Source organism: Ruicaihuangia caeni, assembly GCF_029952955.1.
GTDB classification, from domain to species: domain Bacteria; phylum Actinomycetota; class Actinomycetes; order Actinomycetales; family Microbacteriaceae; genus Ruicaihuangia; species Ruicaihuangia caeni.
The window spans coordinates 414,324-470,631 of record NZ_JASATX010000002.1 but is presented as its reverse complement, the minus strand read 5'-3'; the positions used below and the strand labels follow the sequence as shown (position 1 = coordinate 470,631).

The window sequence follows — 56,308 nt, the reverse complement described above, 5'->3', positions numbered from 1 at the left end:
AGACCCGAGCAGTCGAAGCCCGACGGGTCGGCGCCTCCGAAGCGGTACGGCACTCCGATGTACTGCTGGGCGACCGCGACGACCGAGTCGAGGCTGAAGTTGGGGTACGGCGGGTTCGCGAGCGCCTGTCCCACCGACATCCCGCTCTTGGCCGCGCCAGGGGTTGCGGCCCGAGTCACGACGGGCGGCGGCGGTGGCGGCAGGGTGATCGAGTAGCCGTCGCGATCAGTGGCGGAGATCGACGCGAGAGTGGCTTCGGAGACGTCGAGCGTCTGCGGCTTGTGCTCGACAACGCGCACGGCGCTCTTGTCGCCCGGCTCGTCGGCTGTGGTGGCGTACGCGGGCAGCACTGCGGTCGCGAAGAGACCGGGCACCGCGAGTCCCATCACTGCGACGCTCGCGATGTTCTGACGGAGCGTTCGAGTGATTGCGGTTCGGGTTGTCTTCTGGGGTTCAGTGGTTCGCGCTCGGGTCGCGCGGCGGGTGCTGGTCGTCAAGAGTGTGACCTCCTGCGCTTCGTCAGCCCGTGACTGCCCGTCTCAGAGTGGTGGATTCTCGGGCTGCGGGACGGGAACACGAAACGCCGCAGACCGACATCCTTCGCCGAGGAATGGCGCGAAAGACCTGATCACCGTAGCGGAGGGCGACTGGCCGAAAACAGGCGAAACCCCGAGAAAGTAACGAAACGGCAACGAATTGCAGGAGATTCACAGGTAACGGGGGTCGAAACACCGCGTTACCAAGGGGTAGACAGAACGCTCGCTCTAGAGTGCGACGTAGATGTGGGCCGCGACCTCGTTCGGCAGATCGAGGCCTGGGCCGAAGCCGTCCACCTGCACGGCGACATAGGTGCCCGACGCGGCGATCGTCGCCTCGGAGCCCGGGCGGACGCCGGCTTGATACAACTGCTGGAGCAGTTCGGGGTCGACCTGCACCGGCTCACCGAGCCGTTTTATCACTGCGGTAGAAGCTTCGGGTTGGGCGGCGACGCGCGAGAGCAGGTTCTCCACGCCCTCCAGGAACCGGCTCGATGGGTCTTCGGCGAATTCATCGAGCGCGGGAATCGGATTCCCGTACGGCGACTCGCTCGGGTTGCCGAGCAGGTCGAGCAGTCGGCGCTCCACTTGCTCGCTCATCACGTGCTCCCAGCGGCAGGCCTCATCGTGCACGTATGCCCAGTCGAGCCCGATCACATCGGCGAGGAGCCGCTCAGCCAGGCGATGCTTGCGCATCACGCTCGTGGCGCGCTGGCGTCCTTCACCGGTCAGGCTCAGGTGCCGGTCTCCCTGCACGACGACGAGCCCGTCCCGCTCCATGCGGGCTACCGTCTGCGAGACGGTCGGCCCCGAATGGCCGAGGCGCTCGGAGATGCGCGCCCGCAGCGGGATGATTCCTTCTTCTTCGAGGTCGAGAATCGTGCGCAGGTACATCTCAGTCGTGTCGACGAGATCCGTCATCAATCCTCCCCGGTCGATCCTCAATGCCATCCAGCCTAGTTGTCGGGCGCCACATCCCGGGCCGGACGGCACAGCGGCGGAGGTGGCGTGAGATGGGCCGGGCCTTGTGCGCGCCGTAGAATCGCTGCATGGCGACGCCCCTTCAGATTCCGGCAGAACACCTCCCCCGCGATGGACGCTTCGGCTGCGGGCCGTCGAAGGTGCGGGCCGACCAAGTCGCCTTCCTCACGGCGAATGCCGATGTGCTCGGCACCTCACACCGTCAGGCCCCGGTCAAGGACGTCGTCGGCCGGGTGCGTGAAGGTCTCGCTCAGCTCTTCCGTCTGCCGGCGGGCTACGAGGTCGTGCTCGGCAATGGCGGGGCGACCGCGTTCTGGGACGCCGCCGCGTTCGGCCTGATCGAGCGTCGGGCCGAGAATCTTGCGTTCGGCGAGTTCAGCAGCAAGTTCGCGAAGGCCGCCGCCGCTCCGTGGCTGGAAGCACCGCACGTCGTCAAGGCTGAAGTCGGCTCGCGAGCCGAGGTCGAGATCGTCGAGGGCGTCGATGTCTACGCCTGGCCCCACAACGAGACCTCGACGGGTGTCATGGCACCGGTGAAGCGCGTGCACGCGGATGCCGGCGCGCTCACCGTGATCGACGCGACCAGCGCTGCGGGCGGCATCGACTTCGACGCGGCCGAGGCCGACGTCTACTACTTCGCCCCGCAGAAGAACTTCGCCTCGGACGGCGGGCTCTGGTTCGCGCTGGTCTCGCCGGCGGCGATCGAGCGGATCGAGCGCATCGCGGCATCCGATCGCTACATTCCCGAGTTCCTCAGCCTGCAGCAGGCTGTCGACAACTCGCGCAAGAACCAGACGCTCAACACCCCCGCGCTTGCCACGCTGCTGCTCATGGAGAACCAGATCGACTGGATCAACACCGAGGGCGGTCTGAGCTGGGCGGATGCTCGCACGCGCGAGTCGTCGAACGCGCTGTACGAGTGGGCGGATGCGGTCGACTACGCCCGTCCGTTCGTGTCGAACCCCGAGCACCGCTCCCAGGTGGTCGTGACCATCGACTTCGACGATGCCATCGACGCCGCGGCCATCGCCTCGACGCTGCGCGCCAACGGCATCGTCGACACCGAGCCCTACCGCAAGCTCGGCCGCAACCAGCTGCGCATCGCAACCTTCACCGCCATCGACCCGGCTGACGTGCGCACGCTCATCGGCGCCATCGAGTACATCGTCGAACGCCTCGGCTGACTCCGCGGTGCCCGGCTCAGCGGAAGTTCGTCAGACTCCAGCAAGCCGAGTTCGCCCCACAGAGGGAACGTCGCTCCGTAATCGTTGAACAGTCGGATTACGCGCGTCATCCAGGGCCCCGGTGATCAGGCCTCGTCGCCGTCCTCGTCATCGTCCGACTCATCGTCGTCCTCATCGGAGGCGTCTTCGTCGTCGTGGTCGTCGTCGTGGTCGTCGTCGTCGTCGTCGTCGTCGAGGTCATCGTCGTCGTCGAAGTCGTCCTCGTCGTCGTCCGAGTCGTCCTCGTCGTCGAAATCGTCATCGGAGTCGTCCGAGTCGTCGTCGTCCGAGTCATCATCGGAATCAGCGTCGTCGTCCGTGTCCCCATGAGCATCGTGGTGCTCGTCGATGTCCACCCCATCGAACGGGTCGTCGCCGAAGTCGTCGTCGTGCTCGTCCTCGTCGTGGTCATCGTCGTGCTCGGCACCGTCGGAGTCGACCGGGCCGTCACCCTCGGCATCCGCCTGCTTGGCCTCTTCGGCAGCGGCCTGCGCGGCTCGCCACTCCTCGAGCCGTTCGGACCACGGCACCCACTCGGGCGCGAGAAGCGCGCTGTCGCCAGGCAACAGTTCGGCCTCGAGCACCGTCGGTGCCTCGTCGCCAACCGCGGCGAGGCTCACCTCCCAGTGCCACCCGGGGTAGCCGGGCAAGGCATTGGCGAAGCGAACGGTGATGAGGCCATCGTCGCCGTCTTCGCGGGCGATGACACCCCCGACGGTCTCCTGCGGGGTGATCTCGAAGAGAGCTGCGCGCGCGATATCGACCGGGTCACGCATCCAGATCGTCCGCAACCCGACGCAGCACCGCTGCGACCTTGTGCGCCTGAGCGCCCTCCGGGTAGCGGCCGCGGCGCAGCGCCGCGCCGATGCCGTCGAGCAGCTTCACCAGGTCTTCGACGATGATCGCCATGTCGTCGGCCGGCTTGCGCTTCATCTTCGTCAGGCTCGGAGGCGCCTCGAGCACGCGGACGGAGAGCGCCTGAGCGCCCCGCTTGCCATCGGCGATGCCGAACTCGAGCCGCGTGCCGCTCTTCACGGTCACACCGGCCGGCAGCGCGGATGCATGCAGAAAGACCTCCTGGCCGTCATCCGAAGCGATGAAGCCGAAGCCCTTCTCCTCGTCGTAGAACTTGACCCTGCCGGTAGGCATCTCTGGCACTCCTTGATGTGATGGAAATCAGCACCAAGCCTAGCCGTTGCCCCCTGCGCCTATCCTTGATCTCGTGGCACAGCGCGATGACAATCCGAGCCGGCTCGAACGCGTCTTCTCGACGCTCGTCGCGGTGGTGATCGGAGTCGCACTGCTGTGCTTCGTCGCCATGATCGTCGGCACGCTCACGCACGCCGATCTCGGCAGCGGCTTCTGGCCGATCGTCGCATGGATCCCCTACGTCGGGCTGCCGATCGGGTTCGTGCTCATCGTCGCACTGCTGATCCTCAGCGCGCGGCGGCGCGGCAAGGCCTCGAGGGATGCCGGACGCTAGCCCGTCGGCACTGACGCTCGCCGCGCAGCTCAGAGCCTCCGACGACGAGGCGCTGCGCGGGCTGTTGACATCGCGCCGCGTCGATGCCACCGGCATCCGCGACTTCTTCGATCTGGCCGAAGCTCTGCTCACGCCGGAATCGGTGCGGGCGACACTCGCCGGCCTCGATCGCTTCGCCCTCGCCGCGCTGGCGGCGGTCGCCCAGCGCAGTGGCGGGGCAGGGCTTGAAGGAGCGGCACTGATCGAGGGCGAGTCAGCGGTCGAAGGCGAGGCCGGCGACGACGCGATCGCGCGCGCGCTCGACCTTGCGCTCGTCGAGCGGCACGGCGGCGATTTCAGCGTTCCCGATCCGGTGCGCTCCGCACTGGCAGACCTCGCCGCGCACGGGCTGACTCTCGATGCGCTCCGAGCACCGCATCCTCCTATTCCGCTCGCACCCGTGAACTCAGCAGAGCGGGATGCTGCTGAGCGACTCGCGATCGAGCGAGCCACGGGCGTCGTCGTCGCGCTCACCGAACTGCTCTGGGAGCTCGCCCGGCAACCCGCCCGCCCCCTGGCTCGCGGTGGCATCGCGCTGCCCGACGCGAAGCGCCTGGCAGAAGCGGCCGCGGTGCCGATCGAGCGCATCGAACTCTTGCGTCGGCTCGCTCTCGCGGGTGCGCTGGTGGAGCGAACCGCCGCGGGGTGGGCGCCCTCGACCGAGGCGCACGACTGGCTGAGAGCGTCGGGCCCGGAGCGCTGGGCGCGACTGGCCGGCACGTGGCTCGACAGCCAAAGCCCCGCCACGCGGAAGGGCTTGCGCGAGCGCGCGCGCCAGGCGTGGAGGATCGGCACGCTGGCCCATCTGCGCTGGCTGTACCCGGCGGCTGACAAGCCCACGAGAACGCGCCTCGCGCACGACGCGGAACTCGCCGACGCACTCGGCTTCTCGGGCGGCGGCATGCTCACCCGGCCTGCCGCAGCGCTCGCGCTCGAGGGAGCGCAGGCGGCCGCGCGTGCGCTCGAGAGCGCATTCCCCGCACCGATCGAGGGCGTCTATGTGCAGCACGACCTGACCGTCATCGCGCCGGGTCCGCTGCGCCCCGATCTCGAGGCCGAGTTGCGCGCCATCGCCGACGTGGTGGCACCGGGCATCGCGGCGACCTATCGCGTGAATCGCGAGAGCGTGACGCGGGCGCTGGCGGCGGGCGGCAGCGCCGACAGCATCCGCGCCACGCTGGAGCGACTGTCGCTCACCGGCGTGCCGCAACCGCTCGCGTACCTCGTCGATGAGACGGCACGCCGATACGGGTCGGTGCGAGTCGGCGAGACCTCCGAGCAGCGTGAAGGGCACCGGGCCGCGCTCGCATATGTGCGGAGCGATGATGCAGCCCTGCTCGCGGCGATAGAGGTCGACCAGTCACTCGTGGCACTGCGGCTGCAGCGGACCGGCACGCACCGACTGCTCAGCCGGGCCGCCCCCGCGGCGGTGTACTGGGCGTTGAGCGATGCCCGCTATCCGGTGGCGTTCGAGCGCGATGAGGAACTTGTCGAGCCGCCGGTGCGCCCCGAGCGGCACCGCGGCTCGGCGGTGGAGCCGACGCATCCGACACCATCGGGGAACTGATCGCAAGGCTCCGCGAGAGCGAGGCGCGCAGCCCGCATGCGGCCGAGCAGGCGTGGCTGGCCCGACAGCTCGAGCTCGCGATCCGCGCCAAGGCCGAGGTCTCGGTGACCGTACGCATGCCCCACGGTGACGAGGTCGAGTATGCGCTGCAGCCGACCGGGCTCGCCGGCGGACGGCTGCGGGCTCGCGACCGCACGGCGGATGTCGAGCGCACTCTGCCGCTCTCGCACATCACGGCGGTCACCGAGCGCTCCTGAACCCCATCGGCTCGTGCACCACCGCCCCGCGCTCTGACCCCGCCGAAACTACGCAATTGTGGACTGGCTGCGGTGGCGAGTGGTGATTCGCGTAGTGTCGCGGTCTGGTCGAGCACCGCAGCAGTACGCAGGACCTGCCGCGTAGACTGGCTGCCCAATGACCGGCCCCTTGATCGTGCAGAGCGACCGCACAGTGCTGCTCGAAGTCGCGCACCCCGACGCCGCCGACGCCCGCCACGAGCTCGCCGTATTCGCAGAGCTCGAACGCGCCCCTGAGCACGTGCACACGTACCGCATCACGCGCCTCGGACTCTGGAACGCGCGTGCCGCTGGGCACACCGCCGAGCAACTGCTCGGCACGCTCGAGCGGTACAGCAAGTTCCCCGTGCCGCAGACCGTGGCGATCGACATCGCCGAGACCATCGACCGCTACGGACGGCTGGTCATCGAGCGCGATGCCGAAGGAGTGCTGACGCTGACCGCAACGGATGCCGCAGCGCTCCGCGAGGTCACGCGCGCCAAGGCGGTCGCCTCCTTGCTCTTCGAGCGACGTGACGAGCACACCTTCGTGCTGCAACCGTGGGCGCGCGGCGAGGTGAAGCAGCAGCTGCTCAAGCTCGGCTGGCCCGCGGAGGATCTCGCCGGATACACGCCGGGCACGCCGCACGACATCGACCTTGCTGAAGACGGCTGGGCGCTGCGCGGCTACCAGCAGCAAGCGATCGACAACTTCTTCCAGCATGGCTCGGGAGTGGTCGTGCTGCCCTGCGGCGCCGGCAAGACCCTGGTCGGTGCGGGCGCGATGGCGGAAGCCGACACGACGACGCTCATTCTCGTGACGAACACCGTCTCGGCGAGGCAGTGGCGCGACGAGCTGCTGAAGCGCACCTCGCTCACCGAAGACGAGATCGGCGAGTACTCGGGGCAGGTCAAGCAGATCAGGCCCGTGACCATCGCGACGTATCAGATCCTCACGGCCAAGCGGAAGGGCGCCTACGCGCATCTTGCGCTGCTCGATGCCAAGGACTGGGGCCTCATCGTGTACGACGAGGTGCACCTGCTGCCCGCTCCCGTGTTCAAGCTCACCGCCGACTTGCAGGCGCGCCGCCGGCTCGGGCTCACCGCGACGCTCGTGCGCGAGGACGGCCGCGAGGGCGATGTGTTCTCGCTGATCGGACCGAAGCGATTCGATGCGCCGTGGAAGGAGATCGAGGCCCAGGGCTTCATCTCGCCGGCGCTCTGCCACGAGGTGCGCATCGACCTGAGTGATGACGAGCGGCTCGAGTACGCGGCATCCGCCGACGATGATCGCTACCGCATCGCCGCCAGCACCCCGGCGAAGCTCGACGTCGTGAAGCAGTTGCTCGCAAAGCATGAGGGCGAGCGCATCCTGGTGATCGGGCAGTACCTCGATCAGCTGGCCGAGCTCGGCGAGGCACTCGACGCACCGCAGCTCACCGGCAGCACGCCCGTCGACGAGCGGGAGCGACTGTTCAATGCGTTCCGCGAGGGCGAGCTGAAGGTGCTCGTGGTGTCGAAGGTCGCGAACTTCTCAGTCGACCTGCCCGAGGCGACCGTCGCCATCCAGGTGTCGGGGTCGTTCGGCTCACGGCAGGAGGAGGCGCAGCGGCTCGGGCGGCTGTTGCGGCCGAAGGAGAGCGGACTGCCGGCGCACTTCTACACCCTCGTGGCCCGCGACACCGTCGACCAGGACTACGCGCAGAACCGCCAGCGCTTCCTCGCCGAACAGGGCTACAGCTACGAGATCATCGACGCCCACGACCTCTAGCCGCGCGAGCGTTGGCACCTTTCTGCGCCCTCGCCGCTCTCCGCCCCCTCTCCGTTCTCCGCCCCTTCCCCGCTCCTCTCCGCGCCCTCCCCGCTCTCTCCGGGCCCTCTCCGCGCCCTCCCCGCTCCCACCTCCCCTCCCCTCCCCGCGCCCTCTTGTCTTCGCCGAGATGCCAGTTTCTGCTGCTGTTTCGCCGAAATCGCAGCAGAAACTGGCATCTCGGTGGGGTTGGAGGGCGGATGCCGGGCTCAGCAGCCGCGGGGCGGGGCGGATGCCGGGCGCAGCAGTCACGCGGGACGGATGCCCGGCGCAGCAGTCACGCGGACGGATGCCCGGCTCAGTAGCCGCGCGGCACGGATGCCCGGCTCAGCAGCCGCGCGGCGGGACGGATACAGGCTCAGCCGCACGCGGGGCGGATGCCGCACCAGCCGCACGCGGAGCGGATGCCGGGTTCAGCCGTGGCGCACGCTGCGCAGCAGCAGGGTGTCGCCGCCCCGCAGCACGCTCGCGAGCCGCATGTCGGTGGGTCGAGCCGCCTCCGAGTGGGTGATGCGCCCGGCGGTGCCGGCTTCGAGGGTGGGCGAGACCGTGAGGCACAGTTCGTCGACGGCGCCCTGCGCGACGAGCGAGCCGAACAGCGAAGGACCGCCCTCGCAGTGGATCTGCGGCAGCCCCCGCTCAGCGAGGCTCCGTCGCATCTCGGCGGCATCGAGCCCCTCGTGGCCGCAGACGAGCACGTCGGCCACGTCGGCGAGCGCGTCTTTCCGACGCTGCCACGCGGGGTCGGCGGCATCCGCGCTTTGCGTCACGATGATGGGCCGCACGGGCGAGCGCTCGAACACAGCCCCGGCCGGATCGAGATCGAGCGCTCGAGAGACCATCGCGAAGGCCGGGTGCCGAGACAGACCGTGCGCCTCACGCCACTGCGCCGCACGCCCGTCGACCAGCTCGCCCGCGTAGCCCTCGACTCGCACGGTGCCTGCACCGACGAGGACCACGTCGGCGAGCCTTCGAAGCAGCGCGAACACCCGCCGATCCGCCGCGTCGCCGAGCCCGCCCGAGCGCCCCTGACGTGTGACGGCCCCATCGAGGCTCGTCACGAAGTTCGCGCGCAGCCACGTGGTCGAGCGATCCCCCACGCGATACGCATCGAGCAACTGCTCATCGGTGAGCGGCGCACCCGAGTCGCCGAGGGGCGAGATGCGGTCGTCTCGCTCGGCATCGGTGCTCCCGGCATCCGGTCGGGCGTCACTCATTGCGATCGCCCATGTTGTGCTTGAGGTAGGCAGGCTCGCGAAACCCGAGCACAGCCTCGGTGATCCGCACGGCCGCGACGGTCTGGTGCACCTGATGCACGCGCACGATGCGCGCGCCCTGCGCGATGCACAGCACCGCCGCTGCCAGCGACCCCTCGAGCCGCTCCTGCTTGGGCGCGTCGAGCGTCTCGCCGATGAAGTCCTTGTTCGACAGCGCCACCATGGTGGGCAGCCCGATCGCGGTGATCTCGCCCAGACGCCTCGTGAGTTCGAGCGAGTGCAGGGTGTTCTTGTTCAGGTCGTGCCCGGGGTCGATCACGATGCGCGACTCGGGGATGCCGGCGTCGAGCGCCGCCTCGACCCGCTGCTGCAAGAACTCGCGCACCTCGCGAGCGATGTCACCGTACTGCGGACGCGGGAACCAGGAGCGCGGCCGCGCAAGGCTATGCACGATGACGAGCGTGGCGTCGCTGTCGGCGACGACCCGTAGCATCTCAGGGTCGCTGACTCCGGTGGTGTCGTTCACCACCGCGGCGCCCGCCGCGATGACGCGTTCGGCCACTGCGGCGTGGAACGTGTCGACCGAGATGACGACATCGGATGCCGCCGCCACCCTCTCGACCACCGGCAGCACGCGCGCGAGCTCGTCGTCAGCCGCGAGCGGGGCACCCGGGGCGAACGGCACTCCCCCGATGTCGACCCAGTCCGCGCCCTCTTCCACGGCGCGCAGCGACGCCCGAACCGCATCGTCGAGCGCGAAGTTCGCTCCCTGGTCGTAGAACGAATCCGGCGTACGGTTGACGATCGCCATCACGGCGACCTGCCGGTCGAAGTCGAAGCGGCGTGCACCGATGATGCGCACCGGCTCGCGCAGCTCCGGCAGCATGAACCCGCCGGTCGGCACGCTCACGAGTGCGCCCGGCTCAGACATCGGCGAGCGCTACCGAGGGATCCTGCAGTCGGGTGCGGTCGACTGCGCGCGCTGAGCGGATCAGTTCCTGCACCTGCTCGTTGACGTCCCAGACGTTCACGTTCATACCGGCGACGACCCGGTCGTCAGCAAGCCAGAACGCGACGAACTCGCGCTTCTCGCGATCGCCGCGGACGATCACCTCAGCATCCTTCGTCAATGGCGGATACCCCGAGTACTCCATGCCGAGATCGTATTGATCGGTGAAGAAATACGGGATGCCGTCGTGCGACGCCCGGATGCCGAGCATGGACTTCGCGGCCGTCTTGCCGGTGTCGATGGCGTTGGCCCAGTGCTCGTTGCGCATGTGCTGCCCGATGACCGGGTGGTAGGCGCTCGCGACGTCACCTGCAGCGAACACATCGGGATCGCTGGTGCGCATGTGCTCGTCGACCACGATGCCGTTCTTGACCTCGATCCCCCCGTGCTCGGCAAGCTCCACATTGGGCACCACGCCGACCCCGACGATCACCACATCCGCCGGAATCGTGCGTCCGTCAACGACGACGCCGGTGACCTGACCGTCGGCCTCGGCGAACTCCTGCGGCTCGGACTCCAGCTCGAAGACCACGCCGTGCTCCTGGTGAAGTCGCAAGAACATGGTGCCGAGATCCGTTCCGAGCGGGCCGTCGAGCGGCACTTTGTCGCGACCGACCACCGTCACCTCGTTGCCGTACGTGCGGGCGGCGGCCGCGAGCTCGAGCCCGATCCAGCCGGAACCGATCAGCACCACTCGGTGATCGCCTGATTTGAGGGCGTCGCGGAGATGCTCGCTGTCGTCGATCGAGCGCAGGTAGTGCACGCCTCGCGCGTGGACCCCGGGAATCCCGATGCGTCGAGGGTCTGCGCCGGTGGCGATGAGGAGTCTGTCGTACGAGACCTTCTCGTCGTCAGCCAAGGTGAGCCGATTCGCGCCGACGTCGAGCCGCACTGCCCGGGCCTCGGAGACTACGTCGACGTCGTGCTCGGCGTACCAGGCTGCTGAGTGCGGGAACGCCTTCTCGCGTGGCTCCTGTCCGAGCAAGTACCCCTTCGAGAGCGGTGGTCGCTCGTAGGGCAGGTGCTTCTCCGCCCCGATGATGACGATGTCGCCGTCGAACCCCTCGTCGCGAAGGGTCTCAGCGGCGTTCACGGCGGCGAGACCGCCTCCCACGATGACGAAGCGATCAGTTCCCATGCCGTGCTCCCCACGCGCGAACCGAGGTCGCTGCCGCTCGGGTCGCGACCAGCGCCTTCACTCGCGGCGAGGCGCTTGGTGCTGACTCTATGACTCCTCATGTTCGCTGTCGAGAGCGGAGTCGACCTCAAGGGCAGTCAGTTCGCACGATCGGGGTCAGAGTGGACAGAACGGATGCGGCTGACGCATCCGGCGCGTTCCGATAACGCTCAGCGGCAATCCAGGAAACTCGCAGAGAATGGCGCATATGACCGAGGGGCCAAAGATTCTCGTCGTCGACGACGAACCGAACATCCGTGACCTGCTGACCACGAGCCTGCGTTTCGCGGGGTTCAACGTTCGGGCTGTCGCCAACGGCGCACAAGCGATCTCTGCCGTGATCGAAGAAGAGCCCGACCTCATCATCCTCGACGTGATGCTGCCGGACATCAACGGGTTCGGCGTGACGAAGCGCCTTCGCGCCTCGGGGTACACCTCGCCCGTGCTCTTCCTCACGGCCAAGGACGACACCGAGGACAAGATCACGGGACTCACCGTCGGTGGCGATGACTACGTGACCAAGCCGTTCAGCCTCGATGAGATCGTGGCGCGCATCAAGGCGATCCTTCGTCGCACCATGCAGGGCGACGAAGAGGCCGTCATCCGTGCCGGCGAGCTCACCATGGATCAGGACACGCACGAGGTGGTCGTCGGAGACACCGCCGTGGAGTTGAGCCCCACCGAGTTCAAGCTTCTGCGCTATCTGATGCTGAACCCGAACCGCGTGCTGTCGAAGGCGCAGATCCTCGACCACGTGTGGGAATACGACTTCAACGGGGATGCCGGGATCGTCGAGAGCTACATCTCGTACCTGCGCCGCAAGCTCGACCAGTTCTCGAGCGAACCGCTCATCCAGACCAAGCGCGGCTTCGGATACATGCTCAAGGTCAAGGCCTGACCCGGAAGGGTCGCCCCATCCCCATGCACGCCCGGCTCACCAGGTGGTGGAGCGGCATCTCGCTGCGCACCAAGGTCACCGGTGTCACTGTGCTGCTCGTCACGTTCGGACTGCTCGTCGCAGGAACCGGCACGATCAGCGTGCTGCGCGCGTATCTCGTCGACGAGGTCGACAAGAAGCTGACGAGCTCCTCGACGCAGTTCCAGACCCGCGTGACGTTCGAGCTATCGGCAAGCGGAGCGCTCCGCTGCGAGACGACGTCTGGTATCACCGAGTCGTACTACACCGCCATCGTCACCCCTGACGGCAAGCTGCTCTGCGACAACCGCGACGCGGCCGCGCAGACCCCCGATGTCAGCGGGCTGACACTCGGCGGCGTCACGGCGGCATCCGGTGCGCCGTTCACCCTGGGAAGCACCGACGGCAGCGGGCAGTGGCGAGTCGTCTCGACCATCGTGCCGGCCCAGCTCACGGCCGACTACGTGATCTTCGTGGTGGGCATGAACCTGCGCGAGACCAACGGCATCATCTCGCAGTTCGGCGCCATCTTCTTCTTCTTCGGCATCAATGTGGTGGTGCTCGCCGCCGCCCTCACACGACTGCTCGTCACGACGACGTTCGCGCCGCTGAGGCAGGTGGAGGCGACCGCAGCTCGCTTCGCCGACGGTGACTTCGACCAGCGGATCAGCGGGGCTACGCCTCCGAACACCGAAGTGGGCCGGCTCAATCGGTCGCTGAACGCCATGCTCAGCCGCATCGACAGCGCGTTCAAGGACCGGGCACGAACCATCGAGCAGATGCGCCGCTTCATCGGCGATGCCAGCCACGAGCTGCGGACCCCGCTGGTCTCGGTGCGCGGCTACGCAGAGCTGTACCGGATGGGCGCGCTGCGCTCGCCAGAAGACGTCGCACAGGCGATGGAGCGCATCGAGAAGGAAGCGGTGCGCATGGGTGAGCTCGTCGAAGACCTGCTCGCGCTCGCGCGGCTCGACGAGGCGAAGCCGCTGCAGCTCGCGCCTGTCGACCTCGTGCCGATCGCCAACGACGCGGCCCTCGATACGGCAGCCTATGCCCCCGACCGTGCGGTGACCGTGGTGGTCGAGCCGCCCGCACCGCGACAGCCGGCCGCAGCCGGCCCCGGCCAGCCTGGCGTACCCGCACCCGCGCCTGCCACGGGCGCGATCGGGCGCGCGGGTGCGACGCTCGCGAAGCTCCGCCGGAGGCCGCGACCGGCACCGCCCGCCGCCGTGGGCGCCGTGATCGCCACACCGGACCCCGGAGATGTACCGGCCGTGGTGTGGGCCGAGGAGAACAAGATCCGTCAGGTGGTGACGAACCTCATCGGCAATGCGATCCGCTTCACGCCGGAGGGCAGCCCGATCGAGATCGCCGTGCGCGTGGATGAGCAGCGCGGCATGGCCATGCTCGCCGTCGTCGATCACGGCGAAGGGATCCCGCCTCAGATCCGGGAGAAGATCTTCCAGCGCTTCTGGCGGGCCGACACCTCGCGGGCACGCGAGACGGGTGGGACCGGCCTCGGCCTGGCCATCGTCGCAGCGATCGTGAAGAACCACGGGGGCACAGTCGATGTGGTCGACACTCCCGGCGGAGGGGCCACTATCCAGGTGTGGCTGCCATTGGCTTCAGCACACCAACGAACGGATGCTGCCGCCCCCGGCAGCGCGTCGGGAGGCCAGCGCACCCAGGCTGTCGAAGCACCCCTCAACAACGACGCGCCTCCGCCTTCCGTCTCCTCCCCTGAGTGACAGGGATCCGCCCAGTCGGTGACGCTGCCTAGTCTCTGGCGGCGAGCTCGGAGCGGCCGGGCTTGCTGTCAGCGGCTGCAGCCGCAGGAGGAGGCGAAGCAATGTCCCGGTTCCAGGTGGACAGCGATGAAGTGCTCATGACCCAGCAGTCGGCGCTCGCGGTCGTCGAACGGATTCAAGCGGATTCGGCGACTCTGATGGCCCAGCTGAGCGGGCTGAACGGGTCGTGGACGGGGCAGGCCGCAGCGGCGTTTCAGCAGGCGGTAGCCGGTTGGCGCCAGACGCAGCAATTGGTGGAGCAGAACGCTCAGGCGCTACAGGCGGCACTCGCAGCCGCGGGCCGGCAGTACGCCGAGGCCGAGGCCGCGAACGCCGCGCTCTTCCGCCAGTAGCGCGCGGCGTGCGACGTCAGCATCCGCCCATCAGTGAACAAGCGGCACGGAAGCTGAAACGCGGCACAGATGCTGAAACGCGGCACAGATGCTGGAACGACGAGAGGGGCGGCTCCTTGCGGAGCCGCCCCTCAGGCGTTGTTTCGCCGTAGAGCGAACGATGAGGACTAGAAGTCCATGCCACCCGTCGGGTCGCCGCCCATGGGGGCCGCGTTCTTCTCCGGCTTGTCGGCCACGACAGCCTCGGTGGTGAGGAACAGACCGGCGATCGAAGCCGCGTTGAGCAGCGCCGAGCGGGTCACCTTCACCGGGTCGGCGATGCCTGCAGCGAGCATGTCACCGTACTGACCGGTCGCGGCGTCGAGGCCCTGACCCACGGGGAGGTTGCGCACCTTGTCGACCACGACGCCCGGCTCGAGACCGGCGTTCAGTGCGATCTGCTTCAGCGGCGCGTCGATCGCGACGCGAACGATGTTCGCACCGGTCGCCTCGTCGCCCTCGAGCGCGAGGTTGTCGAAGGCCTTCTGGCCGGCCTGGATGAGCGCGACGCCACCACCGGCGACGATGCCCTCCTCAACCGCTGCCTTGGCGTTGCGCACGGCGTCCTCAATGCGGTGCTTGCGCTCCTTGAGCTCCACCTCGGTGGCGGCACCGGCCTTGATGACTGCAACACCGCCGGCGAGCTTCGCCAGACGCTCCTGCAGCTTCTCGCGGTCGTAGTCGCTGTCGGTGTTCTCGATCTCCTGGCGGATCTGCTTGACGCGCCCCTCGATCTGGTCGGTGTTGCCGGCACCCTCGACGATGGTGGTCTCGTCCTTGGTGATGACCACCTTGCGGGCGCGGCCCAGCAGGTCGAGCGTGGCGTTCTCGAGCTTGAGGCCGACCTCTTCGCTGATGACCTGACCACCGGTGAGGATCGCGATGTCCTGAAGCATGGCCTTGCGGCGGTCGCCGAAGCCGGGAGCCTTGACGGCAGCAGACTTGAAGATGCCGCGGATCTTGTTCACGACGAGCGTCGCAAGCGCCTCACCGTCGACGTCCTCAGCGATGATCAGCAGCTGCTTGCCGCTCTGGATCACCTTGTCGACGATCGGCAGAAGGTCCTTGATGTTCGAGATCTTCGAGTTGACGATCAGGATGTACGGGTCTTCGAAGACCGTCTCCTGACGCTCGGGGTCGGTGACGAAGTAGGCCGAGAGGAAGCCCTTGTCGAACCGCATTCCCTCGGTCAGCTCGAGCTCGGTGCCGAAGGTGTTCGACTCCTCGACGGTGACCACACCCTCCTTGCCGACCTTGTCGAGCGCCTCGGCGATGAGCTCACCGATGGTGCTGTCAGCGGCCGAGATCGAAGCGGTGGCAGCGATCTCCTCCTTGGTCTCGACCTCCTTGGCCGAGGAGAGCAGCTCTTCGGAGACGGCCTGAACGGCCTTCTCGATGCCGCGGCGGAGAGCGATCGGGTCGGCACCGGCGGCCACGTTGCGAAGGCCCTCGCGCACGAGCGCCTGGGCGAGCACGACCGAGGTGGTGGTGCCGTCACCGGCGACGTCGTCGGTCTTCTTCGCGACCTCCTTGACGAGCTCGGCGCCGATCTTCTCGTACGGGTCGTCGAGCTCGATCTCCTTGGCGATCGACACACCGTCGTTCGTGATGGTGGGGGCGCCCCACTTCTTCTCGAGCACGACGTTGCGACCGCGGGGGCCGAGCGTGACCTTCACAGCGTCGGCCAGGGTGTTAAGGCCGCGCTCGAGGCCGCGACGGGCCTCTTCGTCAAAAGCAATGATCTTCGCCATGTGTGTTTCTCGTCCCTCCCGGACGTTCCCAAAGCAGTGATTTGGCACTCGACGCAATGGAGTGCCAACACATTCTTAGCACTCAGCACATGCGAGTGCAAGCGGCCTACGGGGCGGTGAAGGTGGCGGAGCCGGCGGTCGGCACGAGCTCGACCCAGGTGTTGCCCGGGGCGAGCCGCACGGTCACACCGTGGTCATCGATGAGGCGGATGGGCTCCGTCGCCGAGCCCTTGTGCCAAGTGGCATGCACGGTGGCGCCACCGCTCGAGACCCACGCCTCGCCCGAGCCGATGGATTCGGTCTTCGGGATGTCCTGACTCACGGTCACGGGCACGCGCACCACCACGACGTTCTCCGCGGTGAGCGGTGCGCCGGTCTCGTCGGTGTCGGGAGCGCCGCCCGTCATCGAGCGGGTCCAAACGGATGCCGCAGCATCCCAGGTCCAGGAAGGCGCCCCGAGACTGCCGAACACCAGCGCGATGCCGGCGGTCGGAGTGCCTTCCTTGGCGGCGGTCGACGATGCCGCATCGGCAGCGAACGCGAAGTACTGCGCGGGCGGCGGCAGCTCCGCGTGCTGCGCCACGAGTTCGGGCGCCTTGACGAGCACATTGTGCGGGGCGCGGCGATCGCTTGCACGGTAGAAGGTCGACGCAGTGTCGGACTGGCCGTGGATGGCGTTGTAGACGGGAGCCTGCTTCATCATCGCGACGAAGCGCTCCTGCCCGCCCGAGTAGGCGACCATGCCGCCGAGCGGAGAGATGATGTCGGGGTCCATGGGCCGGATGGAGCGCACTGGCCCGATCACCGGCGGCAGGTGGGACTGCCAGACCGCCACATAGCGGGTCAACCCGCCCTCGACCAGCTCCTCGAACACGATGTCGGTCTGTGCCAGTCCGATCTGCGGCCGCGCAGCCGGGTGGTTGTCGATCTTCGCGGCCAGCGACGGCCCCCCAGCTCCTGACCCCTCGACGGCTACGCCGGTCAGCGGCGCGATCGACACGGGCGGCGGCGCCTCATAGTCGGAGTGCCACGTCGGCTCGGGCTCTTCCACCGCGGGTTCAGCGGAGCTGCAGCCCACGAGCGCCGCCGCGAGGATGACGGTGGGAACGAGCAGACTCGCGCGACGACGAAATCCTTGCACGACGGCAAGACTAACGCCGCCCGGCGTACCGGACGGCGTTGGTCTGGGCGAGCCTCGGATCAGCTCGTCACGCGATGCGAACGGATTCTGCCTGCGGTCCCTTGCTGCCGGTTCCGACCTCGAAGGTGACCTGCTGGCCCTCTTCGAGCACCTTGTACCCGTTCATGTCGATGGCGGAGTAGTGGACGAACACGTCCTGTCCCCCGCCGTCGACCGTGATGAAACCGTAGCCCTTTTCAGCGTTGAACCACTTCACGGTTCCATTGGCCATGCTGTTACTCCTTGGTGCTGTTCGATACGGCGCCTGCGTGTGCGTGTGCCGGGTTGCGCCGCAGTAATCTGCGGTCTTCCGCGGCGCGGGCGCGCAGCACTGCGCAGTGGAAGAGCGACCAACACCAGATGCTAGCGACGACTGTGGTAAAGGAGAAGGATTTTTCAGAAGTTCGGTCGCGCGGCCTATGCGTCAGGAACCGAATCGGCGCCGAGCACGATGGTCACCGTGGCCCCCGGGAATGCGTCCGACTGCGCCACATCCCCGAAACCGAGCGCGAGGACGAGGCCCCGTGCGAGCGCTTCGTCGGCGGGCGTCCCGTAGTAGACGGTGGTCGTCTCGACATCGGTCTGAGCCGCATTGGTGCGGCTGCCGATCGGCCAGCCCTCGGCCGTCAGCCGGTCGCCGACCGCGCCCGCCAGACCGGTGGTGCCGGTGCCGTTGAGCACGGTGATCGAGACCTCGGGCCCGAGCGTGGACGGGTCGGTGACGGGCTGCACCTCTGGTTCCGTCGGTGTGGGTTCCGCCGGCGCCTGGGTCTGCCCGATGACGGGGAATTCGAAGGACACCTGATCGCTCAGCCGCGACAGCGCGAAGAGGCCCGCGAGCGTGAGTGCGATGACCGCAAGCACCCACCACGCGAACGTGATCCAACCGCGGCCGCGGCGCGGCTGTGCCCGGTGAGCGCCGACCCGCGCAACGCGGGGCAGGTCATCGAAGCGATCGCGAGGGAACTGGGTCATGGGTCTTTCGGTGTCGGGACGTGGCAGGTTCAGCCGAGCCGGCGCTCGGCGTGGGCACGCAGGCGGCGCTCGCGTGCACGATGCAGACGCCCCACCAACTGCGGGTCGAACCTGACCGCAGCCGGCTCATCGATGAGCGAATTCAGCACCTGATAGTAGCGGGCGGGACTGAAGCCGAACTCCTCACGAATAGCGGCATCCTTCGATCCCGCGCTGATTCTGGGCACCGCCTCGAAGCGCAGCACGCGCTCGTGGAGCGGAAGCAGCCCCGAAGCCGCGCGCCGCTCCGTCTCCGAGCCCGCATGATCGGAGTTCACAGGCAAATGCTAACGAGCGAGGGAGCGGCTTCCGGGATGCCTCGCCGCGTCATCCCTCGGGCGCGTAGAACGCGCGCGCAAGCGCATCGAGCACATCAGGGAATCGAGGCCCGAAACCGAGGATGTCACCGTCGGCCATATCGACGAACCGCCGGTGCTGACCGGCGTTCGTCAGGGCGAGCGCGGGCCGGTCCTCGAGGAGACCGTCGATTCCTCCCACGCTCTCGAGGCCGTGCGTCATGACGAGCACCAGATCGGGGTTCGCCGCGACCATCGCCTCGTCGGTGACCGGTTTCATGCCGTCCCAGCCGATCTCGGCAGCGACATCGCGCGCGCCGAGCGAGGTGATCAGGACGTCGGCGCCCGACTCGTCGCCGAACAGGTAGTAGATGCCCGAGGTGCCCCGCAGGTACAGGAACACGACGCGAAGCTTCTGCTCGTCGGCATCCGGTGCGATCTCGGCGATCTCGGCGATCTTCGCATCGATCTGCTGTGAGAGCTGCTGCGCGAGCGCCTCTCCTGCCGCGGGCGCACCCACGGCAGCGGCGACCTGCCTGGCCAGTTCGAGAATGCCTTCGATGCTCGGGTCGCGCTCGACGAAGACGACTGGCACGCCCGCGTCGCGCAACTGGAGCACGACGTCGATCGGTCCGATGCTTCCGTCAGTGATGACGAGCGTGGGGCGCAGCGAGAGCACCGCTTCGATGTTGATGGTGTGCGCACTGGAGGTCACGATCGGGAGCTCTTCGACTTCGGGGAAGGTCGACGAGATGTCTCGGCCCACGAGTCGGTCGGCGAAGCCCAGCCCGGCAAGGGTCGCATTGATCGATCCCGCCATGTCGAACCCGATGATGCGATCGGTGCTGGTCACCGTCACTTCGACATCGCCGGCGAGGTCGTGAGAGACGACGCGCACGGGAAGCTGCTGCTCGGGGGCGGGATCGATGGGCTCGATGTCGGCATCCGCCAGCACTGCCGTGCTGCCCCCCTCGTACGCGCGCGGGTCGTCGAGCACCTGCAACTCGCTCAGAGGCACGCGGGGTGCGACGCCGCCGGTCGAAGCGCCGTTCTGCGCTCCCGTCGACGGGGAGGTGCACCCGGTGAGCAGCGCAGCGACCACTCCGACTGCGGCCAGGCGGCGCACGCGCCGGCCGCGCAAGTTGCGCACGGCGACGCTGGCCGCGACCGCGCCCTTGTGGCGTGCTCGCGGGCGTCGTTCGCCGGTGCGCTCGGGTGTGATCATCGTCTCAAGTCTGTCGGGTTGCGGCCGGATGCTTGGTGGGAACGTGGACGCGGAGTCGGAACGTCGCTGATTCCTCCCTTCGAGCGCTCAGGAAGCGCGCCGCTTGCGCAAGGCCACCACACCCGTGCCGACGAGCCCGAGCGCCAGGAGCGCAACGAGCGTCCACGGGAGCCAGTCGACGGCTGAGGCGCCGGTGTCGGCGACCGGCGCGGCGGTCTTCTCATCGCTCGGCGAAGCGCCGGCATCCGTGGCCGAACTGCACCCTGGATCGACATTGAAGCTCAGCGAGATCGGGTCGAGCTCGGTACCCGCCTCGTAGGTGCCGAACGCATCGGAACCGGCGGCGGTGAGTGTGGCGGGCACATCCTTCAGTTGGATGCGGTCGCCTTCGGGCGTGCCCACGTCGCTGAGGTCGAGTTCAGCGAACTCCACCTGTGCGCTGTCGACCGATTCTCCCTCGCGCGTCTCGCCCGATACGTCGAGCAGCAGGGTGGCCTTGTCACCGCCATCGAAGCGGATCGCCGGGTTGCCGACCGTCGTGTTGAGCACTCCGCCGTGCCCGGTGAAGGTGACTGATCCAGTGAACGAGATCTCGCCCTTACGCGCGGCCGGGTCGTAAGTGCCGGCGCCGTTCGCCCAGCCGAACGCGGGCGTCTCATACGTCGCGCCGTCTGCCACCGTCCACTCGCCACGAGCGATCGTGCCGCTCACATACGCGCGGAACGCCTCCTTGAACCCCCACGAGAGCGCTGCATCGCTCACTGCGCAGGTGTCGGTCGCGAGCGCCGTGATGGCGATCGCTTCAGGGAGCCTCAGCACCAAGCCGCGCTCGACCGAGCCCTGGAGTGTGAGGGTGTGCTCGCCGCTGAAGCCTTCGGGGATCACCCCTGTCCAGGTGACCTTGCCGCTCGAGTCGGCGGTGGCGTTGTTGTCGAGCACGGTTGGCGTCGAGTAGAGCACAACCAGGATGCCGGTCTCGCCGGGCTGGAATCCCTCGGCCACGATCGTGATCTCGCTGCCGGCCTGCAGCAGGTCGGGCGCACCCGAGACGATGCTGATTCCGGCCGTCGCCGGCGGAGTCGGAGCGGGCGTTCTGGACGGCTTGTACTGCGCGATCACGACGTGTCCCGGCGCCGCCTGCGCGGGCGCGGGAGCTCCGATCACGAAGCTGAGCGGATCCAGCGCGGTCCCCGCGGGATAGAACGAGTTGAACGCCGCGACACCCTGCGGCGTCAACGTCGCTGGGACGGCGCGGTAGGTGATGGCCCCGTCAGCGCTGACCGTGCGCGCCGCTGCAGCGAGGTTCAAGGTGGCGACCGTCATGCGCTGCCCGCCCACACGAACGGACAGGCTGCCCCGCGCGGCCGATTCCACCGAGACGACAGGATCGGTGAAGACGAGGTCGAGGACCCCGTCGTGGCCCGTGAACCGCACGGTGCCCGAGTATGCGGCCGTGCCGGTTGCAGCAGCGCGGTCGAACGTGCCGCCCGCAGACTGCGCGAACACGAACGACGAGCCGGCGGTGCGCACGCCCGAGGTCGAGATGGCGCCTCGCGCGATCGAGGTGACATAGTCGCGGAAGCTCGCCTTGATGCCCCAGCTCAGGCTGCCGGGAGTGGCGACAGTGGGAGCGCTTGGGGTCGGCGCAGCGGGGGCCGGCGACGTCACTGGCGGCACGGGGGTCGCCGGGTCACTGGAGCCTTCGCCGGGCGCGGGTGCAGGCGCCCCGAACGCGATGGGCGTGAAGGTCTCGAACGCGGGGTAAGTCACACCGCCACCGGGGTAGGTGTAGATGCCGAACCTGCCATCTGCGAGGGCGCCCTCGAACAGCTCATCGACTGTGACCTCGACCTCGAAGGAGCCGTCAGCGTTCATCGGCACGGTGTCGGCGACGAGCGCCGCTTCGGCGGGAGCGAGCAGCCAGTGCACGTCCGCGGTCGCACGGGCCGTGCGCGGCGCACCGGAGCTCGGTTGCCATACCTCGAGGAACGAGCCGAAGGCGACGTAGACGCCGCCGAACCTGCCCGCGAGCGGCGGCCGAGTACCGTTCGTCGCGCCGTCGGCGGCCGGCACGAACCCGGTCCCCCGAACGGTCAAGACCTCGCCCGACGCCAAACCTGCAGTCTTCGACACGGTCACCGTCGGCTGAGGGGCGGGAGCCGGTGCCGGCGCTTCGAACGACACCGGCGTATACGTCTCGAATGGTGCGTACTTGGCGCCCGAACCGGGATAGGTGTAGATGCCATAGTTGCCGCCTGCCAGGGCACCCTCGAAGCCCTCTTCGACGACGATGGACACCTCGAAGGAGCCGTCGGGACCCATGGCGACCGCGCCACGCGCCGATCCCCCGATGGTGGCCACGTCAGCGGCATCCACGACCCACTTCTGAGAGGCAGGCAGAACGGAGCGCGAACTGCTCGGCGCGTCGGCACTCGGCCTCCACGTGTCGAGGAAGGAGCCGAAGACGACGTAGACGCCGCCGAACTTGCCGGTCAGCGGCGGCCTTGTTCCGTTCGTCGCGCCGTCGGCCGCCGGCACGAAGCCGGTCCCGCGAACCGTGACCACATCGCCCGAGCGCAGGTCGCTCGTGGCCGACACCGTCACGCTGGGGGTGCTCGCTTCAGCCGCAGGGTCGGACGAAGCGTCGTCGGCGTGCGCCGGCAAGGCGGTTCCCAGCGCACCCCCCGCAGCGATGAGAATGGAGACGAGCATCGCGAGGCCGCCACGCATAGATGCGCTGGCAGCAGGGGCTGCTGACACGGAAGAACTCCTGCGAGATCAGGGATGTGAACCGCAGTCGATCCTATCTCGCTGTAGGTGAGCCTAAGCTAACGCTCCACGACGGCAGACCTCGGGTCGGCGGCGTTTGACGGGCTTGAGGCACGGCGGAACATTGGCTGCCGCTACGACGTTAAATAGAACGAGGATCAGGCGGAGGAACTATGACGTACCAAGTGAACAAGACCGACGAGCAGTGGCGCGAAGAGCTCGACCCCGAACGCTATGCGATCTTGCGCCAGGCCGCGACGGAACGGCCTTGGACGGGCGAGTTGCTCGATGAGGAGCGCGCCGGCGTCTACACCTGCGCGGGATGCGGCGCCGAATTGTTCAAGAGCGGCACGAAGTTCGACTCGGGCTGCGGATGGCCGAGCTTCTACGAGGCAGTGCGGCCCGAGGCGGTCGAACTGCTCGAGGACAACAGTCTCGGCATGCAGCGCACCGAGGTGCGGTGCGCGAACTGCGGCGGCCATCTCGGCCACGTCTTCCCTGACGGCTTCGGCACACCGACCGGCGACCGCTACTGCATGAACTCGCTCTCGCTCGACTTCACCCCGAACAGCTGACAGCCGGCATCCTGGCCCGTCTGCCGGGCACTCTGCCGGGCGCTGCCAGCGGCGATCGGATCCGACTCTCGGATGACGGTCAACGAGCGCGTCGGCGGCGCGGCCTGATCGTGGCGACCAGCACGGCGACGAACACGAGCGCCGTGCCGAGGAGCGTCGTGATGTGCACGACCGTGCCTGGAGCCGGCAGCCACAGGTCGAGCACGAGCGATCCGGCGAGTTGACCTGCGACGACGCAGAGACCCATGAGCAGCACGCCGAGCGTGCGCACGATGAGCGCTGTCACCGTGACGAAGACGGCCCCCATCGCACCGCCGGTGTACAACCACCACTCCGACGGGAACGAGGTCGGCGGCGCCTCGAACGCCCAATGGATGCCGGTCGCGACGGCGAGCGCAAGCATTCCGACTGCGAAGCTCACCGTGGCTGCGGTGACGGCCGACATCGCGTGCTCGCGCAGTTGGCCGTTGGCCGCCTGCTGCCATCCCTGCATGATGCCGATCGCGAACGGTAGGACCAGCATCCAGAGCGGCACGTCAGTGCGCAGCCGGTCGGAGACCGCGAGCACGACGGCGAAGAGTGCGAGCACAGCCCCGATCAATCGCCACATGGTGATGCGCTTCGGGGTCATGCTGCCGAGACCGACTCGGTCGATGATGAGCCCACCGAGGATCTGCCCCGAGACCGCCGACACGGTGAAGAGAGCGACGCCAAGGGGTGCCGCTGTGAGGCTCTGGGTCAGCACGAACACCGCGCCCGAGAGCCCGCTCAAGGCGTACCACCAGGGCATCCGGCCGGATCGGATCGCGCCGGCGAGCTTGCCGAACCCGCGCCGGCTCGACGGGGCGGCGAGCGCGACGACGAGCAGGATGACGAGCCCGCTGCCGAACGAGATGCTGGCGGCCGCGAGCGGATCGCCCGTGGCGACGGCGAGATCGCCGTTCACGCGAGCCTGTGCCGCCATGATGGCGCCGACGACGAATACGACGAGCGCTACGAGCACGATGGTCAAACGCGGGGAGGTGCTCTGGCTCACCGCTCCAACGCTACTCCCAGCGCGCACGGTGCCGGGCCAAGCACCACCACGCGCCCGAGGCGCCGAACGATCACGCGCCCGAGGCGCCGAACGATCACGGGCGCGAGAGGCCGAACGACCAAGCGTCGCGCGCCGAACGATCACCGGCGCGGTCGAACCGACCCTCTAGAATGGAGGAGTCTTCGCCTCCTTAGCTCAGTTGGCCAGAGCACCGCTCTTGTAAAGCGGGGGTCGTCGGTTCGAATCCGACAGGGGGCTCTCTTCCGGCTTCAGTGGCAGGCGCGCGGGTTCGCTTCGCGCCGCGCCTCTCGGCATCCGCGATGCCTTCGGCGATCTACTGCTCAGGCGCGGGCGTCGGTTCCTGGGTCGACATCTTGTTGTAGACCGATCCGATCGCCTGCGTCATGACCTGTGCCAGGTCTTTCGAGTCGAACGGGTACGCGTAGTTGTACTTGGCGCCGTTGATCAGGATGGTCGGAGTCACCCGCACCGACTCGATGGATGCATTGGGGATCGGCCCGTTCAGCGCGCGCACGGTGGCTGCCTTGACCCACGACTTGAACTTCTGGTTCGCGATGCAGTCGGCGATCGGCGTACCTCCCGCACCGACCTGTTTGGCGACGTCGAGGATCTCCTCATCGTCGAGGCTCCCCTGCCCGCCGTCCGGCTGGGCCGCGAGCAGCGCCGAGTTGAAGCTGAAGAAGCTGTCGGGCGCGTAGTTCGCCACGCAGGCTGCCGCGTTGGCGGCGCGGGTGGAGTACTGGTGGCCCTGCGACTGACTGTCCAGGAGCGCGAGCGGGTGCACTTCGAGGCTCGCGGCGCCTTCTTGGATCCAGGCCGCGATCTGCTCGTTGTTCTCCTCATCGAACTCTGCGCAGTGCGTGCAGAGGTAGTCGACGTAGACACGGATGTCGATCACGTCGTCAGCGATCGGCTCGGACGGGACCGGCTGCTGCTCCGCAGCGAGCGGCCGGGTCGGAACCGCCTGGAGCCCTTCGCCGATCTTGATGCCGTCGCTGAGCATGTTGCGCGGGCCCGATGGCGCCGGCTTCGCCGAACTCGTGAGCATGAAGGCCACACCGGCGACCGCCGCGACGAGCACTACCGCGATGAGGCTGCGAAAGACCGTGCGATTGCGCCGCTGCTGCTTGCGGCGCTGCTCGCGACTCTGCTTGGCCTTGTCTCGAGCGAGCTCACGTCGCTCGATCGGAACCAAGGGCCCGTCGCCGGAACCGGTGCTCTCCACTCAAACCTCATTCGAAACGCGACAGTCGACACCGTGCGGGAACCACTGGCCGCTTGGGGCGCAAGAGGGCTCCGGAAACGGCCGTCAAGAATGCTAAACGCACAGTCTGGGAGTCTGCCAGTCCTTCCCCGAACGACGCCGGAGAGCGGGCTGCACGCATTTTGCCGCTGTTCCCCGCTCCGAACCGTCGTTGAGCAAGGGGCGCTCGCGCGAGGGGCATAATGACGAGAGGCGTCAACGCCTGCTCATTCACTACGGATCGTCCGGCACGTACCTGCCGGTGAAGGAGAAGATCATGGCCACTGTCACGTTCGAGAACGCGACGCGTCTGTACCCCGGGTCGAGCCGGCCCGCCGTCGATTCCATCGATCTCACGATCGAAGACGGCGAGTTCCTCGTGCTGGTCGGCCCTTCCGGATGCGGCAAATCAACCACGCTGCGCATGCTCGCCGGCCTCGAAGAGGTGACGAGCGGGAGCATCCACATCGGCGATCGCAACGTGACCGACGTGCCGCCCAAAGACCGAGACATCGCCATGGTCTTCCAGAACTATGCGCTGTACCCGCACATGACGGTCGCCGAGAACATGGGCTTCGCCCTGAAGATCGCGGGCGTCCCGAAGGAAGAGCGAGCCGAGCGCGTGCTCGAGGCCGCGAAGATGCTCGATCTCGAGCCGTACCTCGCCAGAAAGCCGAAGGCGTTGTCAGGCGGTCAGCGCCAGCGCGTCGCGATGGGGCGCGCGATCGTGCGCCAGCCGCAGGTGTTCCTCATGGATGAGCCCCTGTCGAACCTCGACGCGAAGCTGCGCGTGCAGACGCGCACGCAGATCGCCTCGCTGCAGCGCCGGCTCGGCATCACGACCGTCTACGTCACCCACGACCAGACGGAAGCCCTCACCATGGGCGACCGCATCGCCGTGCTGAAAGACGGCGTGCTGCAGCAGGTGGGCACGCCGCGCGAGTTGTACGAAGCGCCCACCAACGTGTTCGTCGCAGGGTTCATCGGCTCACCGGCGATGAACCTCTTCCCGGCGGACGTCGCCGACGGCGGAGTGCGGTTCGGCAGCATGACGGTGCCGGTGGAGCGGGCATCGCTCGCGGATGCCGGCGATAGCGTGACGATCGGTGTGCGACCGGAGGACGTGGTCGTGTCGCGCACCGGTGAAGGCCTACGGGTCGATGTCGACGTCGTCGAAGAGCTCGGAGCTGATGGCTACCTCTACGGGCACACGGAGGTGAACGGCAACCGGGTCGATATCGTCGCACGCGTCGACGGCCGTGATCACCCGGATGCCGGCGAGACCGTCTACATCACGCCCGAGCCGCACCACCTGCACGTCTTCGACCGCGAGTCGGGCGAACGACTCGTGCCCCCGATCACCGACTGAGGTGGGCAAGGTCTTGCAGCGGCCGGCATCCGTCGTAGTGCGGCCCGTGCAGCCATGAGCGCGCTCTCGGTCACCGCGGCCACGCCCGATCCGGCCCTGCTCGACCTCCCCTGGGACGTGCCGCTCGAACTGTGGCCGAACGACACCATCGCCGCGCTGCCGAAGGGAATCTCTCGGCACCTGGTGCGCTTCGTGCACCTCGGCGGCGAGGTCGTGGCGGTGAAGGAGACGCTCGCCGAGCTCGCTCGCAGCGAGTATGAGCTGTTGCGCACGCTGCAGCGGCTCAGCATCCCCTGCGTCGATCCTGTCGCGGTGATCGTCGGCCGCACACAATCCGACGGCGAAGCGCTCGAGCCGGTGCTGGTCACCCGGCATCTGCGCTTCTCGATGCCGTACCGCGCACTGTTCTCGCGCACGCTCCGGCCCGACACCGCGGTCCGCCTGGTCGACGCGCTGGCCCTGCTGCTCGTGCGCCTGCACATCGTCGGGTTCTTCTGGGGCGACGTGTCGCTGTCGAACACCCTGTTCCGTCGCGACGCCGGTGCGTTCGCCGCGTACCTGGTGGATGCCGAGACGGGCGAGTTCCACGAGCACGGCCTCAGCGCAGGGCAGCGAGAGCACGATCTCGAGATCGCGCAGGTCAACATCGCCGGTGAGCTGCTCGATCTGCAGGCGGGTGGAAGACTCGACGACGACATCGATCCGATCGAGACCAGCCACGGCATCGTGTCGCAGTACCGGTCGCTGTGGAACGAGCTCACGGGACCCGAGCAGTTCGCACAATCGGAGCGGTGGCGCATCAATGCCCGGGTGCAGCGCCTCAACGCGCTGGGATTCGACATCGAGGAGCTGTCGATCCACACCGACGAGTCGGGCTCCACCGTGCACATCCAGCCCAAGGTCGTCGATGCCGGCCATCACTCCCGCCGGTTGCTGCAGTTGACCGGGATCGATGCCCAGGAGAACCAGGCGCGCCGCCTGCTCAACGACCTCGACGCGTATCTCGCCCGGCATCCGGCTGCAGGCGACGACCCCGAGCAGCTTGCGCATGAATGGGTTGAGCGGGTGTTCGAACCCGTGGTGAACGCGGTGCCCCGCGAGCTGCGCGGCAAGCTCGAGCCTGCCGAACTGTTCCACCAGTTGCTCGACCATCGCTGGTTCCTCTCACAGCAGCAGGACCGCGACGTGCCGCTCGCCGAGGCTCTGACCAGCTACCTCGACAGCGTGCTGCGGCACCGCCGCGACGAGGCGGCGATGTACAACCCGCCGACCGGCGCGATCACCCTGCCGATCGACATCGTCGACGAGCCCGAAGCCGACTGGCGCTCGAAGGTCTGACCTCTTCGCGACCGACGTCCCGACTGACTGTGCGATGCGGGTCGGGTCACGATGGCCGCTCAGCCCGCGCGTCTCAGCGGCGGCGTCTCTACCCCGCTGCTTCGGCGCGCAGGCGCGAGACCTCGTACAGGGCGACGGATGCCGCGATCCCCGCGTTCAGCGACTCGGTCGCCGAACTGATCGGGATCGAGACCACGGCGTCGCAGGTCTCGGTGACGAGACGAGAGAGACCCTTGCCCTCGCTGCCGGCGACGAGCACCACCGGCCGGTCAGCGAACTCGAGACCGGGCAGCATGACATCACCACCCGCGTCAAGCCCGAGCACGAACACGCCCCGCTCCTTGAACGCCTTGAGCGTCTGCGTCAGGTTCGAGGCCATCGCCACCGGGATGCGCGCCGCGGCGCCCGCCGACGTCTTCCACGCGGAGGCCGTCATTCCCGCCGAGCGTCGCTGCGGCACGATCACGCCCTGCCCGCCGAACGCGGCGGTCGAGCGCACGATCGCTCCGAGGTTGCGCGGGTCGGTCACGCCGTCGAGGGCGACGAAGAGCGGCTTGGCTCCGCGCGCGATGACGGACTCGAGCAGGTCGAGCGGATGCTGGTACTCGTAGGGCGGCACCTTGAGTGCGATGCCCTGGTGCACCGAATCGGGCCCGGTGATCCGGTCGAGTTCGGGACGCATCACCTCAAGGATCGGGATGCCGCGCTGCGTCGCCGCGCCGATGATCTCCTTGACGCGGTCGTCCATCTCCAGGCGCGATGCGAGGTACAGCGTCGACGCGGGAATCCGCGCGCGAAGCGCTTCAACGACCGAGTTGCGGCCGGTGATGAGCTCGCTCTCGTCGGCCGAGCGCTTGGGGCGTGGCTTGGCCGCGGCATCCGCTCTCCCCGGTTGCCTGCCGTGCCGTGCTCGGGCGGACTCGAGGCGCTCCTGAGCGGCCTTTCGCTTGCCGGCCGGGTGCCAGCTGCGATCCTCGGCCTTGGGCGTCGGGCCGCGGCCCTCGAGGGCCTGCTTGCCCTGTCCGCCGGAGCCGACGGCCTTGCGCTTCTTCTTGCTGGCGCCTGGGCGCCCTGGCTTAGCCATCGATTCTCCAGTGCGATCCGGTCGGGGTGTCTTCGATCGCGATGCCGGCGACCGCAAGGGCGTCGCGAATGCGGTCTGCGGCTGCGAAATCCTTCGCCGCGCGTGCGCGCTGCCGGTCCTCGAGCAGTTGCTGCACGAGGGCGTCGAGCGCGCGGGCGCCGTCGCTTCCCGCCGTCTCCTGCCACTCCGGTGCGTGCGGGTTGATGCCGAGCACATCGGTCATGGCGATGACCTCGCCTCTCGCGGCGGCGGCAACGACGAGGTCTTCGTCGTCGAGTGCGGCGTTTCCCGCGCGCACGCGGTCGTGCAGCACGGCGAGGGCCTCAGGCACCGACAGATCGTCGTCCATTGCGGCGGCGAACTCGTCTGGCACGACGAGCACCGTGTCGGCCGCGAACCGCGTGCCGGCCAGGCGCCGCTCGGCCCGGGTGAGGAACACTTCGATGCGCTCGAGCGCCGCCTGCGCTTCTTGCAGGGCACCGTCGTGGTAGTCGACGGTCGACCGGTAATGGGCAGCGCCGAGGAAGTAGCGCACCACGATCGGCGGCGCGAGCTCCAGCAGTTCTGAGGCGTAGATCGAGTTGCCGAGCGACTTCGACATCTTCTGCCCGTTCACGTTCACCAGGCCGTTGTGCACCCAGTGACGCGCGAACGCATCGCCGGCCGCGGTCGATTGCGCGAGCTCGTTCTCGTGATGCGGGAAGCGCAGGTCGAGGCCGCCGCCGTGGATGTCGAACTCGGGGCCGAGGTACCGGCGCGACATCGCGGAGCACTCGATGTGCCAACCCGGCCGGCCCTCGCCCCACGGCGATGCCCACGACGCCGATTCAGGCTCGTTCGGCTTGTGCCCCTTCCACAGCGCGAAGTCACGGGGGTCGCGCTTACCACGGGTATCGGCATCTGGTGAGGCGGCCATGTCGTCGGGACGCTGCCGCGTGAGCTCTCCGTACGGCGGCCAGGTGCCGACATCGAAGTAGACGTCGCCCGTGCCGTCGTCAGCGACGTAGGCGTGGCCGCGGTCGATGAGCCGCTGGATGATCTCCTGCATCTGCTGGATGCTGGCGGTCGCGCGCGGCTCGTAGGTCGGCGGCTGGATGCGCAGCCTGTTGTAGCCGGCGGTGAACTCGAGCTCGAAGCGGTATGCGAGCGCGAACCACTCCTCCGTGCTGCCCTCGGCGTTCACGAGGATTTTGTCGTCGATGTCGGTGACATTGCGCACGAGCATGACTTCGAGGCCGCGGTGCGTGAACCACCGACGCCAGAGGTCGTAGACGAGAGCGCTCCGGAGGTGACCGATGTGAGGCGACGACTGCACCGTGGGACCACAGACGTACATGCCGACCTTGCCCGGCTCGCGCGGTTCGAAGTCGACGAGCGCCTGTCTCCTGGAGTCGTAGAGTCGCACGGTCACTCCCCAAGAGTACCGAGGCGCTGAGCGCTGAACCTGCGACCGCAGATGCGGGCGACGGTGGTGGGACCCGGCGACGCTGCACGTGCGTGGTCCGCGCCGAGCCGGCCATGATCGTGCGGAGGCCGACTGAGCGGGGCGCTCGTTCAGTCGAGCACGGCGGGGACGCGCACGATCAACGCAGTCGCGACCGCAGTCACACCCTCGCCTCGGCCCGTGAACCCCAGCCCGTCACTCGTGGTGGCCGAGACGCTGACGGGCGCACCCACCAGTGCGCCGAGGCGTGCCTGCAGTTCCTCGCGCCGGGTGCCGACTCGCGGATGCCGCGCGACCACTTGCACGGCCACGTTCCCCACGCGGAAGCCGGCGTCGGCGAGCAGGGCGATCGTCCGGCCGATGAACACGTCGCCGTGAGCGCCGGCGAGCGCTGGATCGGAAGTGCCGAACACCGAGCCGAGGTCCCCGAGTGACGCGGCGCTCAACAGGGCATCGCAGATGGCATGCGAGATCGCGTCTCCATCGCTGTGTCCGGCGAGGCCCACCTCTCCCGGCCAGTGCAGAGCGCCGAGCCACAGAGGCGCCGCCTCGTCGTAGGCGTGCACGTCGATGCCGACCCCGGTGCGCGGCAGTTCCGGCATCCGTTCCTCTCCGTTCCCTGCGACCACACCCTCGGCCCGGGCGAGGTCGGCAGGGGTCGTGATCTTGAAGGCGAGTGCGTCGCCTTGCACCGTGCGTACCGGACGCCCCGCCGCCGCGAAGAGCGACGCGTCATCGGTGTGCTCACCATCGACCGCCGAGTAGGCGTCGATGAGCGGCATGAGCGGGAACCCCTGGGGAGTCTGCGCGGCCGCCAGTTGCGACCGGTCGACCTGACCGAGAACGCGGCCGCCCGCGTCGACCCGTTTGATCGTGTCGATCACTGGAAGCGCAGGCACCACCCCCGCACCGCTCGCGCGCACCTCGGCGACCACCCGGTCGAACACCGCGGCCGGCGTGAGAGCCCTGGCAGCGTCGTGCACGAGAACGACGTCGCTCGCAGGGTCGACCGCGGAGAGCCCTGCCGCGACGGAGGCCTGGCGGGTTGCTCCTCCTTCGACGACCGCCACGGAATCGCGATCCAGCCCGGCGCGCAGGGCGAAATCCGCCGCGGTCTGCAGGAGCTGCGTCGGCACGACCACGACGGTGCGCACCTCACCGCGCATGCCGGTGATGGCGCGCAGCGCCCGGGTGAGCATCGGTTCGCCCGCGACTTCGGCGAATGCCTTGGGTACGCCGGCTCCCAGCCGCGTGCCGCTGCCCGCGGCGACGACGATGACGGAGACCGGATGCCGGGCGCGGGTGTCGACCATGCTTGCGATGCTAACGACCGCGCTCCGACACCGGCGCGCCGAATCAGCACGCCGGTCGAAACGGGCCGTTCAGCTCGGGAGCGTCAGGAGGCGAGCACCTGGTCGAGCACGGTCGATGCCTGCTCTTCGTCGGTCTTTTCCGCCAGCGCGAGCTCGGAGATCAGGATCTGGCGCGCCTTCGCCAGCATGCGCTTCTCGCCAGCCGACAGTCCGCGATCCTGGTCGCGGCGCCAGAGGTCGCGCACGACCTCGGAGACCTTGATGACATCGCCCGAAGCGAGCTTCTCGAGGTTCGCCTTGTACCGACGCGACCAGTTGGTGGGCTCTTCGGTGAACGGAGCGCGGAGCACCTCGAACACCTTGTCGAGTCCTTCCTTGCCGATCACATCGCGCACGCCCACGAGGTCGACGTTCTCAGCGGGCACCTCGATCGTCAGATCGCCCTGGGCGACGTTCAGCTTGAGGTAGGTCTTCTCCTCGCCTTTGATGACCCTGGTCTTGACTTCTGTGATCGTCGCGGCACCGTGGTGTGGGTAGACAACTGTCTCGCCAACCTCAAAAAGCATGGATTATAGTCCTTTCGAAGACGATCGAGTTTACCACAGCGGACTCTCACTTAGGCTGCCCTAACCACGGCGGCTCGATGGCACCGTTACGCTAGTCTCCAACTGGGTTTTTCCCGCGTTTCCACTCGCTACTGGAGGTCACAGTGAGCCACGGTGCCACGTTCAAGCGCGCTGCAGCATCGATTGCCGCAGCAGGAGTGCTGGCGATCGGCCTTTCGGGATGCGGGTTCCTCACGCCCCAGGCCACCACCAAGAACTACAGCGCGAGCGATGGCGTGAACGGCACGGTCGGCGATGTGCGATTGCTCAACATTCTGGCCCTCAGCTCGGACGGCACCGACCTCGCCCTGGTGGGATCGGTCTACAACGACGGCGACAGCGCGGTGACCGTGCGCTTCCAGGCGGTCGACGCTCCGGCCGTGACCGAGAGCGTGCGCGTCGAGCCCGGCCAGTCGGTGAGGCTCGGCATCGACGAGACCCTCGTCATGAGCGGGGTCGACGCGGAACTCGGCAGCATCGTGCCCATCTACGCGCAATACGGTTCCAAGGAGAGCGGCTCCGAGCTCCAGGTTCCGCTGCTCGACGGCAGCCTCCCCGAATACGAGGCCTTCCTGCCCGAGTCGAACTCCTGATCCGAACCGCCGGGTCGCGGATCGCACCGCAGCATCAGGCAGAACGAAGAACGGCGCCCCGAGGGGCGCCGTTCTTCGTTCACCGGCGGGTATCGCCTTGGCGCCGGAGTGACCGTCAGAGCGCTTCGATGCGGTAGCCCAGCCCTCGCACCGTGACCAGCAGCTCGGGCTCCGACGGCATGCGCTCGATCTTCGAGCGCAGTCGTTTGATGTGCACGTCGAGCGTCTTGGTGTCGCCGAAGTAGTCGGGGCCCCAGACGCGATCGATCAGCTGCCCGCGCGTGAGCACGCGCCCCGCGTTGCGCAGCAGTACTTCCAGCAGTTCGAACTCCTTGAGCGGCATGGAGATCTCCTCTCCCCTGACGGAGACGCTGTGCCGCTCGACATCCATGCGCACATCGCCCGCTTCGAGGATGGGCTCCGCAAGATCGTCGGTGTCGATGTGCCGTCGTAGCACCGCTCGGATGCGCGCCACCAGTTCGCGAGCGGAGTAGGGCTTCGTGACGTAGTCGTCGGCGCCCAGCTCGAGCCCGACGACGATATCGACCTCGCTGTCCTTCGCCGTCAGCATGATGATCGGCACCGTCGAAACCGCACGGATCTCGCGGCAGACGTCGGTGCCCGGCATCCCCGGCAGCATCAGATCGAGCAGCACGAGGTCGACCCCGCCGCGATTGAACTCCGCGAGCCCGGCCGGCCCGTCCTCCGCGATCACTGTCTGGTAGCCCTCGCGTTCCAGCAGGTACGCGAGCGGCTCGCTCAGCGAGGGTTCGTCTTCGACGATGAGGATGCGGGTCATGCCGTTCGTTCTCCGATCTCGATCTGCGGTGCGGCCTCAGCCCGAGGCAGTCGCATGGTGAAGGTCGAGCCGCGCCCGAGCTGCGACCACACCTTCACCTCGCCGCCGTGGTTCTGCGCGACGTGCTTGACGATGCTGAGCCCGAGCCCGGTGCCACCGGTGTTGCGGCTGCGGGCGGGATCGCCGCGGTAGAACCGCTCGAAGACGCGCTCGCGCTCCTCCTCGGGGATGCCCACGCCCTGGTCGGTGACAGCGATCTCGACCGCATCCTCACGGAGCGAGACGCCGATGCCGACATGCGAGTGGTCGGGCGAGTGCTGGATCGCATTGGAGATCAGGTTCTGCACGGCCATCACGAGCGCGGGTTCGTCGCCGTACACTTCGGCCCCGGCATCCCCTCGGCTGATCAAGCGGATGCCGCGCGACTCGGCAGCGACCTGGTTCTGATCGATCGCGACCGCGACGATGTGGTCGACCTCGATCAGCACTCGTTCGGCGAGGGCCTCGCCGGCCTGCAGGCGCGAGAGGTCGATGATCTCGCGGGTGATCCGTGCGAGGCGCTCAGACTCCTTGCCCAGCCGGCGTGCGAAGCGCGAGACCTGCTCGGGGTCGTCTCGTGCCGCCTCGATCGCGTCGGCGAGCACCGTGACCGCACCGATGGGCGTCTTCAACTCGTGACTGATGTTCGCAACGAAGTCGCGACGCACCTCTTCCAGGCGGATCGCATCGGTCAGGTCCTGGGCGAGCACGAGCACGTAGCGGGTTCCCAGCCGCGCGACGCGAACTCGGAGGGAGCTGTGCGCCTGGCTGAACGGCCCTCGCGGCACCTCGAGCTCGCGGGTCTGCGTCTCACCTGAGCGCCTCACCTCGTCGACCATGCGCACGATCTCGGCGTTGCTCAGGCTCTGATGCGACACCAGCCCCAGCGCGAGCGCTCCAGCCGACGCCTTGATGACGGTGTTCGACGCGTCGACGACGACCCCCACCGACTCGAGCACATCGAGTACCTGGTCGACGCCGTCGGGCACCACCGAGTTCACCACGGAGGCGGCATGGCGCCCTTGACGGGCGGAGGCGACGACGATCATGACGAATCCAGCGCCCACGAGGATTCCGAACAGCAGCGCCAACGGCACCAAGAGCGCGGGACTCATAGCCACAAGAGTAGTGTTGACAGCCAAGCGAAATGGCCGGGGACGATCGCATTGGCGCGGCCGTCACGAGGAGTTCACGTGCGGTACACGCCGAGTTCACCAAGCGCGGCCACTGTTGCTGAGGTTCGGTGGGGAGCCGGCCGGCTCGGAGGAGGGAAGCACCATATGCGCCTAGTGTTCCAGCAGGAACTGCACGATGTTCAAGACCGTCTCGTCGAGAGTGCTGAGCTGGTGGTGAGCGCGATCACGCGCGCGAGCGAGGCGTTCCGCACGTCGAACGTGTCGCTTGCCGAGCAGGTGATCGCCGACGACGAGAAGCTGGACCAGTTGACGGTCGCGCTCGACGAGTTAGCGATCAACATCCTGGCGCGTCAGCAGCCTGTGGCGCGTGACCTCCGCATCGTCGTGAGCGCCCTCCGCATTTCTGCATCACTCGAGCGTATGGGCGACATCGCGGCGCATATCGCACAGCTCGCACGCTTCCGCTTCCCTGAGAAGGTCGTGCCTCGCGAGCTGCGGCCGACGTTCGACGAGATGGCGGCCCACGACATCGAGGTCGCTCGTCAGGTCGTGGAACTGCTCCGCACGACCGACCCGCGCCTGGCCGACTCGATCCGAGCTGAGGACGACCGCCTCGACGAACTGCACCACAGCGTGTTCGAGCGGGTGCTCGGAGAGGACTGGGACCAGGATGCCGCGGTCACGGTCGACACGACGCTCGCGTCGCGCTACCACGAGCGCTTCGGCGACCACGCGGTGTCGATCGCGAAGAAGGTGCTCTACCTCGCGACCGGCGATTGGGTGCCCGAGACGATCGACGACTGACGCGCTGCCGGCGACGGTCTCTCCTCTGACCGTCGCCGCGCCGCAACCGCAGGTGCCGTCTCGGAGCCCCGCGGCGCATCCGTCTCTTAGCGCTTGCCCTGCGCAGCCACCGCTGCCGCACCGGCTGCCGCGGCCTCGGGGTCGAGGTACTCCCCCGGTTTGACGGGCATGAAGTCTTCGCCCAGTTCGTACACCAGCGGAATGCCGGTCGGGATGTTCAGACCCGCGATGTCTTCGTCGGAGATGCCGTCCAAGTGCTTGACGAGCGCGCGCAGGGAGTTCCCGTGTGCCGTCACCAGCACGGTGCGACCGCCGGCCAAGTCGGCCGTGATCTCGCTCTGCCAGTACGGCAGCAGCCGGTCGATGACGAGCTTGAGGCTCTCAGTGCGGGGCATCTCGTCGCCGAGACCGTCGTAGCGCTCGTCGCCGACCTGGCTCCACTCGGAGTCATCGGCGAGGGGCGGCGGCGGCACGTCGAACGAACGGCGCCACGTCATGAAGAGCTCCTCGCCGAACTCCTCGAGGGTCTGCGCCTTGTCCTTGCCCTGGAGCGCCCCGTAGTGGCGTTCGTTGAGACGCCAGCTGCGCTTGACGGGAATCCACAGCCGATCGGCGGTGTCGAGCGCAAGGTTCGCCGTCTGGATCGCTCGACTCAGCACGCTCGTGTACGACACGTGCGGCTTGAGCCCCGACTCGGCGAGCAGCTCGCCCGCTCGGCGGGCCTCACGCTCGCCCTGCTCGGTGAGTCGCACATCGACCCAACCGGTGAACAGGTTCTTCTCGTTCCAATCGGACTGCCCATGGCGCAACAGGATGAGGGTCGACGTCATGCTGCAAGCCTATTGCGAGCCGGGCCATGGGGGTGCCGGTCGGGCCAGCCGAGACCGCTGCGACGCGGCGCTGAAACGAACTCAGCAACGAACTCAGCGGCGCTGAAGCGGACTCAGCGCTGCACGCCGCCCAGGCGAGGCAAGCGCGGTACACCGGCTGTCGCCCCGGCGGTGGGCGGCACGATGACTCCTTGTGCCGCGGCGACCGCGATCCCTTCGGAGCGCACGGCGAGCGCGGCATCCGTCGGCACGTTCCTGCGCACGAGCGCGAGGGCGATGGGCCCGAGCTCGTGGTGCATCGCGGCGCTCGTCACCGCACCGACGACCTTGTCGTCGAGCTCCACCTCGTCGCCGTGCACCGGCAGCACCGAATCCGAGCCGTCGAGATGCAGCAGCACCAATCGTCGCGGCGGACGGCCGAGGTTGTGGACCTTGGCGACGGTCTCCTGCCCGCGGTAGCAGCCCTTCGCCAGGTGCACGGCGCTGCGGAGCCAGTCGAGCTCGTGAGGAATCGACCGCTCGTCGCCCTCGGTCGCGAGCCGAGGCCGCCAAGCAGCGATGCGAAGCGCCTCGAGCGCGAGAGTTCCCGCGAGCCGCTCAGCGGGGATCGACGACAGTGCGTCGCGCTCGACGAGCACTTCGCGGTAGGTCCAGTGGAGCCCGGGGTGCTCTTGAGCGGAGGCGTACTGCCAACCGCCGGAGACGATCTCCCGCCAGGGGTCGTTCCAGACGAGCGGGACGTCATTCGGCGCAGCGGGTTCGATGAGGCCGTCGGCGAATGCCGCGACCGTCGCGAACTCGGCCGTGCGGTCGGCGATCTCGACCTGCGCCATGAACTTCATGCGCCCGAGCCATTGCTCGAGCGGCGCGGCCTGCTCCGAATCGACCAGCAGCCACAGCGAGACACCATCCTCGACCACGCGCATGGCGTGCTCGATGCGGCCGTTGGGGTCGAGCAGGAGGGTCTCGGCGCTGTCGCCTGGCCGCAGGCCGATGAGCTGTTGCGACGTCACCGAGTCGAGCCAGGTCAGCCGGTCGGGGCCGGTGAGCGAGATCACGGCGCGGTCGTTGAGCGGGACGATGGCGCGTCCGGCCAGCAGTTCGCGCTGTTCGATGGTGGGGCTGCCGAAGTGATCGCGGCCGATCTCGAGCATGTTCGTCACTCCGTGCGGGCCAGTCGGGCTGAGGCGTGAGAGCGGAGGTCCTGACCGAGGGCGGCGATGTCCCAGGCCCAGAGCAGGTGGCTTTCGACGAGACCGTAGAGGCGCGTGGCCGCCGTGTACTCCTTCGCCGTCGATGAGCGCATGACGGCGTCGGTGACGAGATCGATTCGTGGGCCGTTCACGTGGCCGATGTAGAGCTCGTCGACGCCATCTGGGTGGATGATCGAGGCTTCGATCTCGAAGCCGTTGTCGGTGCGCAGCGTCTCGACCGCCTCGGCAGAGCCGAACCGACGTGCGCCGGTCCCAGGCAGCATCCCGGGCCCCGCGTCGTTCGCGGCCGGCTCATACCGGAGCCGCCAGTACCCGGCCTCGGCGGTGAGCGGCGAGCGGGACGGATCGTCGAGCAGCCAGCTGATGGACGAGTAGTTCAGCCAGGAACCGCCATCGTGGCTGAAGGAGACGCGCTGACCGAACTCGTGAGAGACGGTGTCATCGCCGACACGGTAGTCGAGGACTCCGGTGCCCTCCCACACTCCGATGAGCCAAGAGAGCGGAACGAGCTCCGGAGGGGTGCTCGCGTCGAGGTCGAACACGATCGCTCAGCTCAGCGCTGACCCCGGTAGAGGTTCCACACGACGACGCCGGCCGTGAACGCGATGGCAAGGCTCGCCACGAGCAGAAGGCCGGTGAAGAGGATCTCGAGAGCCAGAAGCATGCTGCCTATCCTAAACCCGAGCCGGGCAGGAGCACGGCGCTCGCGATCGCCAGCATCACCACGCAGCCGCTGATCGCCAACGCGGTGCGCCGCACGAAGCCTTCCTGCTGCTGCAGCGCGAGCTGCGCCGCGAACACCACGAGCACCGAGATGCCGAGGGTCAACACGATCGCGAGCGGGTAGAGCGAAGCGGGCGCCAGCACCGCCCAAATCACGACGGCAGCCGCCACTGCGACCCACACGGGCACGATGCTCAGCGGACGCCACGACATGGGCCCATGCTATCGGCGAGCACCTATGACCCGTGCGTGACAACAGTGTTGGCAGGAGCGGCACTGTCTTCGCCGGCGACATCGACTCGACGCCACTGCGCTGAACGCAGAGCCCGGCCGGCGATCAGCGCCGCCGCGAGCGCAAGCGCCACCCCGATGCCGGCGGTGACGAGCACGCCGGAGTCGAACGCTGCGCGAGCGGAGGCGACCAGCGCCTGCGCGGGCCCAGGGGGCAGCGAGTTCGCGAGCTCCAGCGCGCCGCCCAGCGTCTGGCGAGCGGCATCCGCCTGCCACGCAGAAAGACCGGGCGGCACCTGCAACCCGGCTTTGAACGTGGCGGCGAGGATGCTGCCCAGCACCGCCGTGCCGAGCACCGCGCCGACCTCATACGCCGTCTCAGAGACAGCCGAAGCGGCACCCGCCTTTGAGGGAGGCACGCTCGAGAGGATCAAATCGTTCGAGACGGTCTCGGCCAGCCCGATGCCGACTCCGAGCACGGTGAAGGCGACCATGAGCGCGAAATCCGAATCCAGGATGCCGGCGAGCATCACAGTGCCGTAGCCCGCGGCGTTGAGCGCCAGTCCCGTGACCACTGCCGTGACCGGTCGGATGCGACGAGCGAGCGGAACGACCGCGAGACCCGCCAGCACGGTCGCAGCGAAGCCGGGCAGCAGTACGAGGGCCGCCGTGATCGAATTGTGGCCGCTCACCAATTGCAGGTGCTGGGAGGCGAAGAGCAGGAACCCGACCAGTGAGAACACGCTGAGCAGGTTCGCCGCGACCGCGCCACTGAACACGGGGTCGGCGAAGAGCCGCATATCGAGCATCGGCACCGGGCGGCGGCGTTGCCGGCGCACGAACGCGGTGCCGAGCACGGCGGCCGCGACCAAGGCCAGCGCGCCGGGAACCGCGGCTCCCGCTTGCGCCAGAGACTTGATGCCCCACACCAAGGCCAGCATGGCGGCGATCACGAGCAGGATACCGACCACATCGACCGGGCCAGGTGTCGAGTCGCGCGACTCGGGCAGCAGCAGCGGTCCGGCGATCAGAAGCGGCAGCAGCAATGGCACCGCGAGCAGAAAGATCGAGCCCCACCAGAAGTGCTCGAGCAGCACCCCGCCGATGATCGGCCCGAGCGCGGCGCCGCCGGAGAACCCGGAAGCCCAGATCGCGATCGCAAGCCGACGTTCGCCCGCATCGGTGAAGATGTTGCGCAGCAGCGACAGCGTGGCCGGCATGAGCATGGCACCGAAGAATCCGAGCAAGGCGCGGGCCGCGATGAGCCAACCGGCATCCGGGGAGAACGCGGCGAGCCCGGAGACCACAGCGAACCCGGCACTGCCGACGAGCAGCAGCCGCCGACGGCCGAAGCGATCGCCCAGCGCCCCCATGGGGACCAGCAACCCCGCCAGCACGAGAGGGTAGACGTCGATGATCCAGAGCAGTTGGGCGGCATCCGGACGTACCGCCGAGGTGATCGCCGGCACCGCGAAGCTCAGCACAGTGTTGTCGATCGCAACGAGCAGCACCGGAAGCATCAAGACGACGAGCGCTGCCCACCGCCGTGCCGGTCGGCGCAGCGCGGGCATGTTCGCAGTCGCAGTTCGGGTAGAGGGCGTGCGGGGGCGGGTGCGGGTTCGCACGGGGACTCCTGATGCTGACTACAGGCCGCCATGGTCGATGCGGGTGCGCTCGCGGCCGAAAGTTCAGCACCCGCTCATCACTTTACCGTCTGGACGGTACAGTACGCGAACCGCCAGGCGATCAGAGGAACGCGAGCCGGTACAGTGACGTCGATGGCCCGATCAGAGACGCCGGTGCGCGAGCAGATCATCGTCGCCTTTCAGCAGTTGCTGATCGACGACGGCGAACGCGCCGCCACGCTCGACGCGGTCGCGGCCCGGGCGGGAGTTTCCAAGGGCGGCCTGCTCTATCACTTCAGGAGCAAAGACGCACTCGTCAGCGCTCTCGCGGAGAGGCTTCGCGAACTCGCCGACGCGGATGCCGCCGAGATGCGGCGAGCGCCCGAGGGAGCGGCCGTGCACTACGTGCGAGGCTCCGCTGAGGACGACTCCCCTCTCGACCGCACCCTGGTGGCCACCGCTCGCCTGGTCCAGGGTTCCGTCAAGACGGCACGGGATGCCATGCTGCACTGCCAACGGCAGTGGTACGAGGCGATCCTCGACGAAGTCGGCGACGCCGCCACTGCTTGGGCGATCCTCCTGCTCGGAGATGGCCTCTATTACAACTCGGTGCTCACCGGCTCGGCCCTTGACCCCTCCAAGACGCCCGGCGCGGCGGATGCCGAACAAGAAGCCGCAGACGCGCCGCCGCACGACCTCGAGCGTCTGATCGAGATCGTCGAGGTACTCAAGCGTCACGCGACCGAACGGCGCCGACGCGCCGAATAGACTGGGCACCCGCGAAGTCAGGAGGGTCGGCGTGGCGCGTGTGCTCGTGCTCAGCAACGCCACGGACTCGCCGCTGCCCTCGCTCGAACTGCTCGGTCACGCCGTGCGCACGCTGCCGGCGGACACTGCTTCACTCCCCCACGCCGCCGAGCATGATGTCGTGGTGATCGACGCGCGCGCCGATCTTCCGCGGGCGAAAGTGCTGTGCAAGGTCGCGGGTGCTGCCGCATCGGCATCCGCAGTGCTCGCCGTATTCGGCGAGGCCGCTCTCGCCGCCGTGCAAGTCGACTGGCAGTTCGACGACCTGGTGCTCACCACCGCGAGCCCGGGGGAACTCGACGCCAGGCTGCGCCTCGCCGTGGCGCGCGCGCATGAGCGTGGAAAGCAACCCATTCAAGCCTCCGGTGTGGTGATAGATGAGACGAGCTACTCGGCCAAGGTGCGCGGCGAGCCGCTCGACCTCACCTTCAAAGAGTTCGAGCTGCTGCGGTTTCTCGCAGCGAATCCCTCGCGCGTATTCACTCGGGAGCAACTGCTCAGCGAGGTGTGGGGCTACGACTACTTCGGCGGAACGCGGACCGTTGATGTGCATGTGCGCCGATTGCGCGCGAAGCTCGGCGACCTCGAGTCACTGATCGGTACGGTCCGGAACGTTGGCTACCGGTTCAATGTCACCGAGATGGTCGCCCCTGAAGGAGGAGCAGATGGCTCAGCAACGGGTTGAGCGCGAGACGCTTCAGCGATCGGACCCGACGGTCGAGCAATGGCTGCACGACCTCGCTCGCCGCGCGGCCGACGCGGATGGCGCCGCACCGTTCAACGAGGCGAGCATGCTCGAGATCAGCGAGGTGGAACGGTTCTCGGCCGACGGGCGAACCGTGGGTGCGGCCATGCTGCGTCGCGATGCGGCGGGTGCGCTCGAGGCGGAGTTCGCCGTGGACCCGCGAGAGCGCGAGAAGGGATACGGCGCCGCACTGCTCGATGCGATCCTCGAGAGACCGTTCTCTGCTTGGGCGCACGGCGACCATCCAGGCGCGCGCGCCCTCGCTGAGCGGTACGGCCTCCGTCGTGACCGCGTGCTGCTGCAGCTCATGGCCGACCTGATGGAGCGCGACGACGCGGATCGCGTTGGTGAGCGAGAGGTTGCGGGAGCCAACGTCGCCCGGGCGCCGGAAGGGTATCTGTTCGACCTGTTCCGCGAGGGCGAGGACGAGGCGGAGTGGGTCGCCCTCAACGCTCGGGTGTTCGCGGACCACCCCGAACAGGGCCGCATCACGGTCGAGACGCTCGCACCGAGACTCGCCGAGAACGGCGCCGACGACTTCCTGGTGGCCAGGGATGCCGGCGGCCGGATGCGCGGCTACTGCTGGCTGAAGCTTGGCAGCGACGACCAGGGCGAGGTCGGCGAGGTCTATGTGATCGGCGTCGATCCTGGCGAAAGCGGACGGGGTCTGGGACGTGCCCTGCTGGAGTCCGGCTTGGCGCGGCTTCGGGCTCGCGGCATCCGCCGCTCGAACCTGTATGTGGAGGCCGATAACGAGCCTGCGCTGCGGCTGTACCGAGCCTTCGGGTATCGCGATCACACCGTGGACGTGCTCTATCGTCGCGATGCCGATCGCTGAGCGAAACCGGTAACGGTCTCGCAACCTGAAGGTGCCAGGATGTGCGCATGGAGCGCACGAGCAACCTCGACGACCCATCGGTTGCGACCGATCGCCTCGATGACGACACCGACGAGCTGCCGCCCTGGATCGACGGCGACGACCTGCCGGTCGACCGGTTCCTCGACCGCGAGTTGAGCTGGCTCGCGTTCAATCAGCGCGTGCTGGAATTGGCCGAGGACGAGACCGTGCCACTGCTGGAGCGCGTCAACTTCCTCGCGATCTTCGCAAGCAACCTCGACGAGTTCTTCATGGTGCGCGTCGCGGGCCTGAAGCGCCGCATCATGACCGGAATCGCGGTTCCGACGAATATCGGCACCCCGCCGAGGCAGGTGCTCGATGACATCAGCCGCAAGGCGCACGAGTTGCAGGAGCGCCACGCGGCGGCATTCCGGGCGCTCGTGCCCGAGCTTGCCGAAGCTTGTATCGCGATCGAGACCTGGCAGCAGCTCGATGCTGATGATCGCGCGGCGCTCGACGAGGTCTTCTCGACCCGCATCTTCCCGGTGCTCATGCCGCTTGCCGTCGACCCCGCGCACCCGTTCCCGTACATCTCGGGCCTCAGCCTCAACCTCTCAGTCCGGGTGCGGAACCCCAACAGCGACAAGGTCGAGTTCGCGCGGTTGAAGGTGCCCTCGGTGCTGCCGCGGCTGCTACGACTTCCAGATGACGGCAGCGGGCGGTTGCGCTACCTGGCACTCGAGGACTTCATCTCGAACCACCTCGACGAGCTGTTCCCCGGCATGGAGATCCTCGAGCACCACGAGTTCCGCGTCACTCGGAACGAAGACGTGGAGGTCGAGGAGGACGAGTCGGAGAACCTCATTCAGGCACTCGAACGAGAGCTTCTGAAGCGCCGGTTCGGACCGCCGATCCGCCTCGAGATCACCGATGACATGGATGACGTGACCCTCCGGCTGCTCATGCAAGAGCTGGATGTCACAGAGGCGGAGGTCTACCGACTTCCTGCACCGCTCGACTTGAGCGCGCTCTTCGAGCTCAGCCGTATCGACAGGCCGGCGCTGAAGTACCGGAAGCACGTGCCGGTCACCCCGGCGCAGCTCGTTCCGGGCGAACCGACAGAGCGCGCCGACGTCTTCGCGGCGATCCGCTCACGCGACATCCTGGTGCACCACCCGTATGAATCATTCGCAACGAGCGTGCAGGCGTTTCTCGAGCAAGCGGCCTCCGACCCCGACGTGCTGGCCATCAAGCAGACGCTCTACCGCACGAGCGGCGACAGCCCCATCGTCGATGCCCTGATCGCTGCCGCGGAGGCCGGCAAAGCCGTGCTTGCGCTGGTCGAGGTGAAGGCGCGGTTCGATGAGGTCAACAACATCGGGTGGGCGCGGAAGCTCGAGAAGGCCGGCGTGCACGTGGTGTACGGGCTCGTCGGGCTCAAGACGCACTGCAAGCTCGCGCTCGTCATCAGACGCGAAGGCGACGAACTGCGGCACTACAGCCACATCGGCACCGGCAACTACAACCCGAAGACGAGTCGGGTGTACGAGGACATCGGCCTCTTCACCGCCGACCCGCAAGTGGGGAAAGACGTTACGCGGCTGTTCAATCAGCTGAGCGGCTACGCCATCGAGAAGAAGTTCAAACGGCTGCTCGTGGCGCCGCTGCACCTTCGCAACGGGCTGCTCAAACGCATCCGCGCCGAGGAGCAGAACGCGCGGGAGGGCAAGCCGAGCGGCATCCGCATCAAGGTGAACTCGATGGTCGATGAGGCGATCATCGACGCGCTGTATCGCGCGAGTCAGGCGGGCGTGCCCATCGACGTGTGGGTGCGTGGCATCTGCTCGCTCAAGCCGGGGGTGCGAGGTTTGAGCGAGACCATTCGAGTGCGTTCGGTGCTCGGTCGCTACCTCGAGCACTCCCGGGTCTTCTCGTTCGAGAACGACGGCAATCCCGCGGTGTTCATCGGGAGCGCCGACATGATGCACCGGAACCTCGACCGCCGCGTCGAAGTGCTCGTACGCCTCAGCGCCCCGGAGCACCTCGCCGAGATCGACGCGCTGTTCGACCTGGCGATGGCCGACACCACGGCTTCGTGGTGGCTCGACTCGGAAGGCGCCTGGACGCGCAAGAACCGGGGCCCGAGCGGCGATACTCTCGACGATATGCAGGACGTGCTGATGCGACGCCGATCGCTGCGGCGGCCTTCCTCAGGCGGTGGGGGCAGTCGCCGCCACGGGGGGAACCACTGGTGAGCGATTCTCGCGACGGCCTCGGTGCCGAGGTCGCGGGTGCCGCGGGCGTGCCCGTGCTCGCGGCGGGCGCGTTGTGCTGGAAGGCGGTCGGAGACGAGGTGCAAGTGCTCGTCGTGCGCCGCACCCAGCATCGCGATGTCTCGTTCCCGAAGGGCAAGCTGGAGCCGGGCGAGACGCTGCCCGAGTGCGCGGTTCGAGAGATCGCCGAAGAGACCGGGCTGTGTGTGGGGCTCGGCGCGCCACTCGGCACCATCGAGTACACGCTGCCGAGCGGCCGGCCCAAGATCGTCTACTACTGGCTCGCAGAGGTCGGCGAAGCGGCGATCGGCAATTCGACGTTCGTCTCGAACGACGAGATCGAATCACTCGAGTGGATGCCGATCGACCTCGCCCGGGAATCCCTGAGCTACGAGCACGACATCGACCTGCTCGATCGCTTCGCCGATCGTGTCGAGGCCGGCACCAACCGCACGTTCGCCATCATCGTGCTCAGGCACGGCAAAGCCGTCTCCCGAGACGCGTGGGACGGCCCCGACTCGACCCGCCCACTGCTCCAGAAGGGCGCCGACCAGGCCGCCAGCGTCGCTCACGGCATCGCTGCGTTCAGACCCAAGCGCCTGGTCACTTCGGATGCGACGCGCTGCGTGGCGACCATCGCGCCGCTCGCCCGGCTTGTCGGCCTCGACGCCAAGGAGAAGGCGGGGCTCAGCCAGGATGCCTGGGCCGATGGCAATGGACGGGTACCGCATATCGTGCGGCGCGTGTTCGACCGCGAGGAGTCGGCGGTGCTGTGCAGCCACGGCCCGGTGCTGCCCGAGATCGTCCACGATGTGGTCACGCGCACCGGCGCGGCGCTCGGGGATGAGCTTCGGCACGCTTCCTCACTTGGAACTGGCGACTTCTGCGCAATGCACGTCTCGGTGGGAGCACCGAACCATCGTCTGGTGGCGGTGGAGACGCACCAGCCGACGGTGTAGGGCTGGTCGGATCAGGCTTCACCGATCCGATTCGCGTCCGGCCGTTTCGACGTTCCTCAGGGCGCGCCAAGTGCGCGTGAGAGCGCCTCGCCCTGCTTGACCAGCTCCCGGCCGAACCGTTCGACATCGTCACGCCCGGTGCGATACGCAGGGGCGTTGATGCTGAGCGCCCCGACGATGGAGCCGGTCGGGCCGAAGACCGGCACAGCAGCCGCAACCACATCGCTGTCGGGACGGTGTGAGACGACGTACCCGTGGGGTGCGACCTGGGCGTCAAGAGCGCGACCAAGCGCAGTGCCCCTGCGCGGGATCACTCGTCCGGTCCACACAATGCTCTGCACCTCTCGAGTGGAGGGGATCTGCCGAAGGTAGAGCACTTCGTCTGAGCCCATGGGAACCCCGAGGCTCGCTGTCTCACCGGTTGCAGAGACCAGCTCGTCAAGGAAGTGGCCCGAAAGGTCGTAAACAGGGTCGTCGCGCAAGGCGGACGCAGCGAGCTGCTTCATTCCGATCCCGGCGTGATATCGGCCGCTGTCGTCACGCCGGATGAAGTCATGGTGAGCGAGAGTGCCCAGCAACCGAAGAGTGGTGCTCGGCGAAAGCTCCACTTCGCGCGCGATCTCTGACAGCGTCGCGGCCTCGGGCGCTTCGACCACCGCCTTGAGCACTCGCATCGCCCGGTCAACCGAGCGCGTTGCACCCCCGCCGCCGTCGTCTCCCGCCATCGCAATCCCTCCATTTGCCACCACGTGAAAACCTGTTGCGTCTAGTGGCAAGCATTCATATGCTGCACGATACACCAGACACTCAAGGAGGAGTTGCAGTGGTCGCACAAGGGACGGCAGCCGTCGCGCAGGCCGAGATACGAACCGAAGTCGAGTCAGTCGAAGCAGCGATCGCGATCATCGATGCGGCACGCGAAGCCATCTGGGAGAAGCCACCCGCGGAAGTGCTGGCTCTCGGCACGGGGCATGTGCCGCGCGGGACAGGCGCGAAGAACAACTACTTGTCGACGCTGATCTTCGCCGAGAACGAACTGCGCACGTTGACGGACGAGATCCTGTGGTTCGCCTGGGCCACAGCGACCCGGCACCCGGACATCGACCTTCGAACGCTCGTGACCTACATGGACGAGATCGCGCAGTACAAGGCGAACATGAACGACTATGTCGGCCTGCCTGAGGGCGGAGAGATTCTCAAGGTGTACGTCGGCGGCATCCGCATCGCGCAGAACGCAGACGAGTTCGCGAGGCTCACCGAGTCTGCGATGACGTACTTCAACCGCTTGCACGGCTGGGTCGACATCGTGTTCCCGTGGGGCCTGGTCGATGGATTCAAGCGCGTGAACCCGCTGCAGAAGATCATCGACGCGGCCGAGAAGCAGTGACCCACAGGCATACGACGAGAACGGACGCGAAGGAGCAGTCATGAGAATCGGTTTCAACCTCGCCGGCGAAGACGTCGCCGTGATCGAGATCTGGGAAGACAAGGTGCCCGAGCTCGCGGCGAAGATCAAGGACGCGCTGCCCTTCGCCACCTACCTTCAGCACGGCAAGCTCACCGGGGATCTGCTTCTGATGCAGACGAAGATCCTTGCCGACTGGGAGAACATCTTCTACCCCGAAGATCTCGCCGCTGAAGTGGCGGAGAAGAACACCGAGATCCGCGGAGCCGTGTCGTACTACGGCCCCCGGCAGCAGATCTCGATCATGTACGGCAATGACATTCCACCGGAACCGCTCCCGGTCTCAGCGATCGGCTGGGTGGTAGAAGGCGCTGACAAGCTCGAACTCATCGGCATCAAGACCTGGCTCGAGCCTGGAACGCGTGTGTGGATGACACTCCTCGAGGAGTGACCTCCGCTGCCGCGTGACGGATGCCGGCACTTGCGGCCGGCATCCGCGCCACTACAACTGAATACCGCTTGCATCCTTGCCAATGGAGTCAACATGCACACCTCGCGCACCACCCCTTCCGGTCGTGCCTCGGCGCCTCGCCGCGGTGGCAAGTCCGTTCTCGCCCTCCTCGCCGGCGCCACGCTCATGCTGAGCGCGTGCGCCTCCGACCAACCTTCCGAAGACCAACCCACGCGCCTGCGCGTCGGGTTGGTCTCACTGTCCACGTCGGACTCTCTTGATCCCGCCAAGGCGACCACGGTCGGCGGGTATGCGATCGCGCGGCAATTGTTCGACACGCTGGTGGAATACGGCACCGACGGCAAGGTGACGAACCGGCTTGCCGAGTCGCTCGAACCCGGCGATTCCGCCGACACCTGGACCCTGACCCTGAAAGATGCCAAGTGGTCGGACGGGGAGGACGTCACCGCCGACGACGTCGTGTACACCTTCAAGCGCTTCTTCGACGAAGAGCTGCCCCCTGCGAACTCACTGCCGTTCCTCACGGCAGATGGCGTCGAGAAAGTCGACGACACCACGGTCCGATTCAACCTGGAATACCCCACTGTCGTTCTTCCGGACGCTCTCACCTCGCCGACCATGGCGATCGTGCCGGAGGGTTTCGACCCGGAGAAGCCGATCGGCTCCGGGCCGTTCGTCTTGGCGAACCATGATCCTGGTTCGCGGGTGAGCTTCGACGCCAACGACGAGTACTTCCAGGACGGCCAGCCCGGCGTGGACACACTGGAGTTCATCTCGTTCCCCGACAGCAACGCCATGGTCAACGCTCTGGTTGGAGGCCAGATCGACGTCGCCTCTTCGATGGACCCCAGCCTCGTGCCGGTCGTCGAGGCCGGCGGCGATGGCTACAAGGTGTTCAACTATCCGACGAGCGGCACGCTCACCTGGCAGATGAATGTCGCCCAGAAGCCGTTCGACGACGTGAAGGTTCGACAAGCGCTTCGACTGGCCGTTGACCGGCAGCAGATCATCGACCAGGTCTACGACGGCTACGCCACGCTCGGGAACGATATCTTCTCGCCGTTCGACGAGGGCTACGACGACGGTTTGCCCCAACGAGAGCGTGACATCGAGCAGGCCAAGTCGTTGCTCGCTGAAGCCGGCTACCCGGACGGCGTCGACGTGGAGTTGACGGCCGCGCCGATCCAGCCGACCGCAGACCGCCAGAACGAGGTGCTCGTGCAACAGGCGGCAGAAGCAGGATTCCGCATCACGTTCAACAAGGTCGATGCCGCTACGTACTACGGCGACGCCTACGGCACCTACCCACTGTCGCTCTCGTTCTGGGGCCAGTTGAGCATCTTCGACCAGGCCGCGTTCACGATCGTGAACGACGCTCCGTACAACGCGACCAAGTGGCAGGATGACGAGTACAACTCGCTCTACGAGCAGGCAGTGCGCACCGTCGACGATGACGAGCGCATAGACCTGGTGCATCAGATGCAGCGCATCGAATACGAACGGGGCGCCTACGTCGTTGCGATCTTCGTCGACAACATCAGCGCCTACTCCGCGAAGGTCAGCGGCTACCAGCCGTATCCCAACGCGGACGGACCCAGCGGATACAACTTCAAGGACATGACCGTCAAGGAGTGATGTCGATGACGACGTCGGCGATAGCCCTGCGACGCGCGGCCGGAGAACACCCGATCGCACGCTACGTCGTGAAGCGGCTGATCGTCGGCGTCGTCATGCTGGCGTTCGTCTCCGTTGCAATCTTCTTCTTCACGCAGGCGCTGCCAGGCGATGTTGCCCGACAGGTGCTCGGACAGAGCGCGACGCCTGACCAGATCGCATCTCTGCGAGAGCAGTTGGGGCTCGATCGCCCGGTCGTCGTCCAGTACTTCGACTGGGTAGGCGGCCTGTTCACCGGCGAGCTCGGCCGCTCGCTCACCTCGGGGCTGCCGGTCGCCGAGGCAATTGCCCCTCGGGTAGCGAACAGTGCGGTACTCGTCGGCGTCACCGTGGCGATTCTGTTCCCCCTCGCGCTCGCGATGGGCGCGACCGCGGCCGCACGCCCGCGCGGGATCATCGACGGCATCGTCACAGTGCTGATACTCCTGGTCATCGCACTCCCCGAGTTCATCATCGCCATTCTCGTGATCGTCATCCTGGCGACCAACGTCGTGAAGCTCTTCCCGCCGACATCGATCATCGATTCATCGCAGCCGCTCTTCGCGCAGACCGACCTCCTGGTACTGCCGGTACTCGCTCTCGTGATCGGAGGCCTTCCCTACTTCACCGAATCGATCCGGACGACCCTGCGCGAGGAGCTCATGAGCGAGTACGTGACCTGGGCGCGTCTCACCGGCATCCGGGAGCGTCGAGTGCTCTGGCGATACGCCTTGCCGAACGGCATCGGTCCCGCGCTTCAGGTCGCCGGAACAACGCTCGTGTATCTCACGGGCGGCATCGTGGCAGTCGAGAGTGTCTTCGCGTTCCCCGGGATCGGCGCTGCACTCACCGCGGCCGTCGCCAATAGAGACCTCCCAACCGTGCAGACGATCACCATGCTGATGGCCGCGGTGGCGCTCATCATCTATCTCGTCGCCGACGTCTGCGGCATCCTGCTCACTCCCAAGCTTCGATCGGCGCTGGCGTCGTGAACACCTTGAGGAGAATGCGCCACGACGCGCGTGGCCTCACGGGCGGCGCGCTGGCGCTGGCCGTCGTGCTGCTGGCGCTGGTCGGACCGCTCGTTGCGCCGCACGATCCCGGCGCATTCGTCGGCAGACCCTTCCAATCGCCCGACAGTGCACATCCGCTCGGACTGGATGTGCTCGGGCGCGATGTGCTGTCGAGCTTGCTCAGCGGAGGACTGCTCTTCCTCGCCGAGGCAGTGGCGGCCACGATCATCGGGGTCGGACTGGGCGTACTCGCGGGGACCGTGCTCGCGACGCTGCCTCGTAAGCCGGCCGACATCGCACTGTCGTTCAACGACGCCCTCATCGTGCTGCCCCAGATCATCATCGCCCTGCTCGTGCTGACCCGACTCGGCTCGTCGCCGTTCACGCTCATCGCTGTCATCGCGTTCGCACATGTTCCGCAGTCGGCGAGGGTGGTTCGCGTGGCGGTGCAGCGGGTGACCTCAGAGGGCTACTTCGAAGCTGCCCGCGGGTTCGGCGCTCGGTGGGGGTGGCTGTTCTGGCGCGAGATCATGCCGAACATCACCGGCGTCGTCGTTATCGAACTCAGCATCCGCCTGGCGATCTCTTCGGTCGTGCTCGCGACACTCTCGTATCTGGGCTTCGGCGCGACCGCCGACGACTGGGGAAGCATGATCCACCAGAACCAGGGCGGTCTCACGATCCAGCCTCTCGCCGTTCTGGCTCCCGTCGCGGCGCTCGGCTGCTTCTTGGTCGGCGCGAATCTATTCCGCGACGGCCTCTCTCGCGCACTGGCGAAGGGAGCGTGAGCGACATGGCGACGGACACGGAGACCGGCGCGAGGGCGCTCGCCGTGGAGATCCAGGGCCTCGAGGTCTCGACCTACGACGGTCGGCCGATCCTCCACGCCATCGATCTGACCGTACCCAGGGGCCAGGTGCTCGGTCTGGCAGGAGAGACTGGCTCCGGCAAGTCGACGCTCGGGCTCGCCATGATGGGTCACTATCGACCGGGTCTGCGCCGCAGCAGCGGATCTGTGGTCGTTTCCGGACACGACCTTGCTTTGCTGAGCATGGGCGCTCTGCGCCGCCTCCGCGGGAATGAGATCGCCTATGTGCCGCAAGACCCGGTGATGGCGCTGAACCCCGCACTCCGGGTGCGAGAGGCATTCAGTGAGGCGGCTGGAGCGCATCAGCTGGCCACCGCCGATGCTGACGCCCGCCTGGTCCGGCTGCTTCAAAAAGTGGGACTGCCGCACGATCAAGCGTTCCTCAAACGCTACCCGCACGAGCTCTCGGGCGGACAGCAGCAGCGCCTTGCGATCGCCATCGGGTTCGCGCTCGAGCCATCGGTGGTTGTGATGGACGAGCCGACGACCGGTCTTGACTCGCCGACGAAGCTCGCGGTGATGGCACTTGTGCGCGAACTGAGCGAGAGCGTCGGCGCGAGCGTCGTGGTGATCAGCCATGACCTTCGGATGCTGATGGCGTTCACCGACCGCATGATCGTCATGTGCGAGGGTCGCATTGTCGATGACGCGGCGAGTTCAGCGCTTGAGCGCGAAGCGACGCACGCCTATACGCGGCGGCTGCTGGCGGCGCTCCCTGACCCGCTGGCGCATCGCTCACGACGAGAGAGTGGGAGCGGGGCGGTTGCGGCCAATGCGCTCGAAGTGCGCCAGCTTCGAGCCAGCTACAGCGGGATAGAGATTACGCACTCGATCGAGTTCGACCTCGCGTGGGGCACGTGCCTTGCGCTGGTCGGCGAATCAGGGAGCGGTAAGACCACTCTCGCGCGCTGCGTCGCCGGGTTCCACCACGAGTTCAAAGGCGAAGTGCACTGGAACGGGGAACGGCTGTCCGCTCGAGTCGGCCGCCGCACTCCGGAGCAGCTCGCCGGTGTCCAGTACGTGTCGCAGAACCCGTTTTCGGCGCTCAACCCGAGGCGATCCGTCGGTGCGAGCCTCGCTGCGGGTGCGAGACTCTCGGGAGGTCTGCCAGCCAAGGCGGCAGCGGCCGAAGCACGTCACATGCTCGAGCGGGTGGGCCTTCAGACGGAGCACTTCGATCGGATGCCGCGAGAGCTGTCAGGCGGCCAGCGTCAGCGGGTCGCGCTTGCACGCGCGCTGCTCGCTCGCCCCACGCTCCTGGTTTGCGACGAAGTGACATCGTCGCTCGATGTGTCGGTACAAGCAGAGATCGTGGCGCTGCTGCAGCGCCTGCAGCGCGAGGAACAGCTGTCCATGCTGTTCATCACGCATGACTTGGCACTCGTCTCATCGATCGCCGACCGCGTGATGGTGTTGAAAGAGGGGTCCTGCGTCGAGCAGGGCCCGGTGCAGCAGGTCCTCGAGCATCCGCGCGCCGAGTATTCCAAGCGGTTGCTCGCCCTCAATCGCACGATCGCCGACGAACGCATGGACCGGGAGTCGGCTCACGCCGGCGGTCCCGCGGCGTACCACACGACGCGAGCGGTCCACGTGCCGGCTGACCCGGCATCGGGCCTGCCTCGGGTGTCAGGGTAGTTGCATGACCGGGCAGCTCGTTCACCACCGAGGCGGAGGCGAACGCTCGTGACAAGCGTGCAGCTTCCGATGGATCCGCTATGGCCGCGTGCCGGCGGGTGGGCCGCGGATGCTGACCCCGCGGGAGGCCCGGTGGACCTTGCAGTGCTCGGGGTACCAGCGCACCTCACGTCGCTGTCGCCGACCAACGCCCACTTGACGCCGAGGGAGATCCGCGACGCCTTGCGGCGGTACAGTCCCTGGGCGATGTCGCTCGGTGCCGCGAGCGGTGGCGTGACGGAAGGCCAAGCAAGGTCCGCGCGAGTCATCGATGTGGGTGATGTGGCTGACCCCGACGGCGATGGCGGTGAACGGCGCACCATTGCGCTGGTCGCTCGGAGCGCTGCTCAAGCCGAGCTCGTGGTCGCGCTCGGGGGCGACAACTCCATCACGGTAGCGACGGCGATGGGTGTTTTCGGAGACCAGCTCCACCGCGCTGGGTTGGTCACACTCGACGCGCATTTCGACCTGCGGGAGGGCATCTCCAACGGCTCGCCGGTGCGCCGCCTGATCGAAGCGGGGCTCGATCCCTCTCGGATCGTTCAGATCGGTATCGCAGACTTCGCGAACTCCGCTGAGTATGCGCGCCGTGCACGCGAACTCGGTGTCACGGTCGTGCACCGCGACGAGCTGGTGGGCCGCGACGTGGGCGACGTGATAAAAGAAGCGCTCGACGTCGCTGGTGCCGCGGGAGGCCCGGTGCACCTGGATATCGACGTGGACGTATGCGACCGTTCCGTCGCCCCCGCCTGCCCCGCGAGCGTTCCCGGCGGTATTTCGGCATGGGAACTCCGCCGCGCCGCCCGATCCGCTGCCCGCGACCCCCGGCTCCGCTCCGCGGACATCGTGGAGATCGACGCGAGCGCCGACGCTCCCGACGGGCGCACTGTGCGGCTCGCCGCCCTCACCGTGCTCGAGTTGCTCACCGGAGTACTGGAGCGGCCAGTTGAGTCGCCCGTTGGGCATGCTCGCGAATCCTGAACGATTCGGGCGGCTTGCGGCTAGCCAGGCGCGCTCAGCAGTGCTCGACGCCGCCCATCCACATGCGCTCGATCAGCGGCACTCCGGGCCGATACGCCAGGTAGGCGTGCGAAGGGCCGCGGAGCACCACCAGGTCGGCACGCCGACCGGGGGCGATCACACCGATGTCGTCCCGTCGCAGTGCCCTCGCACCGCCGGCTGTCGCCGCCCACACGGCCTCACCGGTCGTCATACCCATCTCACGCACGGCGAGCGCCACCATCAGCGGCATCGAGGAGGTGAATGAAGAACCGGGATTGCAATCAGAAGCGAGCGCGACCGTCACCCCGGCGTCCAGGAGCCTGCGGGCGTCGGGATACGGCTGCTTGGTCGAGAACTCCACGCCCGGAAGAAGCGTGGCCACTGTCTCAGACCCGGCGAGCGCCGCGACATCCGCGTCACTGAGAAACGTGCAGTGGTCGACGGATGCCGCTGAGAGCTCGACCGCGAGTGCCACTCCCCCTCCGGCGCCAAGCTGGTTTCCATGCACGCGGGGCATGAGGCCTCTCATCGAACCAGCCTCGAGCACGCGTCTCGACTGCTCCACGGTGAACGCGCCGGTCTCGCAGAAGGCGTCGATCCATCGCGCATGTGGAGCGCAGGCATCGAGCATCTCACCACAGACGAGGTCGACATACTCGTCGGCACGGCCCTCGAACTCCGGGGGCACGACGTGAGCGCCGAGGAACGTCACCTCGGGCGTCACCTCGCGCGCAAGCCTCACTGAAATCGCTTCGGTCGCAGCATCCAGTCCGTAACCGCTCTTCACCTCGAACGTGGTCGTCCCCTGGTCGCGCAGTTCATCAACGAGGCGGTGCAGCCTCGTGCGCAGCACCTCTTCGCCTGCTGCGCGAGTCGCGGCGACCGTCGAGCGAATTCCGCCCGCCTCATAGCGATGACCAGACATGCGCGCCGTGAACTCGGCGGATCGATCACCGCCGAACACGAGGTGCGTGTGGCTGTCGACGAAACCGGGGATCACGGCGGCGCCGCCCGCATCGACGACCGCATCGGCGCCGTCCGGGGCTCGTTGAACGGATCCTACCCAGGCGATGCGCTCACCTTCGATGAGTACAGCGGCGTTCCAGAGCACGCCGACCGCACCGCCGGCGTCCGATCGACCTATTGGGACCGTCGCATCAAGGGTCGCGTCGTTGGTGACGAGTTCCCCGATGCCGGTGATGAGGAGCGTGCGCTCGGCGTCGGCGGCCTCAGCCGCGGCCGGGTCGGCGTGCTGGTCGCGATCGTGCCCCACAATCACGTCAGCCATCGGCGCCGTCGATCATCGGCAGGCGCAGGCCGCGCTCGCGGGCAACCTCGACCGCGCGCTCGTAGCCGGCATCCGCATGTCGCATGACCCCGCTGCCCGGGTCGTTGATCAGCACACGCTCCAGCTTCTGCGCTGCCAGCGCTGTGCCGTCGGCGACCACCACTTGACCGGCGTGGATGCTGCGGCCGATGCCGACGCCGCCGCCATGATGGATCGACACCCACGTTGCGCCAGAGGCCGTGTTGAGCAGCGCGTTCAGCAGCGGCCAGTCGGCGATCGCATCCGAGCCGTCGGCCATGGCCTCCGTTTCGCGATATGGCGACGCGACCGAGCCCGAATCGAGATGGTCACGACCGATCACGATCGGCGCTCTCAGAGCCCCCGAAGCGACAAGCTCGTTGAAGCGCAAGCCGGCGAGGTGGCGTTCCTTGTATCCGAGCCAACAGATCCGTGCGGGCAACCCTTCGAATTGCACCTTCTCGCCGGCCTGCGCGAGCCAGCGACGCAGCCCGGCATCGTCGGGGAACAGCTCCATCACCGCTCTGTCGGTCACCTCGATGTCGTGCGGGTCGCCGGAGAGTGCGGCCCAGCGGAAGGGTCCCCGCCCCTCGGCGAACTGAGGACGGATATAGGCCGGGACGA

55 protein-coding genes and 1 tRNA gene (2 of these 56 only partly in view) are annotated in these 56,308 nt (G+C 67.6%); 26 read left to right on the top strand and 30 right to left on the bottom strand.

Going from position 1 to position 56,308, the window contains the following annotated elements; genetic code table 11:
- Window positions 1-386 carry the 5' portion of a C40 family peptidase gene (locus tag QF206_RS07320; protein ID WP_281488553.1) on the bottom strand. It extends 247 nt beyond the left edge of the window, so 386 of the gene's 633 nt are visible here — the first part of the coding sequence; it begins with the start codon at window positions 384-386; the stop codon falls past the left edge of the window.
- 378 nt (window positions 387-764) lie between these two features.
- Window positions 765-1,457 carry an iron-dependent transcriptional repressor DtxR gene (locus QF206_RS07315; RefSeq protein ID WP_281488552.1) on the bottom strand — a complete coding sequence of 231 codons (693 nt, stop codon included), beginning with the start codon at window positions 1,455-1,457 and terminating at the stop codon, window positions 765-767.
- Between the two features lie 128 nt (window positions 1,458-1,585).
- Between QF206_RS07315 and serC the strand changes: the two genes are divergently transcribed.
- Window positions 1,586-2,701, top strand: coding sequence for a phosphoserine transaminase (gene serC, locus QF206_RS07310; RefSeq protein WP_281488551.1), 1,116 nt, complete (start codon window positions 1,586-1,588; stop codon window positions 2,699-2,701).
- A gap of 125 nt (window positions 2,702-2,826) precedes the next feature.
- Here serC and QF206_RS07305 read toward each other — a convergent pair whose 3' ends face one another.
- Both QF206_RS07305 and QF206_RS07300 read right to left on the bottom strand, forming a co-directional pair.
- The gene (locus tag QF206_RS07305) at window positions 2,827-3,516 is read right to left on the bottom strand and encodes a DUF3027 domain-containing protein (protein ID WP_281488550.1); all 690 of its coding nucleotides are present in this window, start codon (window positions 3,514-3,516) and stop codon (window positions 2,827-2,829) included.
- The gene (locus QF206_RS07300) at window positions 3,509-3,889 is read right to left on the bottom strand and encodes a cold-shock protein (RefSeq protein ID WP_281488549.1); all 381 of its coding nucleotides are present in this window, start codon (window positions 3,887-3,889) and stop codon (window positions 3,509-3,511) included. Before QF206_RS07300 ends, QF206_RS07305 begins: the two co-directional genes overlap by 8 nt.
- 73 nt (window positions 3,890-3,962) lie before the next feature.
- On the opposite strand from QF206_RS07300, the gene QF206_RS07295 reads away from it, so the two are divergent.
- The 4 genes from QF206_RS07295 to QF206_RS07280 all read left to right on the top strand — a co-directional run bounded on the left by QF206_RS07295 (window position 3,963) and on the right by QF206_RS07280 (window position 7,875).
- Window positions 3,963-4,223 (top strand): hypothetical protein, encoded by a 261-nt coding sequence (locus QF206_RS07295; RefSeq protein WP_281488548.1) that lies wholly within the window; start codon window positions 3,963-3,965, stop codon window positions 4,221-4,223.
- On the top strand, window positions 4,210-5,829 hold the full coding sequence (locus QF206_RS07290; protein ID WP_281488547.1) for a helicase-associated domain-containing protein: 1,620 nt from the start codon (window positions 4,210-4,212) through the stop codon (window positions 5,827-5,829). The genes QF206_RS07295 and QF206_RS07290 overlap by 14 nt, the downstream gene beginning before the upstream one ends.
- 116 nt (window positions 5,830-5,945) lie before the next feature.
- Window positions 5,946-6,086, top strand: coding sequence for a hypothetical protein (locus QF206_RS07285; RefSeq protein WP_281488546.1), 141 nt, complete (start codon window positions 5,946-5,948; stop codon window positions 6,084-6,086).
- Between the two features lie 157 nt (window positions 6,087-6,243).
- Complete coding sequence (locus QF206_RS07280) at window positions 6,244-7,875, top strand: DNA repair helicase XPB (protein WP_281488545.1); 1,632 nt, start codon at window positions 6,244-6,246, stop codon at window positions 7,873-7,875.
- A 452-nt stretch (window positions 7,876-8,327) separates the two neighbouring features.
- On the opposite strand, the gene QF206_RS07275 is transcribed toward QF206_RS07280, so the two are convergent.
- From QF206_RS07275 to QF206_RS07265, 3 genes are read right to left on the bottom strand one after another with little or no spacing between them, the layout of a single operon-like run.
- The gene (locus tag QF206_RS07275) at window positions 8,328-9,131 is read right to left on the bottom strand and encodes a pyrimidine reductase family protein (RefSeq protein WP_281488544.1); all 804 of its coding nucleotides are present in this window, start codon (window positions 9,129-9,131) and stop codon (window positions 8,328-8,330) included.
- Window positions 9,124-10,062, bottom strand: a complete 939-nt coding sequence (folP, locus tag QF206_RS07270; protein WP_281488543.1) for a dihydropteroate synthase — start codon at window positions 10,060-10,062, stop codon at window positions 9,124-9,126. Before folP ends, QF206_RS07275 begins: the two co-directional genes overlap by 8 nt.
- A complete protein-coding gene (locus QF206_RS07265; protein ID WP_281488542.1) occupies window positions 10,055-11,278 on the bottom strand; it encodes an NAD(P)/FAD-dependent oxidoreductase in 1,224 nt (407 codons plus the stop codon). Before QF206_RS07265 ends, folP begins: the two co-directional genes overlap by 8 nt.
- Window positions 11,279-11,525: 247 nt before the next feature.
- Here QF206_RS07265 and QF206_RS07260 point away from each other — a divergent pair, with 247 nt between their 5' ends.
- From QF206_RS07260 to QF206_RS07250, 3 genes are all read left to right on the top strand, one after another.
- Window positions 11,526-12,215, top strand: a complete 690-nt coding sequence (locus QF206_RS07260) for a response regulator transcription factor (protein WP_281488541.1) — start codon at window positions 11,526-11,528, stop codon at window positions 12,213-12,215.
- Window positions 12,216-12,238: 23 nt separating this feature from the next.
- The gene (locus tag QF206_RS07255; protein ID WP_281488540.1) at window positions 12,239-13,981 is read left to right on the top strand and encodes a sensor histidine kinase; all 1,743 of its coding nucleotides are present in this window, start codon (window positions 12,239-12,241) and stop codon (window positions 13,979-13,981) included.
- Window positions 13,982-14,082: 101 nt separating this feature from the next.
- Window positions 14,083-14,373: a WXG100 family type VII secretion target gene (locus QF206_RS07250; RefSeq protein WP_281488539.1), complete on the top strand. Its 291-nt coding sequence runs from the start codon at window positions 14,083-14,085 to the stop codon at window positions 14,371-14,373.
- 167 nt (window positions 14,374-14,540) lie between these two features.
- Here the strand turns inward: QF206_RS07250 and groL are convergent, their stop codons facing one another.
- The 7 genes from groL to QF206_RS07215 form a co-directional block, all read right to left on the bottom strand.
- Complete coding sequence (gene groL, locus QF206_RS07245) at window positions 14,541-16,163, bottom strand: chaperonin GroEL (RefSeq protein WP_281488538.1); 1,623 nt, start codon at window positions 16,161-16,163, stop codon at window positions 14,541-14,543.
- Window positions 16,164-16,269: 106 nt separating this feature from the next.
- Entirely contained in the window at window positions 16,270-17,304 is a 1,035-nt protein-coding gene (locus tag QF206_RS07240) for a DUF3048 domain-containing protein (RefSeq protein ID WP_281488537.1), read from the bottom strand.
- Between the two features lie 67 nt (window positions 17,305-17,371).
- Complete coding sequence (locus QF206_RS07235; protein WP_281488536.1) at window positions 17,372-17,575, bottom strand: cold-shock protein; 204 nt, start codon at window positions 17,573-17,575, stop codon at window positions 17,372-17,374.
- A gap of 185 nt (window positions 17,576-17,760) precedes the next feature.
- Window positions 17,761-18,318, bottom strand: a complete 558-nt coding sequence (locus QF206_RS07230) for a LytR C-terminal domain-containing protein (protein WP_281488535.1) — start codon at window positions 18,316-18,318, stop codon at window positions 17,761-17,763.
- Window positions 18,319-18,347: 29 nt separating this feature from the next.
- Window positions 18,348-18,635 carry a DUF3263 domain-containing protein gene (locus QF206_RS07225; RefSeq protein ID WP_340309591.1) on the bottom strand — a complete coding sequence of 96 codons (288 nt, stop codon included), beginning with the start codon at window positions 18,633-18,635 and terminating at the stop codon, window positions 18,348-18,350.
- Between the two features lie 49 nt (window positions 18,636-18,684).
- Window positions 18,685-19,878 (bottom strand): heme/hemin ABC transporter substrate-binding protein, encoded by a 1,194-nt coding sequence (locus tag QF206_RS07220; RefSeq protein WP_281488534.1) that lies wholly within the window; start codon window positions 19,876-19,878, stop codon window positions 18,685-18,687.
- 87 nt (window positions 19,879-19,965) lie between these two features.
- Entirely contained in the window at window positions 19,966-22,590 is a 2,625-nt protein-coding gene (locus QF206_RS07215; protein ID WP_281488533.1) for an HtaA domain-containing protein, read from the bottom strand.
- A 230-nt stretch (window positions 22,591-22,820) separates the two neighbouring features.
- On the opposite strand from QF206_RS07215, the gene msrB reads away from it, so the two are divergent.
- Window positions 22,821-23,222 carry a peptide-methionine (R)-S-oxide reductase MsrB gene (msrB, locus tag QF206_RS07210; RefSeq protein ID WP_281488532.1) on the top strand — a complete coding sequence of 134 codons (402 nt, stop codon included), beginning with the start codon at window positions 22,821-22,823 and terminating at the stop codon, window positions 23,220-23,222.
- Between the two features lie 79 nt (window positions 23,223-23,301).
- On the opposite strand, the gene QF206_RS07205 is transcribed toward msrB, so the two are convergent.
- The gene (locus QF206_RS07205; RefSeq protein WP_281488531.1) at window positions 23,302-24,258 is read right to left on the bottom strand and encodes a DMT family transporter; all 957 of its coding nucleotides are present in this window, start codon (window positions 24,256-24,258) and stop codon (window positions 23,302-23,304) included.
- A 184-nt stretch (window positions 24,259-24,442) separates the two neighbouring features.
- Between QF206_RS07205 and QF206_RS07200 the strand changes: the two genes are divergently transcribed.
- Window positions 24,443-24,516, top strand: a tRNA-Thr gene (locus tag QF206_RS07200).
- A 76-nt stretch (window positions 24,517-24,592) separates the two neighbouring features.
- On the opposite strand, the gene QF206_RS07195 is transcribed toward QF206_RS07200, so the two are convergent.
- Window positions 24,593-25,504 (bottom strand): DsbA family protein, encoded by a 912-nt coding sequence (locus QF206_RS07195; RefSeq protein WP_281488530.1) that lies wholly within the window; start codon window positions 25,502-25,504, stop codon window positions 24,593-24,595.
- A 295-nt stretch (window positions 25,505-25,799) separates the two neighbouring features.
- On the opposite strand from QF206_RS07195, the gene QF206_RS07190 reads away from it, so the two are divergent.
- Both QF206_RS07190 and QF206_RS07185 read left to right on the top strand, forming a co-directional pair.
- Window positions 25,800-26,891, top strand: coding sequence for an ABC transporter ATP-binding protein (locus QF206_RS07190; RefSeq protein WP_281488529.1), 1,092 nt, complete (start codon window positions 25,800-25,802; stop codon window positions 26,889-26,891).
- A gap of 54 nt (window positions 26,892-26,945) precedes the next feature.
- On the top strand, window positions 26,946-28,229 hold the full coding sequence (locus QF206_RS07185) for a DUF4032 domain-containing protein (protein ID WP_281488528.1): 1,284 nt from the start codon (window positions 26,946-26,948) through the stop codon (window positions 28,227-28,229).
- A gap of 88 nt (window positions 28,230-28,317) precedes the next feature.
- On the opposite strand, the gene rlmB is transcribed toward QF206_RS07185, so the two are convergent.
- The 4 genes from rlmB to QF206_RS07165 all read right to left on the bottom strand — a co-directional run bounded on the left by rlmB (window position 28,318) and on the right by QF206_RS07165 (window position 32,636).
- Window positions 28,318-29,313 (bottom strand): 23S rRNA (guanosine(2251)-2'-O)-methyltransferase RlmB, encoded by a 996-nt coding sequence (rlmB, locus tag QF206_RS07180; protein WP_281488527.1) that lies wholly within the window; start codon window positions 29,311-29,313, stop codon window positions 28,318-28,320.
- The gene (gene cysS, locus QF206_RS07175) at window positions 29,306-30,724 is read right to left on the bottom strand and encodes a cysteine--tRNA ligase (protein WP_281488526.1); all 1,419 of its coding nucleotides are present in this window, start codon (window positions 30,722-30,724) and stop codon (window positions 29,306-29,308) included. Before cysS ends, rlmB begins: the two co-directional genes overlap by 8 nt.
- 143 nt (window positions 30,725-30,867) lie before the next feature.
- The gene (gene ispD / locus QF206_RS07170; RefSeq protein ID WP_281488525.1) at window positions 30,868-32,070 is read right to left on the bottom strand and encodes a 2-C-methyl-D-erythritol 4-phosphate cytidylyltransferase; all 1,203 of its coding nucleotides are present in this window, start codon (window positions 32,068-32,070) and stop codon (window positions 30,868-30,870) included.
- Window positions 32,071-32,153: 83 nt separating this feature from the next.
- Window positions 32,154-32,636, bottom strand: coding sequence for a CarD family transcriptional regulator (locus QF206_RS07165; protein ID WP_281488524.1), 483 nt, complete (start codon window positions 32,634-32,636; stop codon window positions 32,154-32,156).
- 143 nt (window positions 32,637-32,779) lie between these two features.
- Here QF206_RS07165 and QF206_RS07160 point away from each other — a divergent pair, with 143 nt between their 5' ends.
- The gene (locus QF206_RS07160; protein WP_281488523.1) at window positions 32,780-33,268 is read left to right on the top strand and encodes a hypothetical protein; all 489 of its coding nucleotides are present in this window, start codon (window positions 32,780-32,782) and stop codon (window positions 33,266-33,268) included.
- Between the two features lie 115 nt (window positions 33,269-33,383).
- Here the strand turns inward: QF206_RS07160 and QF206_RS07155 are convergent, their stop codons facing one another.
- Window positions 33,384-34,067, bottom strand: coding sequence for a response regulator (locus QF206_RS07155; RefSeq protein ID WP_281488522.1), 684 nt, complete (start codon window positions 34,065-34,067; stop codon window positions 33,384-33,386).
- Entirely contained in the window at window positions 34,064-35,221 is a 1,158-nt protein-coding gene (locus QF206_RS07150) for a sensor histidine kinase (RefSeq protein ID WP_281488521.1), read from the bottom strand. Before QF206_RS07150 ends, QF206_RS07155 begins: the two co-directional genes overlap by 4 nt.
- Before the next feature lie 165 nt (window positions 35,222-35,386).
- On the opposite strand from QF206_RS07150, the gene phoU reads away from it, so the two are divergent.
- Window positions 35,387-36,046 (top strand): phosphate signaling complex protein PhoU, encoded by a 660-nt coding sequence (gene phoU / locus QF206_RS07145; RefSeq protein ID WP_281488520.1) that lies wholly within the window; start codon window positions 35,387-35,389, stop codon window positions 36,044-36,046.
- Window positions 36,047-36,132: 86 nt separating this feature from the next.
- Here phoU and QF206_RS07140 read toward each other — a convergent pair whose 3' ends face one another.
- From QF206_RS07140 to QF206_RS07120, 5 genes are all read right to left on the bottom strand, one after another.
- The gene (locus QF206_RS07140; RefSeq protein ID WP_281488519.1) at window positions 36,133-36,876 is read right to left on the bottom strand and encodes a phosphoglyceromutase; all 744 of its coding nucleotides are present in this window, start codon (window positions 36,874-36,876) and stop codon (window positions 36,133-36,135) included.
- Between the two features lie 113 nt (window positions 36,877-36,989).
- Window positions 36,990-38,030 (bottom strand): CAF17-like 4Fe-4S cluster assembly/insertion protein YgfZ, encoded by a 1,041-nt coding sequence (gene ygfZ / locus QF206_RS07135; protein WP_281488518.1) that lies wholly within the window; start codon window positions 38,028-38,030, stop codon window positions 36,990-36,992.
- Window positions 38,031-38,035: 5 nt separating this feature from the next.
- On the bottom strand, window positions 38,036-38,632 hold the full coding sequence (locus QF206_RS07130) for a nitrobindin family protein (RefSeq protein WP_281488517.1): 597 nt from the start codon (window positions 38,630-38,632) through the stop codon (window positions 38,036-38,038).
- A gap of 127 nt (window positions 38,633-38,759) precedes the next feature.
- Entirely contained in the window at window positions 38,760-39,026 is a 267-nt protein-coding gene (locus QF206_RS07125) for a hypothetical protein (RefSeq protein ID WP_281488516.1), read from the bottom strand.
- 23 nt (window positions 39,027-39,049) lie between these two features.
- Entirely contained in the window at window positions 39,050-40,615 is a 1,566-nt protein-coding gene (locus tag QF206_RS07120) for an MFS transporter (RefSeq protein WP_281488515.1), read from the bottom strand.
- A 207-nt stretch (window positions 40,616-40,822) separates the two neighbouring features.
- Here QF206_RS07120 and QF206_RS07115 point away from each other — a divergent pair, with 207 nt between their 5' ends.
- From QF206_RS07115 to QF206_RS07095, 5 genes are read left to right on the top strand one after another with little or no spacing between them, the layout of a single operon-like run.
- Window positions 40,823-41,437: a helix-turn-helix domain-containing protein gene (locus QF206_RS07115; RefSeq protein WP_281488514.1), complete on the top strand. Its 615-nt coding sequence runs from the start codon at window positions 40,823-40,825 to the stop codon at window positions 41,435-41,437.
- A gap of 31 nt (window positions 41,438-41,468) precedes the next feature.
- Window positions 41,469-42,161 (top strand): winged helix-turn-helix domain-containing protein, encoded by a 693-nt coding sequence (locus QF206_RS07110; RefSeq protein WP_281488513.1) that lies wholly within the window; start codon window positions 41,469-41,471, stop codon window positions 42,159-42,161.
- Complete coding sequence (gene mshD / locus QF206_RS07105) at window positions 42,142-43,059, top strand: mycothiol synthase (RefSeq protein WP_281488512.1); 918 nt, start codon at window positions 42,142-42,144, stop codon at window positions 43,057-43,059. The genes QF206_RS07110 and mshD overlap by 20 nt, the downstream gene beginning before the upstream one ends.
- 47 nt (window positions 43,060-43,106) lie before the next feature.
- Window positions 43,107-45,314, top strand: a complete 2,208-nt coding sequence (locus tag QF206_RS07100; RefSeq protein ID WP_281488511.1) for an RNA degradosome polyphosphate kinase — start codon at window positions 43,107-43,109, stop codon at window positions 45,312-45,314.
- A complete protein-coding gene (locus tag QF206_RS07095) occupies window positions 45,311-46,291 on the top strand; it encodes an NUDIX hydrolase (protein WP_281488510.1) in 981 nt (326 codons plus the stop codon). The genes QF206_RS07100 and QF206_RS07095 overlap by 4 nt, the downstream gene beginning before the upstream one ends.
- Before the next feature lie 56 nt (window positions 46,292-46,347).
- On the opposite strand, the gene QF206_RS07090 is transcribed toward QF206_RS07095, so the two are convergent.
- A complete protein-coding gene (locus QF206_RS07090; protein WP_281488509.1) occupies window positions 46,348-47,016 on the bottom strand; it encodes an IclR family transcriptional regulator in 669 nt (222 codons plus the stop codon).
- A gap of 98 nt (window positions 47,017-47,114) precedes the next feature.
- On the opposite strand from QF206_RS07090, the gene QF206_RS07085 reads away from it, so the two are divergent.
- The 7 genes from QF206_RS07085 to QF206_RS07055 all read left to right on the top strand — a co-directional run bounded on the left by QF206_RS07085 (window position 47,115) and on the right by QF206_RS07055 (window position 54,357).
- Window positions 47,115-47,678, top strand: coding sequence for a cucumopine synthase-related protein (locus tag QF206_RS07085; protein WP_281488508.1), 564 nt, complete (start codon window positions 47,115-47,117; stop codon window positions 47,676-47,678).
- Between the two features lie 40 nt (window positions 47,679-47,718).
- Window positions 47,719-48,147 (top strand): hypothetical protein, encoded by a 429-nt coding sequence (locus QF206_RS07080; RefSeq protein WP_281488507.1) that lies wholly within the window; start codon window positions 47,719-47,721, stop codon window positions 48,145-48,147.
- Window positions 48,148-48,240: 93 nt separating this feature from the next.
- Complete coding sequence (locus QF206_RS07075) at window positions 48,241-49,803, top strand: ABC transporter substrate-binding protein (protein WP_281488506.1); 1,563 nt, start codon at window positions 48,241-48,243, stop codon at window positions 49,801-49,803.
- A gap of 5 nt (window positions 49,804-49,808) precedes the next feature.
- On the top strand, window positions 49,809-50,813 hold the full coding sequence (locus tag QF206_RS07070) for an ABC transporter permease (RefSeq protein WP_281488505.1): 1,005 nt from the start codon (window positions 49,809-49,811) through the stop codon (window positions 50,811-50,813).
- A gap of 14 nt (window positions 50,814-50,827) precedes the next feature.
- A complete protein-coding gene (locus QF206_RS07065) occupies window positions 50,828-51,622 on the top strand; it encodes an ABC transporter permease (protein WP_281488504.1) in 795 nt (264 codons plus the stop codon).
- Window positions 51,623-51,627: 5 nt separating this feature from the next.
- Entirely contained in the window at window positions 51,628-53,337 is a 1,710-nt protein-coding gene (locus tag QF206_RS07060) for an ABC transporter ATP-binding protein (protein WP_281488503.1), read from the top strand.
- A 48-nt stretch (window positions 53,338-53,385) separates the two neighbouring features.
- Window positions 53,386-54,357, top strand: coding sequence for an arginase family protein (locus QF206_RS07055; RefSeq protein ID WP_281488502.1), 972 nt, complete (start codon window positions 53,386-53,388; stop codon window positions 54,355-54,357).
- A gap of 34 nt (window positions 54,358-54,391) precedes the next feature.
- Here QF206_RS07055 and hutI read toward each other — a convergent pair whose 3' ends face one another.
- Window positions 54,392-55,666 carry an imidazolonepropionase gene (gene hutI / locus QF206_RS07050; RefSeq protein WP_281488501.1) on the bottom strand — a complete coding sequence of 425 codons (1,275 nt, stop codon included), beginning with the start codon at window positions 55,664-55,666 and terminating at the stop codon, window positions 54,392-54,394.
- Window positions 55,659-56,308 carry the end of a urocanate hydratase gene (hutU, locus tag QF206_RS07045; RefSeq protein WP_281488500.1) on the bottom strand. 1,075 nt of this gene lie beyond the right edge of the window, so the window shows 650 of its 1,725 coding nt (coding positions 1,076-1,725); the start codon falls outside the window, past its right edge; its stop codon occupies window positions 55,659-55,661. The genes hutI and hutU overlap by 8 nt, the downstream gene beginning before the upstream one ends.

Coding starts and splice junctions, on each gene's coding strand:
- groL (WP_281488538.1), bottom strand. CDS start 16,163: ATGGCGAAGATCATTGCTTTTGACGAAGAGGCCCGTCGCGGCCTCGAG.
- QF206_RS07260 (WP_281488541.1), top strand. CDS start 11,526: ATGACCGAGGGGCCAAAGATTCTCGTCGTCGACGACGAACCGAACATC.
- QF206_RS07255 (WP_281488540.1), top strand. CDS start 12,239: ATGCACGCCCGGCTCACCAGGTGGTGGAGCGGCATCTCGCTGCGCACC.
- QF206_RS07280 (WP_281488545.1), top strand. CDS start 6,244: ATGACCGGCCCCTTGATCGTGCAGAGCGACCGCACAGTGCTGCTCGAA.
- QF206_RS07115 (WP_281488514.1), top strand. CDS start 40,823: ATGGCCCGATCAGAGACGCCGGTGCGCGAGCAGATCATCGTCGCCTTT.
- QF206_RS07250 (WP_281488539.1), top strand. CDS start 14,083: ATGTCCCGGTTCCAGGTGGACAGCGATGAAGTGCTCATGACCCAGCAG.
- QF206_RS07125 (WP_281488516.1), bottom strand. CDS start 39,026: ATGTCGTGGCGTCCGCTGAGCATCGTGCCCGTGTGGGTCGCAGTGGCG.
- ygfZ (WP_281488518.1), bottom strand. CDS start 38,030: ATGCTCGAGATCGGCCGCGATCACTTCGGCAGCCCCACCATCGAACAG.
- QF206_RS07275 (WP_281488544.1), bottom strand. CDS start 9,131: ATGAGTGACGCCCGACCGGATGCCGGGAGCACCGATGCCGAGCGAGAC.
- QF206_RS07315 (WP_281488552.1), bottom strand. CDS start 1,457: ATGACGGATCTCGTCGACACGACTGAGATGTACCTGCGCACGATTCTC.
- QF206_RS07120 (WP_281488515.1), bottom strand. CDS start 40,615: ATGCCCGCGCTGCGCCGACCGGCACGGCGGTGGGCAGCGCTCGTCGTC.
- QF206_RS07140 (WP_281488519.1), bottom strand. CDS start 36,876: ATGACGTCGACCCTCATCCTGTTGCGCCATGGGCAGTCCGATTGGAAC.
- QF206_RS07230 (WP_281488535.1), bottom strand. CDS start 18,318: ATGACCCAGTTCCCTCGCGATCGCTTCGATGACCTGCCCCGCGTTGCG.
- QF206_RS07190 (WP_281488529.1), top strand. CDS start 25,800: ATGGCCACTGTCACGTTCGAGAACGCGACGCGTCTGTACCCCGGGTCG.
- serC (WP_281488551.1), top strand. CDS start 1,586: ATGGCGACGCCCCTTCAGATTCCGGCAGAACACCTCCCCCGCGATGGA.
- QF206_RS07155 (WP_281488522.1), bottom strand. CDS start 34,067: ATGACCCGCATCCTCATCGTCGAAGACGAACCCTCGCTGAGCGAGCCG.
- QF206_RS07215 (WP_281488533.1), bottom strand. CDS start 22,590: ATGCTCGTCTCCATTCTCATCGCTGCGGGGGGTGCGCTGGGAACCGCC.
- ispD (WP_281488525.1), bottom strand. CDS start 32,070: ATGGTCGACACCCGCGCCCGGCATCCGGTCTCCGTCATCGTCGTCGCC.
- QF206_RS07150 (WP_281488521.1), bottom strand. CDS start 35,221: ATGAGTCCCGCGCTCTTGGTGCCGTTGGCGCTGCTGTTCGGAATCCTC.
- msrB (WP_281488532.1), top strand. CDS start 22,821: ATGACGTACCAAGTGAACAAGACCGACGAGCAGTGGCGCGAAGAGCTC.
- QF206_RS07060 (WP_281488503.1), top strand. CDS start 51,628: ATGGCGACGGACACGGAGACCGGCGCGAGGGCGCTCGCCGTGGAGATC.
- folP (WP_281488543.1), bottom strand. CDS start 10,062: ATGTCTGAGCCGGGCGCACTCGTGAGCGTGCCGACCGGCGGGTTCATG.
- QF206_RS07235 (WP_281488536.1), bottom strand. CDS start 17,575: ATGGCCAATGGAACCGTGAAGTGGTTCAACGCTGAAAAGGGCTACGGT.
- QF206_RS07300 (WP_281488549.1), bottom strand. CDS start 3,889: ATGCCTACCGGCAGGGTCAAGTTCTACGACGAGGAGAAGGGCTTCGGC.
- hutI (WP_281488501.1), bottom strand. CDS start 55,666: ATGGCTGACGTGATTGTGGGGCACGATCGCGACCAGCACGCCGACCCG.
- QF206_RS07185 (WP_281488528.1), top strand. CDS start 26,946: ATGAGCGCGCTCTCGGTCACCGCGGCCACGCCCGATCCGGCCCTGCTC.
- QF206_RS07080 (WP_281488507.1), top strand. CDS start 47,719: ATGAGAATCGGTTTCAACCTCGCCGGCGAAGACGTCGCCGTGATCGAG.
- QF206_RS07220 (WP_281488534.1), bottom strand. CDS start 19,878: ATGATCACACCCGAGCGCACCGGCGAACGACGCCCGCGAGCACGCCAC.
- rlmB (WP_281488527.1), bottom strand. CDS start 29,313: ATGGCTAAGCCAGGGCGCCCAGGCGCCAGCAAGAAGAAGCGCAAGGCC.
- mshD (WP_281488512.1), top strand. CDS start 42,142: ATGGCTCAGCAACGGGTTGAGCGCGAGACGCTTCAGCGATCGGACCCG.
- QF206_RS07265 (WP_281488542.1), bottom strand. CDS start 11,278: ATGGGAACTGATCGCTTCGTCATCGTGGGAGGCGGTCTCGCCGCCGTG.
- QF206_RS07165 (WP_281488524.1), bottom strand. CDS start 32,636: ATGCTTTTTGAGGTTGGCGAGACAGTTGTCTACCCACACCACGGTGCC.
- QF206_RS07290 (WP_281488547.1), top strand. CDS start 4,210: ATGCCGGACGCTAGCCCGTCGGCACTGACGCTCGCCGCGCAGCTCAGA.
- QF206_RS07075 (WP_281488506.1), top strand. CDS start 48,241: ATGCACACCTCGCGCACCACCCCTTCCGGTCGTGCCTCGGCGCCTCGC.
- QF206_RS07065 (WP_281488504.1), top strand. CDS start 50,828: ATGCGCCACGACGCGCGTGGCCTCACGGGCGGCGCGCTGGCGCTGGCC.
- QF206_RS07100 (WP_281488511.1), top strand. CDS start 43,107: ATGGAGCGCACGAGCAACCTCGACGACCCATCGGTTGCGACCGATCGC.
- QF206_RS07285 (WP_281488546.1), top strand. CDS start 5,946: ATGCCCCACGGTGACGAGGTCGAGTATGCGCTGCAGCCGACCGGGCTC.
- QF206_RS07305 (WP_281488550.1), bottom strand. CDS start 3,516: ATGCGTGACCCGGTCGATATCGCGCGCGCAGCTCTCTTCGAGATCACC.
- QF206_RS07070 (WP_281488505.1), top strand. CDS start 49,809: ATGACGACGTCGGCGATAGCCCTGCGACGCGCGGCCGGAGAACACCCG.
- phoU (WP_281488520.1), top strand. CDS start 35,387: ATGCGCCTAGTGTTCCAGCAGGAACTGCACGATGTTCAAGACCGTCTC.
- QF206_RS07090 (WP_281488509.1), bottom strand. CDS start 47,016: ATGGCGGGAGACGACGGCGGCGGGGGTGCAACGCGCTCGGTTGACCGG.